This window comes from Actinoplanes sp. M2I2 (assembly GCF_023544445.1).
Lineage (GTDB): Bacteria > Actinomycetota > Actinomycetes > Mycobacteriales > Micromonosporaceae > Actinoplanes.
In genome coordinates this window covers 225,694-281,384 of sequence record NZ_JALPVJ010000010.1, presented here as the reverse complement: position 1 = coordinate 281,384, position 55,691 = coordinate 225,694, and the positions used below count along the sequence as shown (strand labels likewise).

Annotated in this window: 55 protein-coding genes and 2 tRNA genes (2 of these 57 only partly in view); 38 read left to right on the top strand and 19 right to left on the bottom strand. The window is 71.0% G+C overall.

What is annotated here, in order from left to right; translation table 11 throughout:
* On the top strand, nt 1–535 hold the 3' portion of the coding sequence (locus HJC40_RS22470) for an SDR family NAD(P)-dependent oxidoreductase (RefSeq protein WP_374272441.1). The gene continues 269 nt to the left of window position 1, outside the view; the window shows 535 of its 804 coding nt (coding positions 270–804); its start codon lies beyond the left edge, outside the window; it ends in the stop codon at nt 533–535.
* Between the two features lie 381 nt (nt 536–916).
* Here the strand turns inward: HJC40_RS22470 and HJC40_RS45395 are convergent, their stop codons facing one another.
* From HJC40_RS45395 to trxA, 4 genes are all read right to left on the bottom strand, one after another.
* Complete coding sequence (locus HJC40_RS45395; RefSeq protein ID WP_284043537.1) at nt 917–1,423, bottom strand: DUF4190 domain-containing protein; 507 nt, start codon at nt 1,421–1,423, stop codon at nt 917–919.
* A gap of 118 nt (nt 1,424–1,541) precedes the next feature.
* Nucleotides 1,542–1,949 carry a CoA-binding protein gene (locus tag HJC40_RS22455; protein WP_250003304.1) on the bottom strand — a complete coding sequence of 136 codons (408 nt, stop codon included), beginning with the start codon at nt 1,947–1,949 and terminating at the stop codon, nt 1,542–1,544.
* Between the two features lie 13 nt (nt 1,950–1,962).
* Entirely contained in the window at nt 1,963–3,990 is a 2,028-nt protein-coding gene (locus HJC40_RS22450) for an intein-containing Rv2578c family radical SAM protein (RefSeq protein ID WP_374272438.1), read from the bottom strand.
* Nucleotides 3,991–4,121: 131 nt separating this feature from the next.
* Nucleotides 4,122–4,484 (bottom strand): thioredoxin, encoded by a 363-nt coding sequence (gene trxA, locus HJC40_RS22445; protein ID WP_250003302.1) that lies wholly within the window; start codon nt 4,482–4,484, stop codon nt 4,122–4,124.
* Nucleotides 4,485–4,977: 493 nt separating this feature from the next.
* Here trxA and HJC40_RS22440 point away from each other — a divergent pair, with 493 nt between their 5' ends.
* From HJC40_RS22440 to HJC40_RS22410, 7 genes are all read left to right on the top strand, one after another.
* On the top strand, nt 4,978–5,610 hold the full coding sequence (locus HJC40_RS22440; protein WP_250003301.1) for an RNA methyltransferase: 633 nt from the start codon (nt 4,978–4,980) through the stop codon (nt 5,608–5,610).
* Between the two features lie 70 nt (nt 5,611–5,680).
* Nucleotides 5,681–6,355 carry a DUF6758 family protein gene (locus HJC40_RS22435; RefSeq protein ID WP_308200930.1) on the top strand — a complete coding sequence of 225 codons (675 nt, stop codon included), beginning with the start codon at nt 5,681–5,683 and terminating at the stop codon, nt 6,353–6,355.
* A 132-nt stretch (nt 6,356–6,487) separates the two neighbouring features.
* Nucleotides 6,488–6,646, top strand: coding sequence for a hypothetical protein (locus tag HJC40_RS22430; RefSeq protein ID WP_166661190.1), 159 nt, complete (start codon nt 6,488–6,490; stop codon nt 6,644–6,646).
* A 9-nt stretch (nt 6,647–6,655) separates the two neighbouring features.
* Nucleotides 6,656–7,543, top strand: a complete 888-nt coding sequence (locus HJC40_RS22425) for a PH domain-containing protein (RefSeq protein WP_250003299.1) — start codon at nt 6,656–6,658, stop codon at nt 7,541–7,543.
* A gap of 81 nt (nt 7,544–7,624) precedes the next feature.
* Nucleotides 7,625–8,479 (top strand): PHP domain-containing protein, encoded by an 855-nt coding sequence (locus HJC40_RS22420; RefSeq protein ID WP_250003296.1) that lies wholly within the window; start codon nt 7,625–7,627, stop codon nt 8,477–8,479.
* A 51-nt stretch (nt 8,480–8,530) separates the two neighbouring features.
* Nucleotides 8,531–9,148, top strand: a complete 618-nt coding sequence (locus HJC40_RS22415; RefSeq protein WP_250003294.1) for a MarC family protein — start codon at nt 8,531–8,533, stop codon at nt 9,146–9,148.
* Between the two features lie 88 nt (nt 9,149–9,236).
* Nucleotides 9,237–10,067, top strand: coding sequence for a PD-(D/E)XK nuclease family protein (locus HJC40_RS22410; RefSeq protein ID WP_250003450.1), 831 nt, complete (start codon nt 9,237–9,239; stop codon nt 10,065–10,067).
* A 180-nt stretch (nt 10,068–10,247) separates the two neighbouring features.
* On the opposite strand, the gene HJC40_RS22405 is transcribed toward HJC40_RS22410, so the two are convergent.
* Nucleotides 10,248–11,108, bottom strand: coding sequence for an oxygenase MpaB family protein (locus HJC40_RS22405; protein ID WP_250003292.1), 861 nt, complete (start codon nt 11,106–11,108; stop codon nt 10,248–10,250).
* Between the two features lie 298 nt (nt 11,109–11,406).
* On the opposite strand from HJC40_RS22405, the gene HJC40_RS22400 reads away from it, so the two are divergent.
* Nucleotides 11,407–11,883, top strand: a complete 477-nt coding sequence (locus tag HJC40_RS22400) for a DUF2231 domain-containing protein (protein ID WP_250003291.1) — start codon at nt 11,407–11,409, stop codon at nt 11,881–11,883.
* Nucleotides 11,884–12,428: 545 nt separating this feature from the next.
* On the opposite strand, the gene HJC40_RS22395 is transcribed toward HJC40_RS22400, so the two are convergent.
* The gene (locus HJC40_RS22395) at nt 12,429–12,761 is read right to left on the bottom strand and encodes a translation initiation factor 2 (protein WP_250003289.1); all 333 of its coding nucleotides are present in this window, start codon (nt 12,759–12,761) and stop codon (nt 12,429–12,431) included.
* Between the two features lie 58 nt (nt 12,762–12,819).
* On the opposite strand from HJC40_RS22395, the gene HJC40_RS22390 reads away from it, so the two are divergent.
* The gene (locus HJC40_RS22390) at nt 12,820–12,996 is read left to right on the top strand and encodes a hypothetical protein (protein WP_250003287.1); all 177 of its coding nucleotides are present in this window, start codon (nt 12,820–12,822) and stop codon (nt 12,994–12,996) included.
* A gap of 377 nt (nt 12,997–13,373) precedes the next feature.
* On the opposite strand, the gene HJC40_RS22385 is transcribed toward HJC40_RS22390, so the two are convergent.
* The 3 genes from HJC40_RS22385 to HJC40_RS22375 form a co-directional block, all read right to left on the bottom strand.
* Complete coding sequence (locus tag HJC40_RS22385) at nt 13,374–13,901, bottom strand: hypothetical protein (protein WP_250003285.1); 528 nt, start codon at nt 13,899–13,901, stop codon at nt 13,374–13,376.
* A gap of 333 nt (nt 13,902–14,234) precedes the next feature.
* The gene (locus tag HJC40_RS22380; RefSeq protein WP_250003283.1) at nt 14,235–14,627 is read right to left on the bottom strand and encodes an FmdB family zinc ribbon protein; all 393 of its coding nucleotides are present in this window, start codon (nt 14,625–14,627) and stop codon (nt 14,235–14,237) included.
* A 110-nt stretch (nt 14,628–14,737) separates the two neighbouring features.
* A complete protein-coding gene (locus HJC40_RS22375) occupies nt 14,738–15,436 on the bottom strand; it encodes a 5-formyltetrahydrofolate cyclo-ligase (protein ID WP_250003449.1) in 699 nt (232 codons plus the stop codon).
* Nucleotides 15,437–15,517: 81 nt separating this feature from the next.
* On the opposite strand from HJC40_RS22375, the gene HJC40_RS22370 reads away from it, so the two are divergent.
* The 6 genes from HJC40_RS22370 to HJC40_RS22345 all read left to right on the top strand — a co-directional run bounded on the left by HJC40_RS22370 (nt 15,518) and on the right by HJC40_RS22345 (nt 21,430).
* Nucleotides 15,518–17,491: a diguanylate cyclase gene (locus tag HJC40_RS22370; protein WP_250003281.1), complete on the top strand. Its 1,974-nt coding sequence runs from the start codon at nt 15,518–15,520 to the stop codon at nt 17,489–17,491.
* A 48-nt stretch (nt 17,492–17,539) separates the two neighbouring features.
* Nucleotides 17,540–18,454, top strand: a complete 915-nt coding sequence (locus tag HJC40_RS22365; protein WP_250003279.1) for a UTP--glucose-1-phosphate uridylyltransferase — start codon at nt 17,540–17,542, stop codon at nt 18,452–18,454.
* Nucleotides 18,451–19,761, top strand: coding sequence for a gephyrin-like molybdotransferase Glp (glp, locus tag HJC40_RS22360; protein WP_250003277.1), 1,311 nt, complete (start codon nt 18,451–18,453; stop codon nt 19,759–19,761). The genes HJC40_RS22365 and glp overlap by 4 nt, the downstream gene beginning before the upstream one ends.
* Nucleotides 19,758–20,393, top strand: coding sequence for a GNAT family N-acetyltransferase (locus tag HJC40_RS22355; protein ID WP_250003275.1), 636 nt, complete (start codon nt 19,758–19,760; stop codon nt 20,391–20,393). The genes glp and HJC40_RS22355 overlap by 4 nt, the downstream gene beginning before the upstream one ends.
* Before the next feature lie 155 nt (nt 20,394–20,548).
* Complete coding sequence (locus HJC40_RS22350; RefSeq protein WP_250003273.1) at nt 20,549–21,277, top strand: hypothetical protein; 729 nt, start codon at nt 20,549–20,551, stop codon at nt 21,275–21,277.
* A gap of 79 nt (nt 21,278–21,356) precedes the next feature.
* Nucleotides 21,357–21,430: transfer RNA gene (locus HJC40_RS22345), tRNA-Ala, on the top strand.
* 114 nt (nt 21,431–21,544) lie between these two features.
* Here the strand turns inward: HJC40_RS22345 and HJC40_RS22340 are convergent.
* From HJC40_RS22340 to HJC40_RS22330, 3 genes are read right to left on the bottom strand one after another with little or no spacing between them, the layout of a single operon-like run.
* Nucleotides 21,545–21,928, bottom strand: a complete 384-nt coding sequence (locus HJC40_RS22340; protein ID WP_250003271.1) for a cold shock domain-containing protein — start codon at nt 21,926–21,928, stop codon at nt 21,545–21,547.
* Nucleotides 21,929–21,981: 53 nt separating this feature from the next.
* The gene (locus HJC40_RS22335; RefSeq protein WP_250003269.1) at nt 21,982–22,764 is read right to left on the bottom strand and encodes an SDR family NAD(P)-dependent oxidoreductase; all 783 of its coding nucleotides are present in this window, start codon (nt 22,762–22,764) and stop codon (nt 21,982–21,984) included.
* Nucleotides 22,761–23,672 (bottom strand): aldo/keto reductase, encoded by a 912-nt coding sequence (locus tag HJC40_RS22330; protein ID WP_250003268.1) that lies wholly within the window; start codon nt 23,670–23,672, stop codon nt 22,761–22,763. Before HJC40_RS22330 ends, HJC40_RS22335 begins: the two co-directional genes overlap by 4 nt.
* 128 nt (nt 23,673–23,800) lie before the next feature.
* On the opposite strand from HJC40_RS22330, the gene HJC40_RS22325 reads away from it, so the two are divergent.
* Together HJC40_RS22325 and HJC40_RS22320 are read left to right on the top strand one after the other, a co-directional pair.
* Nucleotides 23,801–24,670, top strand: a complete 870-nt coding sequence (locus tag HJC40_RS22325) for a hypothetical protein (protein WP_250003266.1) — start codon at nt 23,801–23,803, stop codon at nt 24,668–24,670.
* 69 nt (nt 24,671–24,739) lie between these two features.
* Nucleotides 24,740–25,984 (top strand): GAF domain-containing sensor histidine kinase, encoded by a 1,245-nt coding sequence (locus tag HJC40_RS22320; protein ID WP_250003264.1) that lies wholly within the window; start codon nt 24,740–24,742, stop codon nt 25,982–25,984.
* A gap of 72 nt (nt 25,985–26,056) precedes the next feature.
* Here HJC40_RS22320 and HJC40_RS22315 read toward each other — a convergent pair whose 3' ends face one another.
* From HJC40_RS22315 to HJC40_RS22305, 3 genes are all read right to left on the bottom strand, one after another.
* Nucleotides 26,057–28,465 carry a bifunctional polysaccharide deacetylase/glycosyltransferase family 2 protein gene (locus tag HJC40_RS22315; RefSeq protein ID WP_250003448.1) on the bottom strand — a complete coding sequence of 803 codons (2,409 nt, stop codon included), beginning with the start codon at nt 28,463–28,465 and terminating at the stop codon, nt 26,057–26,059.
* A 50-nt stretch (nt 28,466–28,515) separates the two neighbouring features.
* Nucleotides 28,516–29,544, bottom strand: a complete 1,029-nt coding sequence (locus tag HJC40_RS22310) for a hypothetical protein (protein WP_250003262.1) — start codon at nt 29,542–29,544, stop codon at nt 28,516–28,518.
* A gap of 605 nt (nt 29,545–30,149) precedes the next feature.
* Nucleotides 30,150–31,727 carry a phospholipid carrier-dependent glycosyltransferase gene (locus tag HJC40_RS22305; protein WP_250003260.1) on the bottom strand — a complete coding sequence of 526 codons (1,578 nt, stop codon included), beginning with the start codon at nt 31,725–31,727 and terminating at the stop codon, nt 30,150–30,152.
* Between the two features lie 75 nt (nt 31,728–31,802).
* Between HJC40_RS22305 and rsmI the strand changes: the two genes are divergently transcribed.
* Nucleotides 31,803–32,651 (top strand): 16S rRNA (cytidine(1402)-2'-O)-methyltransferase, encoded by an 849-nt coding sequence (rsmI, locus tag HJC40_RS22300; RefSeq protein WP_250003259.1) that lies wholly within the window; start codon nt 31,803–31,805, stop codon nt 32,649–32,651.
* Here the strand turns inward: rsmI and HJC40_RS22295 are convergent.
* Nucleotides 32,645–33,988: a hypothetical protein gene (locus HJC40_RS22295; protein WP_250003257.1), complete on the bottom strand. Its 1,344-nt coding sequence runs from the start codon at nt 33,986–33,988 to the stop codon at nt 32,645–32,647. The genes rsmI and HJC40_RS22295 overlap by 7 nt on opposite strands.
* Nucleotides 33,989–34,120: 132 nt before the next feature.
* On the opposite strand from HJC40_RS22295, the gene metG reads away from it, so the two are divergent.
* Both metG and HJC40_RS22285 read left to right on the top strand, forming a co-directional pair.
* Complete coding sequence (gene metG / locus HJC40_RS22290) at nt 34,121–35,917, top strand: methionine--tRNA ligase (protein WP_250003256.1); 1,797 nt, start codon at nt 34,121–34,123, stop codon at nt 35,915–35,917.
* A 203-nt stretch (nt 35,918–36,120) separates the two neighbouring features.
* Nucleotides 36,121–37,407, top strand: coding sequence for a PKD domain-containing protein (locus HJC40_RS22285; RefSeq protein ID WP_250003255.1), 1,287 nt, complete (start codon nt 36,121–36,123; stop codon nt 37,405–37,407).
* Nucleotides 37,408–37,486: 79 nt separating this feature from the next.
* Here HJC40_RS22285 and HJC40_RS22280 read toward each other — a convergent pair whose 3' ends face one another.
* Nucleotides 37,487–38,521, bottom strand: a complete 1,035-nt coding sequence (locus HJC40_RS22280) for a hypothetical protein (protein ID WP_250003254.1) — start codon at nt 38,519–38,521, stop codon at nt 37,487–37,489.
* A gap of 69 nt (nt 38,522–38,590) precedes the next feature.
* On the opposite strand from HJC40_RS22280, the gene HJC40_RS22275 reads away from it, so the two are divergent.
* Complete coding sequence (locus HJC40_RS22275) at nt 38,591–39,490, top strand: TatD family hydrolase (RefSeq protein WP_250003253.1); 900 nt, start codon at nt 38,591–38,593, stop codon at nt 39,488–39,490.
* On the opposite strand, the gene HJC40_RS22270 is transcribed toward HJC40_RS22275, so the two are convergent.
* Nucleotides 39,487–39,909 carry a hypothetical protein gene (locus tag HJC40_RS22270; protein WP_250003252.1) on the bottom strand — a complete coding sequence of 141 codons (423 nt, stop codon included), beginning with the start codon at nt 39,907–39,909 and terminating at the stop codon, nt 39,487–39,489. The two genes, HJC40_RS22275 and HJC40_RS22270, sit on opposite strands and share 4 nt — an antisense overlap.
* 34 nt (nt 39,910–39,943) lie before the next feature.
* On the opposite strand from HJC40_RS22270, the gene rsmA reads away from it, so the two are divergent.
* The 6 genes from rsmA to HJC40_RS22240 all read left to right on the top strand — a co-directional run bounded on the left by rsmA (nt 39,944) and on the right by HJC40_RS22240 (nt 44,989).
* On the top strand, nt 39,944–40,831 hold the full coding sequence (gene rsmA, locus HJC40_RS22265) for a 16S rRNA (adenine(1518)-N(6)/adenine(1519)-N(6))-dimethyltransferase RsmA (protein WP_250003251.1): 888 nt from the start codon (nt 39,944–39,946) through the stop codon (nt 40,829–40,831).
* A complete protein-coding gene (locus HJC40_RS22260) occupies nt 40,828–41,238 on the top strand; it encodes a Uma2 family endonuclease (RefSeq protein ID WP_250003250.1) in 411 nt (136 codons plus the stop codon). Before rsmA ends, HJC40_RS22260 begins: the two co-directional genes overlap by 4 nt.
* A complete protein-coding gene (locus HJC40_RS22255) occupies nt 41,235–42,182 on the top strand; it encodes a 4-(cytidine 5'-diphospho)-2-C-methyl-D-erythritol kinase (RefSeq protein WP_250003249.1) in 948 nt (315 codons plus the stop codon). The genes HJC40_RS22260 and HJC40_RS22255 overlap by 4 nt, the downstream gene beginning before the upstream one ends.
* Before the next feature lie 7 nt (nt 42,183–42,189).
* Nucleotides 42,190–43,995, top strand: coding sequence for an ABC-F family ATP-binding cassette domain-containing protein (locus HJC40_RS22250; RefSeq protein ID WP_250003248.1), 1,806 nt, complete (start codon nt 42,190–42,192; stop codon nt 43,993–43,995).
* A gap of 80 nt (nt 43,996–44,075) precedes the next feature.
* Nucleotides 44,076–44,537 carry a DUF4383 domain-containing protein gene (locus tag HJC40_RS22245; RefSeq protein ID WP_250003447.1) on the top strand — a complete coding sequence of 154 codons (462 nt, stop codon included), beginning with the start codon at nt 44,076–44,078 and terminating at the stop codon, nt 44,535–44,537.
* Nucleotides 44,537–44,989: a DUF4383 domain-containing protein gene (locus HJC40_RS22240; RefSeq protein WP_250003247.1), complete on the top strand. Its 453-nt coding sequence runs from the start codon at nt 44,537–44,539 to the stop codon at nt 44,987–44,989. Before HJC40_RS22245 ends, HJC40_RS22240 begins: the two co-directional genes overlap by 1 nt.
* A 141-nt stretch (nt 44,990–45,130) precedes the next feature.
* Here the strand turns inward: HJC40_RS22240 and HJC40_RS22235 are convergent, their stop codons facing one another.
* Nucleotides 45,131–45,733: a TetR/AcrR family transcriptional regulator gene (locus tag HJC40_RS22235; RefSeq protein ID WP_250003246.1), complete on the bottom strand. Its 603-nt coding sequence runs from the start codon at nt 45,731–45,733 to the stop codon at nt 45,131–45,133.
* A 209-nt stretch (nt 45,734–45,942) separates the two neighbouring features.
* Between HJC40_RS22235 and HJC40_RS22230 the strand changes: the two genes are divergently transcribed.
* The 10 genes from HJC40_RS22230 to HJC40_RS22185 all read left to right on the top strand — a co-directional run.
* The gene (locus tag HJC40_RS22230; protein ID WP_250003245.1) at nt 45,943–46,776 is read left to right on the top strand and encodes a helix-turn-helix domain-containing protein; all 834 of its coding nucleotides are present in this window, start codon (nt 45,943–45,945) and stop codon (nt 46,774–46,776) included.
* A gap of 48 nt (nt 46,777–46,824) precedes the next feature.
* Nucleotides 46,825–46,895, top strand: a tRNA-Gln gene (locus HJC40_RS22225).
* Nucleotides 46,896–46,987: 92 nt separating this feature from the next.
* A complete protein-coding gene (glmU, locus tag HJC40_RS22220; RefSeq protein ID WP_250003244.1) occupies nt 46,988–48,448 on the top strand; it encodes a bifunctional UDP-N-acetylglucosamine diphosphorylase/glucosamine-1-phosphate N-acetyltransferase GlmU in 1,461 nt (486 codons plus the stop codon).
* Between the two features lie 295 nt (nt 48,449–48,743).
* Nucleotides 48,744–49,724, top strand: a complete 981-nt coding sequence (locus HJC40_RS22215; protein ID WP_250003243.1) for a ribose-phosphate diphosphokinase — start codon at nt 48,744–48,746, stop codon at nt 49,722–49,724.
* Nucleotides 49,725–50,178: 454 nt separating this feature from the next.
* Nucleotides 50,179–50,805, top strand: a complete 627-nt coding sequence (locus HJC40_RS22210) for a 50S ribosomal protein L25/general stress protein Ctc (RefSeq protein WP_250003242.1) — start codon at nt 50,179–50,181, stop codon at nt 50,803–50,805.
* A 143-nt stretch (nt 50,806–50,948) separates the two neighbouring features.
* Nucleotides 50,949–51,536: an aminoacyl-tRNA hydrolase gene (pth, locus tag HJC40_RS22205; RefSeq protein ID WP_250003240.1), complete on the top strand. Its 588-nt coding sequence runs from the start codon at nt 50,949–50,951 to the stop codon at nt 51,534–51,536.
* A gap of 140 nt (nt 51,537–51,676) precedes the next feature.
* Nucleotides 51,677–53,563 (top strand): exopolysaccharide biosynthesis polyprenyl glycosylphosphotransferase, encoded by a 1,887-nt coding sequence (locus tag HJC40_RS22200; protein ID WP_250003239.1) that lies wholly within the window; start codon nt 51,677–51,679, stop codon nt 53,561–53,563.
* Between the two features lie 61 nt (nt 53,564–53,624).
* Nucleotides 53,625–54,512: a 3'(2'),5'-bisphosphate nucleotidase CysQ gene (locus HJC40_RS22195; protein ID WP_250003238.1), complete on the top strand. Its 888-nt coding sequence runs from the start codon at nt 53,625–53,627 to the stop codon at nt 54,510–54,512.
* 59 nt (nt 54,513–54,571) lie between these two features.
* Entirely contained in the window at nt 54,572–55,483 is a 912-nt protein-coding gene (gene cysD, locus HJC40_RS22190) for a sulfate adenylyltransferase subunit CysD (protein WP_250003237.1), read from the top strand.
* Nucleotides 55,483–55,691 carry the 5' end (the start) of a sulfate adenylyltransferase subunit 1 gene (locus HJC40_RS22185; RefSeq protein ID WP_250003236.1) on the top strand. 1,090 nt of this gene lie beyond the right edge of the window, so only the first 209 of its 1,299 coding nucleotides appear in the window; it begins with the start codon at nt 55,483–55,485; the stop codon falls past the right edge of the window. Before cysD ends, HJC40_RS22185 begins: the two co-directional genes overlap by 1 nt.

The window sequence follows — 55,691 nt, the reverse complement described above, 5'->3', positions numbered from 1 at the left end:
CCAGCTGGGCGACGTCGAGGTGCTGGTCAACAACGCCGGCCTGACCAGCCGGGCCAGCCCCGAGATCCTGCGACCGGTCTCCCAGCTCACGTATGACGAGTGGAAGTCCGAGATCGACCGCAACCTGAGCACGGCGTTCCTGTGCAGCCGGGCCTTCCAGGGCGGCATGGCCGAGCGCGGCTGGGGCCGCATCGTGAACCTCTCGGCCACGGCCGGCCCGGTCAACGCCCTGCCGACCGAGGCGGCGTACGCGGCTGCGAAGGCCGGCGTCGTCGGTCTGACCCGCGCGCTCGCGATGGAGCTCGTCGCCGACGGCGTCAACGTCAACTGCGTCGCGCCCGGCACGATCTACACGGCCGCGTCCACGGTGTCCGAGATCAAGCAAGGCCTGGGTACGCCCATCGGCCGCCCCGGCGCCCCCGACGAGGTCGCCGCGGCCATCGCTTTCCTCTGCTCGCCGGCCGCTTCCTACATCACCGGCCAGATGCTGGTGGTCGACGGCGGCAACAGCGTCCGCGAGGCCGAGTTCCGCTGACCCCACCCGGCCGCCCCGCGCCGGGTTGGCCCCGCGCCGGGTTGGCCCCGCGCCGGGTTGGCCCCGCGCCGGGTGGCCCCCGCGCCGGGCTGGCCCCCGCCTTCGCACGAGCCAGATCTCACGACGCGTTGTGCCGCTTCGATGTGAGCCCAGTTCACAGCGATGGTCCGATCTTGAGCAACGAGGTGTCCGTGCCGGATCGGGGGCGTGGGGCCGCTCCGATGGGCGCCTAGATCGGATCTTGGGCCGCGAGGGGTTCGGTCACCCTGACGTGTGCCGAGCCAGATCATGGGTGACGAGGCGTCGGGTCGGCTTCCGCGACTGGAGCGGGGTTCTTCGCGCGGCCGGCCGGGTGGTCCGGCCGACCGGCGCGGGTGCTGGTTACGGGCTCGTGCTGGAGGCGCCGACGGCGACGATCCCGATGACGATGTAGAACGCGCAGATCAGCACGTAGATGCTGGTGAAGATGTAACTCAGCCAGAGGCCGGCCGTGGCCAGGCCCTCGCCCTGCTCGCGGGTCTGGCGGATCTGCTTCTTGGCGACGTGGCCCATCACGATGCCGGCGGGCGGGAACACGAACGCGAACACCAGCGCCAGGATGGCCATCGTGTTGGTCGTCGCGACCGGCTGGCCGTAGCCGGGCTGACCGTACGGCTGCTTGTACGCGTCCTGCCCGAAAGCAGCCGGCTGTCCGTAAGGCTGCCCGCTGGACGGCTGAGCACCGTAGGGCTGCCCGTACGGCTGGCCGTAGGGCTGACCGCTGGACGGCTGCGAGCCGTACGGCTGCCCGCTCGACGGCTGCTCGGCCGCATAGGGGTCGTGCGGCTGCTGCCCGTACGGCTGCTGCGGCTGATATGGATCCGGTGTGCCACCGGGTGGGTATGTCATCAAGTCCTCCTCGTTCCCCGGCACCGTACTAGCCGGGGTGTGGAAGAGAACACGATAGGTGCACGTGTCCGCAGGTTGCGACGGCAATCGGACCGAGGCGGCCCGATGCCGGGCTCGCTCAGGGCAGCTTCGTCAGGCTTCCCACGGCCCGCTCGACGGCCAGGCAACGGTCCTCGACGTAGTCGAGCCCGGCCTCCTCGGCGATGCGCCGCGCCTCGGCCGAGAAGATGCCGCTCTGCAGCCAGACCGCCGGCGCCTTGATGGCCACCGCCTGACGCACCACCTCGACCGCGTCGCTGGCCGGCCGGAACACGTTGACCAGGTCGACCGGCTCGTCGAGGTCGGCCAGGGTAGGCACCGTCCGGACCCCGAACACCTCGTCGACGAACGGGTTGACCGGAATGATCCGCCAGCCGTGCCGGAGCATCTGAAGCGGAACCGTGTGCGCCGGCTTGAACGGGTCGCGCGACGCGCCGACCACGGCGATGACGTTCGCCTCGGCCAGGATCTGCTGTGCATCCCTCATGCCATCGACTCTCTCACAACAACGTCAACTGGCGATCCTCCCGCACGTCCGGAGCGGTCTCGGGAACGGGCGTGACTGCCCGGGCCTCGGCGGGCCCGGCCCGATGCAGACCGTGCCGGCGGGCGGCGATGCGCACGCGGGCGCTGATCTCGCGCTGATAGGTCTGCGGCGCATACGACCCGTTTCCGTAGAGCTCGCGGTAGCGCGGGGCCAGATCGGGACGGGTCCGGGTCAGCCACGACGCATACCACTCCCGGGCGCCGGGACGCAGATGCAGCGGAAGCGGCGTCACGCTGGTGGCGCCGGACGCGGCGATCGCGGCGACGGTCTCGTCGATCGACTCGTCGGTGTCGGTGAGGCCGGGCAGGATCGGCGCCATCAACACGCTGACGTCGAAGCCCGCGTCGGTGAGCCGGCGTACCGCGTCGAGCCGGCGGCGGGGGCTGGGAGTGCCCGACTCGACCGCCCGCCAGACCTGCTCGTCGATGAAGCCGACGGAGAACGACAGGCCGACCCGGGTCACCTCGGCCGCCTGGGTGAGCAACGGCAGGTCGCGCAGGATCAGCGTGCCCTTGGTGAGGATCGAGAACGGGTTGGCGTGGTCGCGCAGCGCCGCCAGGATCTCGGGCATCAGGCGGTAGCGGCCCTCGGCGCGCTGGTAGACGTCGACGTTGGTGCCCATGGCGATCGGCGCGCCGGACCAGCGTGGCGCGGCCAGCTCACGGCGGATCAGCTCGCCCGCGTTGACCTTGACGACGATCTTGGAGTCGAAGTCGTGGCCGGTGTCGAGGTCGAGATAGCTGTGGGTGTGCCGGGCGAAGCAGTTGTGACTGACCACGCCGTCGGCGATGAAGTCACCCGTGCCCGTGGAGATGTCGAACAGCGGCAGGGTGAGCCCGAGGTCTTCGATGTCGACCACGGCCAGCCCGCGGCCGGCGCGCACGCCGACCCCGGAGGCGTCGAGCGGTGCGCCGTCGACGCCGGTGAGGTGCCGGAAGCGCAGGGCCGCCCACAGGTCGCGGTCGATCTCGACGGTGCCGGTGCCCCCGCCGCGCACCCGCACCGGGGTGCGGCTGGGCAGGCCGAGGTGGGTGAGCGCCTCGGTCACCCGGGCCAGGAACAGCCGGTCGGCGCTGTCGAAACTGATCGCCAGCCGGTCGGCCCGTCCGACCGCCCCGAAAGCGCCGGCGAGAAAGCCTCTGTACCACCCCGACGTGGGTAGCTCGGGCCAGCGCAGGGCCTCGTGCAACGGCACGTCCTCGAGGTAGCCGTCGGCCCGCACCCACGCGTCGCCGGCCCGGGCCGGCGCGCCGCCGGTGTCGCCCCGCCCGGCGTCGCCCCGGATGAGGCCGCAGAGGAAGCCGCCCAGGTAGTCGGGTGACTCCTTCGGCGGCTCGGCGAAGTGGCCGACCCCGAACATCAGGTCGCCGACGGCGAGCGCCGGCTGGTGGGCCTCGGCCGGGCTGACGTGCCGCCAGCCGCGATCGGTCAGGAACCGGTGGTCGCCGCTGGACACGAGGCGGGTGCCGTCGGCCAGGGTGACGCGGAAGGCGGCCTTGGTGGTCGACCAGTGGTCGAGCACCGTGGTGGGGACGTAGCGGCGGGTGGAGCCGGCACCCATCGTGCCCAGGACGGCGTCACCCGGGCGCAGGTCGGCGAGCCGGCGCGTGGTGCCGTCGGCCATCAGGATGGGAGTGTCGCCCGACAGGCAGTAGGCGCAGGCGTGGGAGCAGCCGCGGTAGGGGTTGATGGTCCACTCGAAGGGCACCCGCGACGCGCCAGGAACACGGTTGATCAGGCTTTTCGCCTGGATCTCGTAGAACGTCATGCCGGCGAAGCCGGGGGTGTCGAAGGTGCGCACGGCGGCTCCGGGCAGCGCCAGCGGCAGGGGTGGTGCCGTCGGCGCTGCCCTGTCCTGGAGCGAAGCCCTGTCTCCGGACGAGCCGTCCCCGATCAAGCCGTCCCTGATCGAGCCGGCCCCGGTGGGGTCGCGCTCGATCGAGCCGTTCTCGGCCGCGGCCGACAGGTTGGACCATCGCATGGCAAGGATTCGAACACATGTTCGATCGGCTTGTCCAGTCACCTTCGGGTGTGTCGGCGGGTGACGCGCCGGCCCACGAAAAGGCCCGCGAACCGAACCGGTTCGCGGGCCTGACGAGGGAGAACGAGAGGTCAGTGGCTGTGGGCGGCCAGCTGCTGGCGAACCTCGTCCATGTCGAGCTTCTCGACCTGCTCGATCAGGTTCTCCAGGGCGGACTCGGGAAGAGCGCCCGGCTGGGAGAAGACGATGACGCCATCGCGGATGGCCATGATCGTCGGGATCGAGCGGATGTCGAACTTCGCGGCGAGCGCCTGCTCGGCCTCGGTGTCGACCTTGCCAAAGGTGATCTCGGTGTGCTTCTCGGAAGACCGCTCGTAGGTGGGAGCGAAGCGGACGCACGGCCCGCACCAGCTCGCCCAGAAGTCGACCAGGACGATGCCGTCCTTGTTGGTGACCTCGTCGAAGTTCTCAGCGGTCAGCGCAGTCGTCGCCATGTTGTCTCCGTCCACGGGAAAATTGGCTTTCGTGCGGTGAAACCCATCCTTCCCATCTGCCATTCCCGATCGGAGCCCGGACGACACGTGGTCTGGAGCACCAATCGAACGCGGTGTGGGGCGGGGGCAACTCATCGTAACGATTAGTGAGGAGGGCGCTCCCGGTAACGAGCCAAGTTGTAACGCCCGCTTTGCGCCCGGTAATCCGGACATGACGTGAGTCGTCAGTCGATCGTGCCGCTGACCTTGGCGGCCGTTCTCGCCGTAAGTAATAGGAAACATTCTTAAATGTGATTCGGATCACAGCCGAGGAATCTTCACGTGGATACGCACGGTAAGGCAGACTCTGCTTCATCAGAGCGTGGGCGGCGGGCGTCGGAGAGGGCCCCGCCGCTCATTGCCGTCTCACACCGCTTTCGCCGCCGGTGTCCCGCCGGGCCGGGCCACGCACCGGAGTCGGGTGCGATCGCCCGATTGGGTAGCGTAACCGCCCATGATTGCCGCCGAGGACGAGTCCGCCGACGTCGGCGTGGGGCCCTGGGCCGGTGACCCGCCGGACGACCCGCGTTACGACCCTGAGCTGCTCGCCCATGGTGATCGCCGCAATGTCGTGGACCGTTACCGCTACTGGCGCCGTGAGGCTGTCGTCGCCGACCTGGACACCCGCCGGCACGACTTCCACGTCGCCATCGAGAACTGGCAGCACGACTTCAACATCGGCACGGTGGTGCGCAACGCGAACGCCTTTCTGGCCGCGGAGGTGCACATCGTGGGCCATCGGCGATGGAACCGGCGCGGCGCCATGGTCACCGACCGTTACCAGCATGTGCGGCACCACGCGACCATCGAGGAATTCGTGGCGTGGGCCGTGGAGCGGGACCTGCCGGTGATCGGGATCGACAACCTGCCGGGTTCGCGGCCGATGGAGACCGTCACCCTGCCGAGGCGCTGCGTCCTGCTCTTCGGTCAGGAGGGCCCCGGACTCTCCGGGCCGGCCCGGGACGCGTGTGCCGAGCTTTTCTCGATCGCCCAGTACGGGTCGACCCGCTCGATCAACGCCGGGGTCGCCAGCGGCATCGCGATGCACGCCTGGATACGCGCGCACGCGGGTCCCCCGCCCGGGTGAATCGGACTCGGCTGCTCGGGTTCTGCAGATCCGCTTGACGCGGCCTCCTGCGCGTCGCACGGTAAGAGGCGTGGGTGTCACAGTGAGTTGCCCCAGATGTAGTGCACAGGTGCGCGAGCCGGACCTGATGCACACCGACTGGCGCTGTGACAACTGCGGCGAGGTCCCACCTTTCCATGTGGCCGAGCACATCAGCACCGACATCATCGAGAGCATGCTGCAGCGCCGGGCGCCCTCGGGTGAGCCGACGCCGTTCTGGTGCCCGTGGCCGCTGCCGACCGGGTGGATGGTCACCGGTGTCGGCTGGGCGGGCGACGACCGTACGGGTGTCCGCGCCTCCGTGGTCGCCTGCAGCGGCCCTGATCCGCTCGGCGGCGGCCCGGCCGACGTCGTGCTGATCGCCGAACAACCCGGGGTCGGGCTGGGCACCAGATTCGGTGGGATTCCCAGCATCGACCCTGGTCACCTGCTTGCCGAAGCGCTCGTCGCCGGGAACGGCCACGCTGGACCGCACGCCAAGATCAAAGCGGCCGGTCACCCCACTCCACTGTGGTGCGTCAAGTCCCCGGAAGATCGAAGCGCGTACGTGAGTGAGGCGAAAGGAATGTGGCTCTATGCGGTAGCGTGGCCCGCAAGCGCGGGCTACTTCCTCGCCGAGCACGTCGTCCTGCACGATCTCTGCGAGGGGATTCCGTCCGAGCTTGTGTACGGAGCGCCGTCGCCGTACCTGCAGGGCAAGGCCTAGCCAAGTTGGCCCCTGACCTGCGGATACGGAATCGGCTTTTCGGCCACATTGTTCACACCGAGCGACGAAGCTGATACCGTCAGTACTGCCGCGGCGCTGACCGTCACCCGCACCCACAGGAGAAGGCCCGCCATGATCAAGAAGGTTCTGACCTGGCTTGGTATCGCGTTCTTGATCTTTTTCATCGCCTTCAACCCGAACTCGGCCGCCTCGGTATTCGAGTCTCTCGGGGGCACGATCGCTGATATTGCCCGGGGCTTCGGCACGTTCTTCACGAACCTCGTCGCTTAGCATCACCCCATGGGTGGTCCAGCTGAGCCGCACGAGCCTCGAGGCGAGGGCGCCGGGCGCCCTCGGGACGACGACGAGAACTTCGGGTTCGACGACCCGGCGTTCGACGGCGATCCCGACTACGCACGGCGACGTCGCGCCTATGCGGACGGACCCGGTTACTCGCCGGACGCCGGTTATTCACCGGATGCCGGCTACTCGGGCGACGCCGGCTACGCGCGCAGCGCCGGGTATCGCGACGACTCGTCCTACGACGACAGCGGCGAGGAATACGAGCCGCCTGTCTTCACCGAGGAGGAGCTCGAGGGCCTCGGCCCCGAGGGCGGGGGAGGCCCACGCCGGGTCCTCCCTCTCGAGGACGAACCGACCACACTGGTCGCCCGCTATCTCTTCCCGACCGAGCGCTACCGCGGCGAGTGGAAGAGGCACTGGATCCACCTGTCGACGCCGCTGGGCATCGGGGCCGGCGCCACGCTGGCCCTGGGCTATCTGGCCGGGTTCCTCACCCGGCAGGACATCAACGGCCTGGTCACCGTCGCCGTCCTGATCTGGCTCGGCGTGATCAGCTGGGTCGCCTGGAAGGTCTTCGACTGGTATTTCGACCGCTTCATTCTGACGAACAAGCGGGTCATGGTCGTCAACGGCATCATCACCCGCCGGGTGGCCATGATGCCGCTGCTCCGGGTCACCGACATGAAGTACGAACAGTCCGCGCTCGGCCGCCTGCTGAGCTACGGCACGTTCGTGCTCGAGTCGGCCGGGCAGGATCAGGCGCTCCGCGAGGTCAAGCACCTGCCCAACCCCAACGAGCTGTATCTGCGCGTGGTCGAGGAGATGTACGAGCCGCAGGCCGTCGAGGCGCGCCTGGGCAAGGACACCGACGGCGACGACGCCTGATCCGCTCCGCGGGCGGCGTGTGACGAAGGGATCGTGCCGGGGGTGCGGCCGCTGGTGGCGCCGGGCCGGTAGCGTTTTGCGGTGACCCGAATAGACCTGCACTGCCACTCGACGGCCAGCGACGGCACGCTCACCCCGGCCGAACTGGTTCGTGCCGGTGCGGCCGCCGGGCTCGACGTCATGGCGATCACCGACCATGACACCACCGGCGGCTGGTCGGCGGCGGCCGAGGCGCGCCCCGACGGACTGCGGCTGGTGCGGGGGGCCGAGCTGTCCTGCCGATGGCTGGGCGCGGAGCAATGGCCGATCGCCCTCCACATGCTGGCCTATCTTTTCGACCCCACCGAGCCGCGCCTGGCCGGTGACCTGGCCCGCCTGCGCACCGACCGGGAACAGCGCGCCGAGAAGATCGTGGCCCGGCTCAGCGCCGACGGCGTGCCGATCACCTGGGCCGAGGTGTACGGCTACGCCGCGGGCGGCTCGGTCGGGCGGCCGCACATCGCCCAGGCGCTGATCCGGGCCGGGCTGGTGCGCACCACGAACGAGGCGTTCGCCTCGCGGTGGCTGGGCGCGCGGTACTTCGTACCGAAAGCGGATCTGGACGTCTTCGAAGCGGTGCGGGCCGTGCGCGCGGCCGGCGGCGTGACCGTTTTCGCCCATCCCCGGGCGACCGCGCGCGGGCGGGTCGTCCCGGACGAGTTGATCGTCCAGCTGGCCGACGCCGGGCTGTTCGGGCTCGAGGCCGACCACGAGGACCACTCACCGGCCGAGCGCGACCATGTTCGCGAGCTCGCCGACGACCTCGGCCTGGTGGTCACCGGCTCGTCCGACTTCCACGGCACGCACAAGACCGTCCAGCTCGGCGCGTTCACGACCACCCCCGAGGCGTACGAGAAGATCGTCTCGGCCGCCACCGGAGTGCCTGTCCTGGGGTGACGCTGGCCGCATCGAACTGCGTCGAGGCCGCGCGACCCCTACCGTGATCGCGTGAACTGGAAGCTGCTGGGCGAGGTCTTCGTGACCCTCCTGGTCATCGTCGATCCGCCCGGCATGGTCCCGGTGTTCCTGGCGTTGACCGGGTCGATGGACGGCCGCGCCCGAATGAAGGCGGGCACCCAGGCGGTGCTGCTCGCGCTCGGGGTGATCGTCGGTTTCGCGGTGGCCGGGCAGACGCTGCTCGACTATCTCCACGTGGAGCTGCCTGCGCTGCAGGGCGCGGGTGGTCTGCTGCTCGTGCTGGTCGCCCTGCAGCTGCTCACCGGCCAGGCGGACGAGCCGTCGGCACAGGGCGGCACGAGCAACGTCGCCCTGGTGCCGATCGGGACTCCGCTGCTGGCCGGTCCCGGCGCGATCGTGGCCACCATGCTGTTCGTACGCCGGGCCGACGGTTTCGACGAGTACCTGGTCATCGGCATCGGCATCCTGCTGGTCATGCTGACCGTGTGGCTGGTGCTGCGCTTCTCCGGCGGGATCGTCAAGCTGCTGCGACCGGCCGGCATCGAGGTGCTCACGCGCATCGCCGGTCTGCTGCTGGCGGCCATCGCGGTGCAGTTGATCGCCGACGCCATCGACGCCTTCGTCCAGCTCTACCTCGCCGAGGGCTGAGCGACTTCTTGTCGTACCCGGCTGGCAGGATTGTCCTGTGCCTTCCACCAGACGCTCCAGCGTGCCCGAGCAACTCGGCTTCGCCGGCATGCCCGAGCGGCTCTTCGTGTGCACCCCCAGCAAGCTCGGTGCTTTCGCCGACTGTGCCCGCCGCTATCGATACTCCTACGTCGACCGGCCCACCCCGCCCAAGGGCCCGCCGTGGGCGCACAACTCGCTCGGCGCCAGCGTCCACACCGCCCTCAAGAACTGGTACGGCGTTCCGGCCGACAGCCGCGAGCCGGGCGTGCTGCCCCGGTTGCTCAAGGCCACGTGGGTCCGCGAGGGCTACCGCGACGTCGACCAGGAGCGCGTGACCTACCGGGCGGCGCTGCGCTGGCTCGAGACCTACGTCAACGGTCTCGACCCGGTCGACGAGCCCCTCGGCGTCGAGCGGGTGGTCGCCACCAAGACGGCGGTGCTGGCCTTCAACGGCCGGGCCGACCGCATCGACTCCCGGCGCGGCGCCGACGGCCCCGAGGCGGTGATCGTCGACTACAAGACCGGCCGTTCCGGCCTGGATGCCGACGACGCCCGTGGTTCCCAGGCCCTGGCCCTGTACGCCTACGCGGCGCAGCGGGTCTTCCGGCGCCCGAGCTACCGGGTCGAGCTCCACCACCTGCCCACGGGCACGGTGGTCGCCCACGAGCACACCGAGGATTCCCTGGCCCGTCAGGTCCGCCGGGCCGAGGACACGGCGCGCGACATCATGGCCGCCGAAAAGGCCGTGGCCGCCGGCGCCGACCCCGACGCCGAGTTCCCGGCCAACCCGGGTGCGCTCTGCTCGTGGTGCGACTTCCGCAAGGCGTGCCCGGTCGGCCGGGAGGCTCCCGCCAAAGACCCGTGGACGGCGGTCGACCATCTGACGCCGACGTCCTGACCCCTCGGCCGCCCGTTGCCACTTCCCGGATGCCGGCGGCCCCGACGCCCTCCGGGTGGCGACTGGGCGGCGCCTCGACCGACCCTCTCCGGGTGGCTCAGCGGAGTGGCTGGCGTTGCCGGCGAGGGGCCGGTCGAGGGGCGTCCACGTCCAGGTCGGCGCTCGCGGGGTGTGGGATCGTCAGGAGTCGGTGATGTTGGCGCGGGCCAGTGCGGCCTGGCGCATCGGGGCGGTCCGGTATTTGCGCGGGAGCGTGTTGATGACCGTCGTCAGCAGCAGCCGCATGCTCCGTACCGACAGGTCGGCCGTGACATCGGTGGTGGGCCAGCCCAGCCCTCCGTAGAGGCGCCTGGCCCACGGCGGAAGCAGGGCGACCGCGGTGCCGGCGACACCGAAGTAGGCCCACCGGGCCGGTCCCAGCGTGAGGCCCAGCCGCAGGGTGCGGCTGCCGAAGAAGTCGGGCACCGGCGGAACGGTGAGGAACAGCGCGGTCTCGGCGCTGTCCTTGGTCAGGGCCAGTTCGGGGCGCATGGTCTCGTAGTAGGCGTCCACCTCGGCGGCCGTCGCGGGCACCGTGGCCGGGTCCAGGCCGACCAGTTCGGCCGATCTCAGCTGCTCGGTGTAGTACTGATCGACCTCGTCCGGGGTCAGCTTCAAGCCGGCCCGGGTCGCCGTGGTGAGGAACGACTCGACCTCGGTCACGTGCACCCAGCGGAGCAGATGGGGCTCGTCGATGCGGAACGTCTCACCCGTACGGGGGTCGGTCGCGGTCATCCGGGAGTGCATCCGGCGCAGGCGGCTGGACGCTCGCTCGACCTCTTCCGTGGTGCCGTAGATGACCGTGCCGACGTACTCCGAGGTGCGGTTGAGGCGGCCCCAGGGGTCGGAGCGGTATCCCGAGTTCTGGGCCACACCGGCGACGGCCCGCGGGTGCAAGGCCTGCAAATAGAGGGAACGGAGCCCGCCGAGCAGCAGGATCGGTTCGCGGTGCAGCTTCCAGGTGACCGATCCCGGCCCGAACAACCCGACGTCGACGCTCATGTACTCAAGATTGCCACGCTCGGCGGCCAGACTTGAACTCGTTCAGTTTCAGATTCCGCCTAGTCAGACCGGTTTAGCGCATCGTGACCGCGATGAACTGGGCGCCCGATCGGAGTCGGTGGTGCGGGCCGCGGCGAATCGTCTCCGACGACCACGCGGGAGTAGCCCGGAATTCCGTTGGTCAAGATCGGCTGAAGTGGTGAACCGGCTCGGGCCCGAGGGCGTAGACGCATACGGTGATGCTTGCGTCGTCAGATACTTCTATCCTGGCGGCCCGACCGGTTCCTGAGGAGGCTTCGTGTTCGACCAGATCAACGGCTTGCCCGTGCACGCACTCGTGCTGCACGCGGCGGTCGTTTTCGTCCCGCTGCTCGTGCTGGCGGCGGTGGTCTACGCGCTGGTGCCCCGCTGGCGGCCCCGGATGGGGTGGGCGCTGGGGATCCTGGCGATCGCCGCGCCGGCGTCGACCTTCGTGGCGATGGCCTCGGGCAACGAGCTCTACAACCGTCTGGTGAGCCAGGGGCTGAGCGGCCCCGGCAAGGAGATCCTCGACGACCACATGGGCTTCGGCTCGCGGACGTTCTGGTTCACGCTGGCCCTCGGCGTGGCAAGCCTCGTGATGCTGGCGCTCACGTGGAAGCGCGGCAGCACCCGCCTGCCGATGGCCGGCGAGGTCGGCGGCGCCGTCGCGCTGATCGCCCTGGCCGCCGTCTCGGGCTACTACGTCTTCCAGACGGGCGACTCCGGCGCGACCGCCGTGTGGGGAACTTACTGAAGCCTGCTCGGTTCCGCCCCGGGGTGCACCACCCCGGGGCGTCGTCGTCCCCGGACCTGCTTGGCGTCGTCCCCGGACCTGCTGGGCGCCGCGCGGGCGAGGGCGAGGCGAGATCAGTCGCGCACTGAGCGCGTGAAGCGAGCGACGCCTCCCCGGACCGGTGCGCCCGCTTGCCGGACCTGAGCGCCGGAGCATGGCAGTACTTCCGGCGCCGGATCCGGTGTGGTGGTCCTTCCAGGCGGCTTCGGTAAGTGGGGCTCTCTGGTCGGAGCGTGGTGAGTGCTTCCAGCGCCGGTTCAGGGTGTGGTGGTCGTTCTAGGCGGCTCCGGTCAGTCGCGCATTGAGTCGGAGCCTGGTGGGTGCTCCCGGCGCCGGTTGAGGGTGTGGTGGTCGTTCCGGGCCAGCTTCGGTCAGTCGGGCACCGAGCCCGGAGCGTGGTGAGTGCTTCCGGCGCTGGACGACGGTGTAGTGGTCGTCCGGGGCGGCTTCGGTCAGTCGCGCGCTGGGTGCGGGGGTGGACGGAGCGCGGGGCTTCGAGCGCTGGGTCAGAAGAGCAGGCGCGTGCACAGGAGGCAGATCAGGATCAGGGCGATCGCTCCGGCCACCAGGCCCACGCCGTAGGTGACGGTGCGGGCGGAGCCCTCGGAGTCGTCCAGCAACTCCATGTCCTGGGGCGGCATGGTGCGCGGCGGGGGTGGGCTGGCGATCGTCGGCGGGCGCCAGTGCGGCGAGGGCCGTGCGGTGCGCGGCGGCCCGGGGTAGACCGGGCCGGGCGGCGGGGCAGGCTTTTCCGGCTGTCCGGCGGGCGCGGCGGCGTCGGGATCCGGCCGCTGCCAGTACGCGTCGTCCGGGGCGCCCGTGGGGGTGGTCACGTTCATCGACGGTACAGCCGAAGGGGGAAGACGTCGGCAGCGGCGCGGGCCTACCCTCATAGGCGTGGACATCCTGGATGAGCCCGAGCGCGACAACGACGCCGAGCGTGAGGTCGACTTCGACGTGGAAGAGACGCCCGTCCTGCCCGACCAGACCCGCGACGACACCGAGCTGGGCTGGGGAGAACGGTCGACCGACAACGACGAACGCCTCCTGGAGGACCGCCCTCCGCACTGGTGACGCCGATCGGCCGCCGTGGTGACTTCGGCGGCTGTGGTGCAAGCTGAGCGGGCCGCCGTGGTGTGACTCCGGCGGCCGCGGCGGCGTCCTGGGTAGCTGTGGTGGCGAGCTGGTCGGCTGAGGCTGCTGGTCGGACAGCCGGCCGCCGACGACCGGCTCACCGCATCGGCCGACGCCGCCCTGGCCGTGGTGTTCGGCCGGCTGCCCCGAACGGTCCTGCGGATGCCGTGACCGGCCCTGCGGATGCCGTGACCGGCCCTGCGGGGATGCAGAGACCGGTCCGCGGGATGCCGTGCTCAGCTGGGCGCTCCTCTGGCGAATAGTGATCCTCCGCGGCGGCCATCGGTCGGCGCGGCTGTCGGCGTGGGCGCGGAACGTCAGCCGGGACGGATCAGGACGGTGAAGCTCTGGCCTGTAGTCACGACGGCTTGCCGGGCCTGGGCCGGGGAGAGCGCCAGCAGGAGGCCGCCGACGGTGGGGTCGTTGCGGGCGGTGACCTGGAGGACGAGGGCCGACTCGGCGAGCGGCGTCGTGCTGCCGTCGGAGCCGTCCAGCCGGAGTAGGTCCACTCGGTTGCCCGGCTCGACCAGGGCCAGCGCCGCCGGGTCGGACAACCGGACCGGCACACCGAGGCTGCCGGTGGGAACGGTGTGCGCCTCGGCCGGTGAGGACGGCGCCGCCGAGCTCGCGGCCGGGACCGCGTAGGTCGGAGGGGCGCAGCTCGGTGGGGGTGACCACGACACCAGAGCGGCGGTGCCCAGCAGGATCGCGGCCGCTGCGAGGCGTAGCAGCAGACCGCGGGCCGGTGGGCGCCAGCGCACGGGGTCGAGACGGCCGTCGCCGCTCGGTGACTCCGTCGCCGGTGGCAGGGCCGAGCCCAACCGGGATGTGCTGGATCGGCCCATGGTGCGTGCCTCCCGCTCGCTCTGGCGTCGCGGTCTGGCGGCGCCGGGCGAACGTTAGGCCGGGCGGGAGATCGTTCGCCGCAGGCCTGTGGACAGACCGGCGATGTGGAAAACCGAACCCCACCCGCCGGACCTGCTAAGGCGGCCACGGCAGGGTGACACCAAGTGCCGAGAGGCGGCTATCGCCAGAGGTGGCGGCGACCGCAGGACGACGTCAGCGTCCCTAAGGCGGCCATGGCCATTGAAGGACGTCGCCAGGATCGCTGCCCCGGGCGACCGGACACGCCGAACCGCGCCAGGCCGGAGAGGTCTGGCGCGGTGAAGGAGCGCGGTTTAGGACGAGGCGGCGGCCTTCGAGCTGCTTCCGGAACTCGAGGACGACGACGACGAGGACGACGACGACGAGGACGACGACGACGAAGAACTCGACGAGGGCGTCGTCGTGGACGCCGGGGTCGACGAGGACGAGGAAGAGTCGCTCGACGACGTGGTGGCGTCGGCCTTCTTGGTGGCGTCGCCGCTGCCGGGCTTCTCGGCGGCCACGTCGCCGGAGCGCGAGTCGTTCCGGTAGAAGCCCGAGCCCTTGAAGACGATGCCGACGGAGTTGAAGACCTTACGGAGCTTGCCGGCGCAGTCCGGGCACTCGGTCAGCGCCGGGTCGGAGAACGACTGCACGGCTTCGAGCTTCTGTCCGCACTCGGTGCAGGCGTACTGGTAGGTAGGCACGGCTCCTCCGGATCTGTCGGCTACTGGCACTCGCCAGCTCCGAGTGCCAAATATGCGCCATCGGAGGTCCTTTCGTCCACTCGGCCGCGCGGCTGAGTTCCGACGACCGGTCAGTCGGCGAAAACGGTCAGGCCGCCGCCGGGGGTGATCGCCGCGTGAACCGGGCGGTCGTGCGGCTCCGACGGCACCGAGTCGACCAGTTCTCCGTCGTGCAGCAGAGCCACCACCAGCGGTCCGCCCGTGGCCGGCAACCGCGAGAGCGCGCGGTCGTAGGAGCCGCCCCCGCGGCCCATCCGCAGACCGCGGCGGTCCACCGCGAGCGCCGGCACGAACACCAGCTCGGCGGTGGTGATGGCCGACGGCCCGAGCCGTGGTCCGCCGGGTTCCAGCAACCCGCGCGGGCCGGCGACCAAGGAGAGCCCGGCGCCGGAAGGCACCCCGGCGCCGGAAGGCACCCCCGAATCGGGTGGCAGTCCAGCGGCCGGTGAAGCGGGAGCCGCCCAGTCCAGGTCGCCATCGGGAAGCAGGACAGGCAGCAGAACGGTCAGCGCGTCGGACGTCAGCGCCTGAGCTTCGGCCGCGAGGGCGGCAACCAGCGAGGAACCGCCGGGCTCGGACCCGATCGGGACATACGCCGCGATGACCGAGGGGCTCCTCCGGCGTACGAGGGAAACGGTTTGGTCCCGGATTTGTGCGGCAGCGGCGGCTAGCTCGTTGGACGAGAGAGAGCGACGGGAAGTGAGGAGACGATTGCGGAGCGCGATCTTGGCAGCTCGAGATCGTTCCGCATCACGGGCTGAATCGGACATGCAACACCCCCTTTTGGAAAGCGGCAAACGGTGCACACTATGTCAGCATCGCTCCGAAGAGGGCCACAGCCGGGAGGATGCGTGACGCTACGTGGCCGGCTCACCACTGCATTCCTGGTGGTTGTGCTCGGTCCGGTCCTGCTCGGTTCCCTCTTCGTCGCCATCACGGTCGCCACGGTGAGCCGGGATCGGACCGCCGAGCGCCTCGACCATGCCGCGACGACGGTGCGGACCGGCGTGGCCGCGACCTGCCTCCAGCTCCAGGCCGCAGCCGACGCGGTGGCCGTGGTGCCCGCCGACGACCGGGCGGACGTGGCCGGCCAGCTCGTCGCCCGCGGCCTGGCCACCGACATCCGGATAGCCGAGACCGCCCCGGGGCCCGTCGGCGACACGACCACGGCCGACGACCGGCGGGACTGCGCGTCGCCGCCCGACGACGTTGTCAACGCTCCCACCAGCTCACTCGCCGCGCGGGCGGTCACCGGCGACCTCACCATCACCGCGGTCCGGTCGGTCGACGACGCCTTCCTGTCCCGGCTCCGGGCGGCCGGCGGCACCGATGTGACCTTCACCTCGACGGAACAGCCCGCGGGAGAACGCCGCCTTCTGCTCCCGCAAACCGGTCAGCCGCTCGCCCTCACGCTGACCGTGCCCCCGAGCACACCGTCCTTCCTGTACGTCGTGCTGCCGGCCGTGGTTCTCGTCGCCGCCCTGGTCGCCGTCCTGGTCGCGCGCTGGCTGGCCCGGTCCACCACCCGCCCGCTGGGTGACCTCGCGTGGGCCGCCGACCGGGTCGCCGACGGCGAGCTCGACACCCGCGTCCCGATCCCGCACCCCGACGAGCTGGGCCGGCTGGCCGCCACCTTCAACCGGATGACCCGCGAGCTGCAGGCCTACGTGCAGGCGCTGACCGCCAGCCGGGACCAGCTGCGCGGGCACCTGGCGATCCTCGGCGAGACCCTCTCCAGCACCCATGACCTGCAGCGCATCCTCCAGGTGATCCTGCGGACGGCCCTGGCCGCGACCGGCGCCCGGGCCGGCCTCGTGCTGCTGATCGACCGGCCCGCCGGCCAGTTGGTGGCCCAGTGCGGGATAGGGCTGGCCGGGCGCTGGGACGTCCCCGAGAGCGACCTGCCCCAGCAGCGCCTGCCGATCGGCGAGGGGGTGCTCGGCGCCGTGGCCGCGACCGGGGAGCCCCGTCGCGGCCGGGGTGGCATCGCCTCGGCCGAGCCGCCCTGCCGTACCTATGTGGCCGTGCCGATCTGCGCTCCGGGCGTGCCCGAGGAGCCCGGTGATCCGACGTTTCCCGAGACCCTGGGCGTGCTCGCCCTCTACGACCGGGTCGGCGGGGACACCTTCGACGACTCCGACCTGAGCACCCTGCGGACGTTCGCCGGTCAGGCCGGCGTCGCGGTGTCCAACGTGCGGTTGCACGAGGAGGCCCAGCGGCTCTCGCTGACCGATCCCCTGACCGGGCTGTGGAACTACCGCTATCTGCGCGAGTCGTTGCGCCGCGAGGTGGAGCGGGCCAGCCGCTTCGGGCGGATGCTCGCGGTGCTGGTGCTCGACCTCGACCACTTCAAGGACGTGAACGACACGTACGGGCACGCGGCCGGGGACGCGGTGCTCGGCGAGTTCGCCCGGCGCATCCGGATCGGGCTGCGCGAGGTCGACGTGGCGTTCCGCCAGGGTGGTGAGGAGTTCGTGGTGCTGTTGCCCGAGACCGACGCGTACGGCGGGGCGATCGTGGCCGAGCGTCTCGGCGCGGCGGTGCGTGACCGTCCGGTGACGGTCGAGGACGCCCAGATCCCGATCAGCGTGTCCATCGGAGTGGCGGTCTATCCGGAGCACGGCGAGAATTCACTGCAGGTGCTGGCGGCCGCCGACCGTGCCCTCTACGCCGCCAAGAAGGCCGGCCGGGACACGTACCGGTTGGCCGAACCGACCGATGTGACGAAGTCAGGGGTTTCACCAGGCGATCATGAAGGGGATTTCCATCCGGCGACGGCTGTGCCGAGCGCGCCACGACCGCCGCAACATAGGCGTGGCCGATAGTCTCGCGGCAGAGCACGGGCACGAATCAGCGAAGGTGCGGTGACCTTGATGACCTCGAACGCGCACGCGTCCGGGCGCCGGGCGGTGAAGGCCGTCATTCCGGCGGCCGGCCTGGCGACCCGGTTCCTGCCGGCGACCAAGGCCGTGCCCAAGGAGCTGCTGCCGATCGTAGACCGGCCCGTGCTGCAGTACGTCGTCGAGGAAGCCGCCGCCGCCGGCCTCACCGACGTGCTGCTGGTCACCGGGCGGGGCAAGACCTCGATGGTCGACCACTTCGACCGGCGCCCGGACGTCGAGGCCCGCCTCGAGAAGAAGGGCGACCTCGAGCGCCTCGCCGCCGTCCGGCGTACGAGCGAGCTCGCCGACATCTACACGGTCCGTCAGGGCGAGGCTTTGGGTCTCGGCCACGCGGTCGGCACCGCCGCCTCGCACGTCGGTGATCAGGCGTTCGCGGTGCTGCTGGGCGACGAGTTCCTCGAGGAGGACAAGCCGCTGCTGCCCGCGATGCTCGATCTCCAGGCCCGTACGGGTGGCATCGTGCTGGCCCTGGGCGAGGTCAAGCCCGAGGAGACATCGCGCTACGGGATCGCCTCGGTGACCCCGTCGGGCGAGGGTGACGACATCGTCGAGGTGAACGGCCTGGTCGAGAAGCCGGCCCCCGAGGAGGCGCCCAGCAACCTTGCCGTCCTCGGCCGCTACATCCTGCCGGGCAGCATCTTCGAGGCCATCGCCGACACCAGGCCGGGCAGCGGAGACGAGATCCAGTTGACCGACGCGATGGCGAAGCTGCTCGCCGACGGCGTCCCGGTGCACGCCATCGTCTACCGCGGCCACCGCTACGACACCGGCATGCCGCTGGGCTACCTGCAGACGGTCGTCATGCTGGCGGCCAAGCGCGACGACCTGGGCGAGGAGTTCCGGAGCTGGCTGGCCGAGTTCGTCGCCGGCGGTGCGAGGGGATGACGGCCACGGCCGATGCCGAGGCGGCCGCCAACGAGCTGAAGCCTCTCGCCGAGTACCTGGGCAGCGTGCTGCGCAGGTTGCGGGCGCTGCCTCCGCTCGACCTCGACCTGACCCAGGCGCACGGCAACGTGCTGGCCAACGACGTGCTCGCGCCGCACCCCTATCCGGCCTTCGACCAGGCCGCGATCGACGGATACGCGGCCCGCTGGGAAGACCTCTCCGGAGCCGGGCGGGTCGGCTCCCACCCGTCCTTCGGGCGGTTCGAGGGCGGGCCGCGACCGGTCCGGCTCAACGTCGTGGGTGACCTCGGCGCGGCCAGCTGGCGCCCGGTGCGGCTCACCCCGGGCACCTGCTTCTCGGTGGCCGCGGGCGCCCCGCTGCCGATCGGCGCCGACGTGGTCGTGCCCGTGCACTGGACCGACCAGGGCATGGCGGCGGTCGAGATCCTGCACGCGCCCAAGCGGGGTTCGGGCGTACGCCGGGCCGGTGACGAGGTCGCGGCCGGCCAGGTGCTGGCCCCGGCCGGGGCGTACGTGACACCGCCGATGGTGGCCACCTTCGCCGCCTCGGGCATCGGGCACGTCGTGGTGCGGCCCAGCCCGCGGGTGGTCGTCGTGGCCACCGGCGACGAGCTGGTCGACGTGGGCCGGCCCAGCCAGCCGGGGCAGGTGGTCGACGCCAACTCGCACGCGCTGACGGCCGCCGCGGTCGAGGCGGGCGCCCTGGCGTACCGGATCGGCATCTGTGACGACGACCCCGAGGGCCTGCGCGGGCTGCTCGAGGACCAGACCCTGCGGGCCGATCTGATCATCACCACCGGCGGTACGGGCACCGGCCCGGGCGACATGCTGCGGCGGGTGCTCTCCCGGCGTGACCCGGGGCGCGGCGTCGTCGAGTTCACCGATGTCGCGCTCTGCCCCGGCGCCACGCTCGGTTTCGGTACGGTCGGCGGTGAAGAGGTGCCGGTCGTGTGCCTGCCCGGCGAGCCCGGGGCCGCGCTGATCGGCTTCGAGGTGCTGGCCCGCCCGGTCATCCAGTTGCTGGCCGGGTCCGAGCCGGTCTTCCGGCCCAGCGTCAAGGCGCACCTGCTCGAGACGGTGTCCTCACCCGGTGGGCTGCGCGAGTTCCGGCCCGCCCACGTGGCCGAACGGCGTGGCGGCGGGCACACCGTGCAGCCGCTGGCCGGTGGGCCTTACACTCTTTCGGGCCTGGCCGAGGCCAACGGTCTGCTGGTGCTCGGCGAACGGGTCACCACGGCGGCCGCCGGCTCGACCGTCGACGTGCTGCTTCTCGACCGGAGGCGATGATGCTGGGGTCCACACCCGGGTGGCCCGCCGTGCTGGCGGACGGTCCGGTGGTGTTGCGGCCCTACAAACGCGGCGACGGCCGGTCCTGGTCCGAGGTGCGCATCGCCAACCGGGAGTGGCTCGCCCCCTGGGAGTCGGCCCCGCCCGGCCCGTGGTCCGAGATGAACTCCACCCGGGCCTACAGCTACGTCTACCAGGACATGCGCCGGTCGGCGCGGCGCGGCGAGAGCATGCCGTTCGCGGTCTGCCTGCGCGGGTCCGACGGCCGCGAGCGGCTCGTCGGCCACCTCAACCTGGGCAACATCGTCCGGCGGGCCTTCAGTTCGGCGTACGCCGGATACTGGGTCGACCATCGGGTCGCCGGTCAGGGCGTGATCCCCACCGCCCTGGCGCTCGCCGTCGACCACGCGTTCGGCCCCGGCGGCCTGCACCGCATCGAGGTCAACATCCGACCGGAGAACACGCCGTCCCGTCGCGTGGTCGAGAAGCTGGGTTTCCGCGAGGAGGCCTACCACCAGCGCTACATGCATATCGACGGCAACTGGCGCGATCATCTTGGATACGCCCTGACCAGCGAGGAGATCGCCGCCGAAGGCGGGCTGCTGGCCCGGTGGCGACGCGTACGGGCCTGACCCGGGTGTGCCGATTGATCCTTACTGCCCGACACGCCCGGCGCGTCGAGCATGTTTCCGCAGCTCGCGCCCGTAGCCTCGGGGAGATTGGGTCTTGCGGTCCGCCACCGTAGACGTGTAAAGCGGGCCGCCCGTAGCTGACGGGAGGGGTGAGGGTGCCGACCTCGGTGCTCCTCGCCGTCCTCGCCGCGGCCGGACTGCTCGCTCTCGCACCGGCGCTCGTTCGCCGGTACGACGCCACCGAGCGGCTCGCCGCGGAGCGGGCGTCGTCCACGGCGAGGGTGCTTCAGCGCCACCGCCGTCGGCGCACTGTGCCCGGACGCCGACCGATCAACCCCGGACGGCTGGTCACGGTTACGGTTCCGGCCACCCCGGAAAAACCTCAGCGCCGTCTGCGCCTGGTCACCCCCGGCCGCCGCCCGGCCCGCCGCGCCCCGCAACGGCGGCACACCCCCGCGGTCGTCCGCCGCCGCCGGGTCTTCGCGGCGCTGCTGCTGCTCAACATCATCGAGCTGGTCGGCGTGCTGGCCGTGGGCCCCGGCTTCTGGATCGGCTTCGCGGTCACCGGCATGCTGCTCGCCATCGACCTGGTGCACCTGCGCAACCGGGCCCTGGCCGACCGCAAGCGCCGCCGGATCGAGGCCCGCGAGGCCGCCTGGCTGGCCGCCCAGCAGGCCATGGTGCGGCGCGAACAGGCCCGGCGGGCGCACGACCGCCGCGAGAAGCAGAAGCAACTGGCCGCCCAGCGCGAGGCGGCCCGCCGGACGGCCATGGGCCTGGACCGCGAGGAGCCACCGGCCGCGGCGCCCTCGGTCTACTACCGCCGGACCGGCGGCCTGCGCGGCCGGGCGTACGAGGCGGGCGGCCGGCACCACACCGCGTAGGTGGGGTCGGTTCGCGGGTGTAGCGCCTGACCTGTTAGCCTTGCTGCGGTTCCCCGGACAGCTGTCCGAGGGCTGGTAAGGGGCTGTGGCGCAGTCTGGTAGCGCACCTCGTTCGCATCGAGGGGGTCTGGGGTTCAAATCCCCACAGCTCCACGAGTTCTGGTGCCTCGTGTCCGCGGAAAGCGCGGACCCGGGGCACTCGTCATATCTGCTCCGGGGCCGAGCCCCGGAAACCCCACGGTGTCGTGGTCAGCCCCGGTGTGGCAGTTACGGCCCCGCGGGCAGCACACAGGCGATCCCGGTGGTGTCTCGGCCTGGCGATGAACGCCCGGCCTGCTGGTGAGCGGTCGGCTCCGGGGGATCGAACGTCAACGTCAGAGTGCTGCGGTAGGCCGCGCCGGTGCCGGAGTGGGTGGACCGGTCGACGGGTTCCCGGTCGGCGGGCCAGAAGCGCACCGCGCGGTAGGCATAACCGTCCTGATCAGCCGGCTCCCATTCCAGCAATACCGGGTCACCGGGGGAGAAGGCGAACTCCCCGGCGGTCGCCGCCGTGCTGAAATGAGCCCAGCAACCGCCGGGGCACCTTGCCGATTCGATGACGCCCCAACCTTCGTCGCCGTTCCACGAACGGATCGTGCCGGGATCAGCCATGGGTGGATCCTGGCATGCCGACAGAGCCCCGGGCGGCAGTCGTCCGGGGACGCTCACCAGGCGGTCCAGCCTCCGTCGACGACGACGTTGGTGCCGGTGACGTAGCTCGAGCGCGGCGAGGCCAGGTAGAGCACCGTGGTCGCGATCTCGGCCGGGTCGCCGACGCGGCCCAGGGGCGTCTGCTGGGCCAGCCGGCCGAGCAGGGCGGGGTCGCCGCCCTCGCCGGGGAACGGGCCGGGGGTCACGCAGTTGACCCGGATGCCGGCCGGGCCCAGCTCCACCGCCGCGTACCGGGTGAGCTGCACCAGGCCGGCCTTGACGGCGCCGTAGTACGGCGGGTTGCCCGCCTCCGGCGTGTCGTACAGCTGCGGTTTGGGGCTGACCAGGCCGTACATCGAGGCGACGTTGATCATCGAGGGGGACCCGTCGGCGGCTGCGGCTGTCAGCAGGTCGCGGGTCGCGTCGAGCAGGCGCTGGAAGGCACCCAGCGCGAGGTCGGCGGCCTCCAGGTAGTCGGCCGTCCGGGACGTGCGCAGCGAGCCGCCCCGGCCCACGTGCGCGTTGTGCACCACCACGTCGACCCGGCCCTGCTCGTCGCGCAGCCGGGCGCCCAGGGCGGCGACGTCGTCGTCGGCGGTGACGTCGCAGCGGGCGGGCCGGGTGTGGTCGCCCAGCTTCGCGGCCAGCGCGTCGAGCCGGGCCTGGTCGCGGCCGACCAGGTAGGTGGTCGCCCCGGCGCCGGCCAGCGCCCCGGCCATCACCTGGCCGAGGCGGCCGGTCGCGCCGGTCACCACGGCGACCCGCCCGCGCAGGCCGAAGAGCTCGTCGGGGGTCATGCGTTCCACCGGCTCGGGTCGAGCAGCTCCACCGGCATCTCGGGCAGCTCGGCCAGCGCCTGCTCCCGTTCCGCCTCGGTGAGCGGCTTGCGGCTGATCAGGTCGGCGTTGCCGCGCAGCTGCTCCTCGGTCTCGGCCCCGACCACCAGCGAGGTGACCCAGGGCAGCGAGAGCAGGTAGGCCAGGCAGAGGTCCCGGCGGTCCTGGCGGCCGAACTCGGCGGCGAGCCGGTCGAGGGTCGCCACCACCGCGTCGCGCTCGGCGTCGGGCAGATGCGGCCACGTCACGCTGCTGCCCGCGGCGAGCAGGCCCTGCAGGTACGCGCTGCGCACGGTCACCACCAGGTCGGGGTGGTCCTCCGAGAAGTCCGGGAAGGCGGACAGCCAGCGCCGGTCGAGGATGTTGCACGGCAGCTGGACGTAGCCGAGATCGGGCAGCCGCAGCACCTGGCGGAGCTCGTCGGGTGACTGCACCGAGACGCCCACCCGGTCGGCCTCGCCGGTTTCCAGGCAGCGGCGCAGGTCGGACCAGCCGGCTGCGGCGTCGGCCGCGCGGTGCAGCAGGACCGTCAGCGGACCGGTGATGCCCAGGGCCTCGCGGCTGGCGGCGAGGCTCTCCCGCACCGGGGCGCCCGGGCCGATCTTGGTGATGACGGCCAGGTCGAGTCCGGGCAGCGCGGCGCCGACCCGTCGCTCGCTGTCGCCGTACGCCCGGGCAGTGTCGAGATGGGTGACCCCGAGCTCCTGGGCGGTGGTCAGCATGCGCGCCGTGGCACCGTCGTCCGGCACGCCGGTGCGGTTGGCTATCCCGTACGCCCCGCCGAGCTGAGCCGTGCCGAGCACCAGCGCCGACTGGCGATAGGCGCCCCGCGCCCGGACCGGGACAACCGGCCCCGCCTGGTCTTTCATCAGTCGTCCTCCGACGGCGTCGACGCCGTTAGTTGATGGTCGATCCGAACGGTACAATCGCTCGCCGTACGTTCCTTTGCGACGCCGACCGACCGTATCGCCCACCGCTGCGCTGTCTGGATGAGGGTATGCACCACGCCAACTACTACTACGGTCACGCCCATCTGCTTGCCCGTTACGCCCAGCTGGACGATTGGATGCACCCGCCGCGCATGCAGGGCTACCTGCAGCACGGGTGGAACATCGGCGACGGCCTGGCCCCCGGGGTGCCGTTCGTCGACGGCAGCCGGCTGCTGGTCTGGTCCGAGCAGGTGCGGCGCCGGGCGTGGTCGCAGGGCCGCCGCGACGTCATCGCGATCGGCTCGCCCTTCGCCTATCTCCTCGAGATGGACGAGACCCCGGTCGACGAGTCGCAGCGGGACGGCACGATCTTCTACCCCTTCCACGGTTGGGAGGGGCAGGAGGTGATGGGTGACCACCAGCGCCTCATCGACGAGATCAAGGCTCACGAGACCGGCCCGCTCACCGTCTGCCTGTACTGGAACGAGCACAAGGTCAAGGCGATCCGCCGGCTGTACGAGAAGGCCGGCTTCCGGGTGATCTGCCACGGCTACCGCGGCTTCTGGTGGCGTGACCACGACCGTGACTTCCTGGTGCGTCAGCTCGCCGAGCTGCGGCGGCACAAGCGCGTCGTGTCCAACCGCCTGTGCAGCGCGATCTGGTACGGCCTGCTGGCCGGGGCCCAGGGCGCGGTCTACGGCGACCCGATGGTGCTGGAGAACGCCGACCCGACGTTCGGCGGCGAGCCCCGGCTGCGGCGTCAGTGGCCCGAGGTGTACGGCTACGACCCCGACCCGGTGGCCGCGCGCAAGGTCGCCGAGACCGAGCTGGGCGCCGACATCCTCTGCACCCCGGAGGAGCTGCGCACCCACCTGGGCTGGCCGGTGGCGACCCAGCCGCTCAAGCAGTGGCGTCCGGCGGGCTCGCTGACCGCCTAGGCGGCTGTCCGAAAAGTCAGGACTGCTACTTTCGTGTGGTACCTCTGAAGCAGGCCTTCGGAGGTGCCCATGAAAGCTCCCCTGCCGGACAACGAAACCGACCGGCTCGCCGCCCTCTACTCCCTCGACATCCTCGACAGCGAACCCGAGCAGGACTTCGACGACATCGTCGCGCTGGCGTCGAACGTGTGCGGCACGCCCATGTCGCTGGTCACCCTGCTCGACACCGACCGGCAGTGGTTCAAGGCGCGGGTCGGCACGGAACAGACCGGAACCGGCCGGGACGTCTCATTCTGCTCGCACGCGATCCTCGGGAGCGACCTGATGGTCGTGCCGGACGCGACCAAGGACCAGCGGTTCGCCGACAACCCACTGGTCACCGGGCCCTTGGGCATCCGGTTCTACGCGGGCGCCCCGCTGGTCACGACCGACGGCTTCGCGCTGGGCACGCTGTGTGTGGTCGACGACCAGCCCCGCCGGCTCGACATCGAGCAGCTGCAGGCGCTGCGGGCGCTGGCCCGTCAGGTGACCTCGCAGATGGAGCTGCGCCGGCACGCGGTCGCGCTGGCCAACACCACGGCCCGGCTCCAGGAGCTCGAGCGGCGCAAGGACGACCTGGCCGGCCTCCTCGGCGGTGATCTCCGGGCCCCGCTGCGGCTGATCTCGGCGTACGTCGAACAGCTGGGCCGGACCGGCTCGCACGACGCCGCGATGGCCGATCTCGTGGGCCGGGCCACCGCCGGGCACATCCGCGGCGTCCTCGACCTGCTGCACCATCTGACCGGGATGGCCGAGGCCGGCTTCGGCGGCGAGAGCCTGCACATGCGTCAGATCGACCTCACCGGCATCACCCGGCGGGCGGTCGAGGCGGTCCGGCCGATCGCCGCGACCAAGCAGATCTGGATCCTCAACCAGGCCGGCGGTCCCGCGCTGCCGATCATCGCCGACCCGGTGCGGCTCGAGCAGGTGCTGACCCACCTGTTGTTCGCGGCGGTGAAGTACACGCCGCCCGGGGGCCGGGTCCGGGTCGGCACCGACCTCGAATCGGGCCCGGCCGTCCATCTCGACGACATGGACATGCCCGACGGCTTGCGTCCCGAGCTCTTCCCGCATCTGTACTACGGCGCGATCGCCAACCCGGCGAACGTGGTCGGGCCCGACCGCGGGCTCGCCGTGGCCAAGAAGATCCTGGACGCGCATCACGCGACCGTGGCGCTGTCGGACCGGCCCGGCGACGGCACCTCGCTGCACGTGGTGTTCCCGTCGGCCACCCCCGACCCGGCCACCCTGCTCGACGAGCTGATCACGACCTAGGTTCTGTTCAGGACGGGCACATCGGCCCGGGCCCCGCTCGGCTGCAGTTCGAGCGGGGCCCGGGCCGACGCATTACCCGGTGTAGACCGGGCCGGAGCCGCCACCCGGGGGCGAGCCGGCTGACGGAAGGTCCTCGGGGCCGAAGTCGGCGTGTTCCCGCACGGTCTGGGTCGGCACCGCGGGACGGGCGACCGCGCGGCCGGCCGCCGGGTGCGACTCGGGACGGCCCTGGCCCAGCGTCGACGGCCAGGTGTCCACGACCGGCGCGACCAGCTGCTGGGGTGGTGGCGGCACCGCGCCGGCCCGCGCGCCCAGGCCGGCCCGGTGCAGCTTGTGCCAGCGCAACCGGCCACCGGTCAGGGCGGTGGTCGCCGACTGCATCAGCACCAGATACATCAGCTGGCGGTACGCGAACTGCTGCAACGGCAACCGCCACAGCGGCTTGAGCGATTCCCGGTCGAAGCGGAACGCCACCGCCGCGGTGAACAGCTGCAGGGCGAGCATGCCGAGCCAGGCGACCACGGTCTCCTCGAGCTCCCAGAAGACCAGGCCGTAGACGAGCATGATGTCGACGACCGGGGCGAGCATCGGCAGGGCCACGCCGAACAGAGCCAGGAACGGCAGGCCGACCCGGCCGAAGCGCCCGGACGGACCCTTGTCGAACAGCGCCCGGCGGTGCTTCCACATCGCCTGCATGGTGCCGTAGCTCCAGCGGTAGCGCTGACGGTAGAGCTGCTCGAGGGTGGCCGGAGCCTCGGTCCAGGCCTTCGCGTCCTCGGCGTACACGACCTTCCAGCCCGCCCGCAGCATCGCCATCGTGACGTCGGTGTCCTCGGCCAGCGTCTCGTCGCTGATCCCGCCCACCTGGGCCAGTGCCTCGCGGCGGAACGCGCCGATCGCCCCGGGCACCGTCGGCATGATGCCGAGCACCTCGTAGAGGCGGCGGTCCAGGTTGAAGCCGATCACGTATTCGATGTGCTGCCAGGCGGCGACCATCTTCTCCCGGTTGCCGACCTTGACGTTGCCGGCGATCGCGCCGACCGCCGGATCGGCGAACGGCTGGACCAGCTTGGTGATCGAGTCGGGTTCGAAGATCGTGTCGCCGTCCACGGTCACGATCAGGTCGTGCCGGGCCAGAGCGATGCCGGTGTTCAGCGCGTTCGACTTGCCGCCGTTGGGCACGCGCACCACCCGGACGTTGGGCAGCCGCATCTGCTCCACGAGCAGGGCCGTGCCGTCGGTGGAGCCGTCGTCGACGACCACGACCTCGATGTGCGGATAGTCGCCGCCGGCCAGCGAGCGCACCGCGGCTTCGATGCCCTCCTTCTCGTTGTAGGCGGGCACGATCACCGACACCGGCTCGGTCACCGGGCGTCCCCAGCTCCAGCCGGGCTTGCGGCGCTGCCGGGTGTGCCGGGTGGCGAGGAGCAGCAACAGCGCCGTACGCCCGATGGTCAGCGCCCCGACGACCAGGAACAGGACGGCGATGACCCAGACCAGCCCGTCGGCCAGGCGGACGGTCCAGACCACCGCGCTGCCGCGCCAGACGTCGCTGGTGGCCGCGTCCGGGTTCTCCGGCAGGTTGGGTACGGGTCTGGCGTTCACCGCGGCGGCGTTGCTCTGCTCGATCGTGCGGTTCAGGCCCTCGGTGACCGTCGTGAACGTGTAGCCGCGCGCCTGCATGGCCGGGATGAACCGCCGGAGGGCGTCGATGGTCTGCCGGCGGTCACCGCCGGCGTCGTGGAACAGGATGACGGCCGAGGTGTCGCCGGGCGGGGTGGCGTTGCGCACGATCCGTTCGGCTCCGGGGCGCTGCCAGTCCTGGCTGTCCGTGTCGTTGACGACCACCAGGTAGCCCTGCCGGCCCGCGTCCTTGATGATCTTCCAGTTCTCGTCGTCGATCGCGTCGTTCTTCGACGAGTACGGGAAACGGGCCAGGTTGGTGTGCACGCCGGTGGCGCGGGCGATCGCGACCTGGGTCTGGGACAGCTCGAGGTTGCGCCGCCAGGGCGCGATGCGCTGCAGGTTGGCGTGGGTGAACGTGTGCAGGCCGAGCTCGTTGCCGTCGTCGGTGATCCGCTTGGTCAGCTCGGGGTGCCGCGAGACCTCGGACCCCACCACGAAGAACGTGCCGTGCGCGTCGTACTCCTTGAGCACGTCGAGGATGCGTGGCGTCCACACCGGATCGGGGCCGTCGTCGAAGGTCAGCGCGATGGTCTTGGGAGGCATCCGGCTGGTGCTCTCCTGGCCGCCGGTCGTGTTGATGACCGGGCCGCCGTTGAGGATCTCGTCGGGGACGGTGGCGTTGTCGCCGACCTCGGATTCGACGTGGTCGCCCTTGAACTCCGCGTTGACGTACGCCTGCACCACCAGGACAGCGACGAAGACGACCAGGAGCAGCGTGCCGAGCAGCACCCGGGGCCGGGGGAGCAGACGCCGGCGCACCGGTCCGCGGCCCCGGGGAGGCTTGCGGACCGGCATCGGCGGCGGCGTGTTGGGCGCCGGGGCCTGGTGGGCGGGGACGTGGGAGGTCACGGAAGCACCTTGGAGGTCAGGTCCTGGGCACGGGAGACGACCAGGTCGGTCGCCTGGAGGGTGGTCGCGACGGGGGCCGGTCGCGCGGGGGCGGGGTCGTCGTCGCCGGAGTTCGTGGTCCGGTCGGCGCCGCCCGAGGAGGCATTCCGGCCGTCCGCGTCCGAGCCGCCGTTCGTGGAGCTGCCGGTGCTGGAGCTGCCGGTGCTGGAGCTGCCGGCCGACCCTCCGCTGCCGGCCGACCCGCTGGTGCCGTTGCCGCCGGACGTCGTACCGGCGCCGCCCGAGCCGCCCGAGCCGCCCGAGCCGCCCGAGCCGCCCGAGCCGCCCCCGGACGAGCCGGAGCCCGAGCCGGTCGGGCTCGGGCTCGTCGGGTCGTCGACGCCGGTTCCTCCACCGGTTCCGCCGGTGCCGCCACCGCCCGTGCCGGGCGGTGCCGGCGGGACCGGGACGGGCACGGTCGGCGGCTCGGTGGTCGGGCTCGTCGGCGGGGTCCCGACCGGCGGAACGATGACCGGCGGATCCGTCGGCTTGGTGGTCACGGTGGCCGACTCGGGCTTCTTGGGCGGCGTGGCCGACTTGGTCTTGGTCGGCGACGCCGACGGGCTCGGCGTCCTGGTCGCCGTCGGCGTCCGGGTCGACTCCAGCCGCGGCGCCGGCGGGCGCGCGGTGGTGCGCCGCGGCAGAGCCTCCGCCACGTAGAGCGCCCGCGCGGCCTGCGTCGGGCTGGGCGACGGTGACGCCGACGGTGGGGGGCTGGGCTTGGCGGCCGGCTTCTCCTCGGGCTCGAGCCCGGGCAGCGGCAGCACGGCGCTGGAACGGACCGGTCCACCGGCGAGGCTGACGCTGATCAGTCCGCCGTAGAGCATGACCAGCACGCCGAAGGCGTACGCGATCCGCCGGAGGAACCGGCTGCGGCGCCCGGTGCTGTCCACGAACACCGGGGCGGGCATCTCGACAGAGATCACCTCGGTCTCGGACACGTCGGTCGCTACGAAATGCGGGTTTTCTGGCTCCTGCGTTGTCACGCAGCGAGCTTAAAAAGATAAATGGCGATCTTGGGCATGCTCACTCCGGCGAGTGACGGATGATCGTTACCCGGATTTCAGCCGAAATGATGAGGCTTCGCGTTTGACCAGATGGTGGGTCGTATGTGCCACGACCGACGTCATTCCTCTGAGCTGCGGGGGAATGGTGGAAGGCGAAAGGTTACGCCAATTTTCTAAATGTTTTCCTGTCGTATTGGTGACAGTGAAAGAGGCGAAATGGCGAAGCTTCTTCACGGCCCTAATTGCGACTCTTAAGGATAATACACGGTTATGTCCGAATTGTTCATGTGAGCATGGTCGAAATTTGAAAGTTCTCCCAGCTGCCCGTTGTATCCGCCCTCAGAGGTGGCTAAGCTTCACCTTGCGCGCCCCTATCGCCCGCTTCCCCCGTGGCAGGCGATCGGGGCGCGCCCTTATCTTTTCAGCCCTCGCTCCGCACTCCGTTGCGGCGGGGGCTGCGCTGTTGATGGGCTCGGCGCGGGTGGTGCGGCTCAGCGCGGGCTCGGCCCGCTCCCCGGCGCGGCCTGAGGCGCGTTCGAGAAGTGAAGCCGAGCCGCACCTCGACCCCGCTCCTCGAACCCGTCTCAGATCCAGCGCCCGCCCAGCCACATGCGGTTCGACCAGCTTTCGTACGGGATGACCTGGCCCACGAAAATAGGGTAAAAATACGCGAAACAGGCGGCCACCAGCACGATGTAGGCAGCGGCCACCACCGTGCCTATCAACTGGCGGTCCGACCGTGACGAGCCCTGCCGGATGCCGCCGGGGGGAGTCATGAGGGCGCCCAGCACGTAGACGACGGCCAGGATCAGGAACGGCAGGGCCGGCAGGGCGTAGAACGAGAACATCGTGCGGCCGTCCTTGACCGCGTAGTAGAACCACGGCAGCAGCCCGGCGACCGCGGGCACCAGGATCGCCCACGCGCGCCAGTCGCGGCGGGACAGGCCGAACCACACCAGTCCGGCCAGCGCGGGCAGGAACGACCACCACAGGATCGGCGTGCCGAGCAACAGGATCTCGCGGGCGCAGCTGGGCGCGCCGCAGCTGCCGTTGGTGTTCCAGTAGAACGCGACCGGCCGGCCCAGCAGCAGCCACTGCCACGGCCAGGACTGATAGATGTGCCGCTCGGTCAGGCCGCTGTGGAAGCGGTAGGCCTCGTGGTGGTAGTGCCACAGGTTGAGCAGCGGCCCGATGACCGGCGGCTCGCTGAGCCCGTTGGCCTCGCGGTCGTGCCGGAACCAGCCGGTGTCGGTGACGAACCAGCCGGTCCACGTGGCCAGGTAGATGCCGAACGTGATCGCGAAGCTGAGGAACAGCCAGCCGATATCGCCCACGGCGCCGGCCAGGAACGGGCCACGCACCCCGGCCGAGCGGCGCGCCTGCGCCCGCCAGACGATGACCAGGGCGGCCAGGAACGGCGCGAAGAACAGCGCGCTCCACTTGACCCCGCAGGCCAGGCCGAACGTCGCGCCGGCGACCAGCAGCCACCACGGCACGATGCGCGGCACCGCGGCGGTCTTGTCGGGATCGAAGCCGTTCTCGAGCGCTCGCAGCCACTGCCGCCGGTAGTGGTCGCGGTCGAGCACCAGCGCGGCGAACGTGGCGAGGATGAAGGTGCCCAGGAAGATGTCGAGCAACGAGGTGCGCGAGAGCACCAGCTGGAAGCCGTCGAGCGTCATCAGCAGGCCCGCGATCCCGGCCAGCAGCACCGAGTGGAACAGCCGGTAGGTGACCCGGATCAGGATCAGGATCATCGCGGTGCCGGCGATCGCGGCCGAGAAGCGCCAGCCCAGCTCGGTGTTGCCGAACAGCAGCTCACCCAGCGCGATCAGCCATTTGCCCAGCGGCGGGTGCACCACGTAGGCCGCGCTGTTGGACTTCTCGTCCCACTCGACGCCGTGCTGCAGCATGTCCCACGCGTCGGTCGGGTAGTACACCTCGTCGAAGATGTACCCCTTCGGGTTGCTGATCCCGTTGAGCCGCAGGATCGCCGCGATCGTCACGATGACGGCGGTGACCAGCCACGAGTGCGGGTTGAGCCAGTTGTCCAGCGTGCTGAGCCGCCGCCGGACGATGTCGGGGACGCCACGGACGCCCCCGGGCTCGGCCGCCGGGGGCGGATCCGGGGTGAGCTGAGTCTCCGTCGCGGGCGCCGTAGTCACTCCGCGATCGTAGGGCGTGCGGCCCGGAGGTGACGCCTGCCGTCACCGCCCCCGGTCGTGTGATGGACTTTCGCCGTGGACGCGACAGAGAAAGGCCGGGTCGTTCTGCTCGGCGCCCCGCTGGGCAACATCGGCGACGCCTCGGTCCGGCTGCGCGAGGTGCTGTCCACCGCCGACGTGATCGCCGCCGAGGACACCCGCCGCCTGGCCCGGCTCACCCGGGACCTGGGCGTGACGGTCACCGGCCGGGTCGTCTCCTATTTCGAGGGCAACGACGAACGGCGTACCCCCGAGCTGGTCGAGGCGCTGGCCGGTGGCGCGGTGGTCGCGGTGGTGACCGACGGCGGCATGCCGAGCGTCTCCGATCCGGGATATCGCCTGGTGCGGGCGGCCCTGGACGCCGGCTATCCGGTCACCGCCGCGCCCGGCCCGAGCGCCGTGACGACCGCGCTCGCGCTCTCCGGGCTGCCCAGCGACCGCTTCGTCTTCGAGGGCTTCCTCCCCCGTACGGGATCGAACCGCCGCACCCGCCTGCGGGAACTGGCCACCGAGCCGCGCACCCTGGTCTTCTTCGAGGCGCCGCACCGCATCGCCGGCATGCTGGCCGACCTGGCCGCCACCTTCGGCGACGAGCGGGCCGCCGCGGTCTGCCGGGAGCTGACCAAGACGTACGAGGAGATCCGGCGCGGCACCGCGGCCGAGCTCGCGGACTGGGCCGTCCGCGAGGAACCCCGCGGCGAGATCACCGTGGTCGTGGCCGGCGCCCCGCAGCGGGCGGCCGAGCGTCCCCCGGACGACGACCTGCGGGCCGCGGTGGCCGAGCGCGAGGCGGCCGGACTGTCACGGCGCGACGCGATCCAGGCGGTCGCCGACGAGTACGGGATCCGTAAGCGCGAGGTGTACGCGCTGGTGCACGGTCAGTAGGCCGCGGCCAGGAACCCGGCCAGCAGCGCCAGCGGGCCGGCCAGGCTCAGCAGCACCGCCACCCGCCGGGCCCGGGCCGTCTCGAGCCGCCGCGCCTTGGTGACCCCCGAGATGGCGTAGCCGCAGAGCAGCACGAGCGCGAAACCGAGCATCCAGCGCAGCTGCAGCAGCGGGCCGGTCCCGGCGACGTACGCCCGCAGGCTGTCCGGGTTGACCATCCGGGCCGGGGTGACCGCGCCGGGCTGCCGCGCCGATCCCTCGACGCCCAGCAGCCGCACCTGCGTCATCGTGTAGGTGCCGCCGGCGTCGGTGAACTGGCCCGCGCAGCGCTGCGTGACGCCGTCGCCGATGCAGCGCGTCGTGGTGGCGTACCCCTGATCGCCGTGACCGACCGCGAGCCAGAACGGTTCGGCGCTCACCCAGGCGAAGAACGCCGCGACCAGGCCGAGCGCCACCAGCGACAGCTGGGCCGACACGGGCCGGCCGCTGGGCCGGCGCGCGGCCCGGCCCTTCCCGCGGTGGCGGGGCCGGTTGAGCGTGGGCGCCGGGGCGGCGGGCTCCTCGCCCGGCGGCACCTCGATCGTGTCGTCGGCCGGGTCGCGCCAGAACGAGGAGTTCTCGAGCCGTTCGAGGCGGGCGTCGGTGACCGGCGAGCCGGTCGCGGGGGGCAGCGGCTCGGTGGGCAGCGGCTCGGTGGGCAGCGGCTCGGTGGAACGGGGGACGGAGGAGCCGCCCTGGCGGGGCCGCGCGGGCATCGGACGGTCCAGCGGCACGGTCGGGCGGTGGTGCAGGCTCGGTTCGGGCAGCACCATCACGTCGTCCGGCGGCGGCGTCACCGTGGCCTTGGGGATCGCCGTGGTCTTGGGAATCTCCGTGGTCTTGGGGATCGCTGTGGTCTTCGGGAAGGGCGCGTCGAGGGGCTTGGCGACGTACCCGGCGGGCGGCCGCAACGGGTTGTAGCGGTGCGGGTCGGGCTGGTCATGGTCGCGTTCGACCGCGGCCGGCTCGGCGAGGACGGGGGCCGCCGGCCGGGCCGGGGCCGTCCCCGTGGTCGCGGCAGCGGGCGTGGCGAGTTGTCCGGCCACGTCCTCGGCGCCGGCCGCGTGGGCCTCGGCCGCCTCGCCGGTGCGGGGCACCGCCGCGGGTGGCAGCAGCACGCCGGTGCCGCCCGCGGGCTGGTCAGCCGGGCGCGCGGACGTGCGGCCGGGCTGAGCGGGTCGCGGGCCGGACGAGCGGTCGGTCTCGCCGCGCCACCAGGACGCGTCGGGATCGGCGAGCGACCACGGGTCACTTTCGCCGCGAGGCGTTTCCCCAGGTTGTGGCGTGTCTCCGAGCACGGCTCCATTGGACTACGCGGCCAGGCCCCGATCGTGTTTTGAACGGGGCGTGTCGTGATAAATAGGGATCTCGCGGAGGGCAGAACGAATCCGTTCGCTCGCCGGCCCGGCCGCTCACTACTCTTGGTACCCATGAGTCACGTTCTCGCCGCGGTCGCCTGGCCCTACGCCAACGGCCCGCGCCACATCGGTCATGTCTCCGGCTTCGGAGTGCCCTCCGACGTTTTCAGCCGGTACATGCGCATGGCCGGTCACGACGTGCTCATGGTCTCGGGCACCGACGAGCACGGCACCCCGGTCCAGGTGCAGGCGGACGCCGACGGGGTGACCGCGCGCGAGCTCGCCGACCGCTACAACCGGGTGATCGTGGAGGACCTGCACGGTCTGGGCCTGAGCTACGACCTGTTCACCCGCACCACCACGCGCAACCACTACGCCGTGGTGCAGGAGCTGTTCACCGCGCTGGAGCGCAACGGCTACATCGTCAAGCGCGTCACGCTGGGCGCGCGCTCGCCGTCGACCGGGCGCACGCTGCCCGACCGCTACATCGAGGGCACCTGCCCGATCTGCGGCTACGAGAGCGCCCGCGGCGACCAGTGCGACAACTGCGGCAACCAGCTCGACCCCGAGCAGCTCATCAACCCACGCTCCAAAATCAACGGAGAGACCCCGGAGTTCGTCGAGACCGAGCACTTCTTCCTCGACCTGCCCGCCTTCGCCGAGGCCATCGGCAACTGGCTCGACCAGCGCGAGAACTGGCGCCCCAACGTGCTCAAGTTCTCCCGCAACCTGCTCGACGACCTGCAGCCCCGGGCGATCACCCGCGACCTCGAGTGGGGGGTGCCGATCCCGATCGACGGCTGGCGCGAGCGCAACGACAAGCGCATCTACGTCTGGTTCGACGCGGTGATCGGCTACCTGTCGGCGTCGATCGAGTGGGCCCGCCGCTCCGGCGACCCCGAGGCCTGGCGCCGGTGGTGGTCGGCCGACGCGCAGGGCAAGGACGCGCTCGGCTACTACTTCATGGGCAAGGACAACATCGTCTTCCACTCGGTGATCTGGCCGGCGGTGCTGCTGGGCTACTCCGGCGAGGGCGACAAGGGCGGCGAGCCGGGCGAGCTGGGCCGGCTCAACCTGCCCACCGAGGTGGTCTCGAGCGAGTACCTGACGATGGAGGGCAAGAAGTTCTCCTCGTCGCGCCGGGTCGTCATCTATGTGCGCGACTTCCTGGAGCGCTACGACGCCGACGCGCTGCGGTACTTCATCGCGGCCGCGGGCCCCGAGTCCAACGACACCGACTTCACCTGGGCCGAGTTCGTCCGGCGCAACAACGACGAGCTGGTCGCCGGCTGGGGCAACCTGGTCAACCGGTCGATCTCGATGGCCGCCAAGAACTTCGGCGCCATCCCGTCGCCCGGCGAGCTCACCGCCGAGGACGAGGCTCTGCTCGCGGTCGCGCGGGCCGGCTTCACCACGGTCGGCGAGCTGATCGGCAAGCACCGGCAGAAGGCCGCGATCGGCGAGGCGATGCGGGTGGTCGCCGAGGCCAACAAATACCTGTCCGACCAGGCTCCGTGGAAGCTCAAGTCCGATGAGGACAAGCCTCGTCAGGGCACGGTCCTCGCGGTCGCGCTCCAGGTCGTCAGCGACGCCAACACCTTGCTGACGCCGTTCCTGCCGCACTCCGCGCAGAAGGTCTTCGAGCTGCTCGGCGGTACGGGCGTGCACGCGCCGATGCCGCGTATCGAGCAGGTCGACGACCTCGACGGCGGCCCGTCCTATCCCGTGCTCACCGGTGACTACACGACCGGCGCGCGCTGGAAGTCGGTGCCGCTGGTGGCCGGCACGCCGCTGGCCGCCCCGAAACCGGTCTTCCGCAAGCTCGATTCCTCGGTCATCGAGGAGGAGCTGGCCCGCCTAGCAGGGTGACCTGGTCCTTCCTGAGGTCTGTCCGCGCCGAAGGTGCGGACAGACCTCATTCATTTATGGGATTGATTCCCGTAACGATGATCAGGTAGCGTCGGCGCTCCACGGGGGAACACCAGCGTTTCATCGATACGGCTCCGTCCTGTTGTGAGCCGTATCCGTCACGTCCCCTTCGTGCGGCTTGATCCCCTCGAAGGAGCATTTTCTTGAACTCTCGCCTCTCGCGTCCGCTGCTCGCGGCCGTTGTCAGCGGTGCGTTCCTGGTCGGTGGCGGCGTGTTCGCCGCACCCGCGCTCGCGGACCCGCTGCCCGCCTCGACCGAGCTGCCGACGAAGCCGACGCCGGAAGAGCCGACCTCGCCGACCACGTCGCCCACCTCGACGGAGGGCGTGCCCACGCCTCCTCCGCCGCCGACGGACGACGAAGAGACCGAGGAGCCGACCACGGCCCCGACGACGACGGCTCCGACGACGCCCACGAGCGAGCCGACGGACGAGACGACGCCGCCGCCCGCCACGACTCCGCCGGCCTCGCCGACGACGACGCCGCCGACCAGCACGCCGCCGGCCGACACGGTCGCGCCCTCGGGCTCGCTGAGCCTGAACCGCTCGACGATCTACCCCGGCCAGTCGGTCACGCTGACCCTGTCCGGCATCAAGGACAACGTGAGCACGCCCGCGCAGATCAAGCGGGTCATCAACTGGGGTGACGGCTACAGCGCGGCCGTGAGCTCGAGCGCGACCAGCGTCGCGCACACCTACAAGTCGTCCGGCAAGAAGCCGATCACGCTGACGCTGACCGACACCGCGGGCAACAAGAAGGTCGTCAAGTCGGCCGGCCCGACCGTCACGTCCGCGACGGTGAAGTACAAGCTGAGCAAGACGTCGGTCCTGCACGGCCAGCGGTTCGTCTGGGAGATCACCGGCGTTCCGGCCGGGGCCACCAAGATCGCTGTCGGCTGGGGTGAGGGCCGCTCGTCGATCCTGCAGCCCAAGAAGCAGAAGGTCACGCGGTACTACTACTTCAACCCGAACAACCAGGTGGTCACCCCGGGCGTGAAGACCCTGAAGGCGACTGTCTTCAACAAGTACGGTGGCGCCACCCCGCAGGTCGTGGGCAAGGTCACGCTGAAGAAGGACGGCTCGCGTCCGGTCGTCAAGATCATCCAGCCGTCGCGGTCGAACAAGGCCTCGTCCTGGAAGGCGATCAAGGGCACGGCGACCGACAAGGGATCCGGCATCAAGGAGACCCTCGCGTTCGCCATCCTCGGCAAGAGCAACGGCACGGTGCTCTGCTACAGCAGCAGCAAGAAGAAGTGGATCACCGCCCCGACGAACGCCGCCGCCTGCCTCATCCCGGTGAAGGTGTCGAAGGGCAAGTTCTCGGTGCCGCTGAAGAGCACGCCGAAGGGCTACCTCATCGTCGAGGTCATCGCCCAGGACTGGGCCGGTCTGACCAACCCCCGGGCCATGGTCGAGAAGAACCTCAGCTGAGCTGACGGCAACGCGAAAGCCGGCGTCACCCCTCGCGGGTGGCGCCGGCTTTGTCGTGTCAGCTTTGTCGTGTCAGCGGCTACAACACGTACGGGATGTCGGCGATGTGGTGGTCGAGCAGCTCGCCCACCGGCGCCCACGACTCGTAGACGCCCCGCTCGTAGCACCGCGCCCCGGTGCGCTGCAGCGAGTCGCTGTCGGGCTGCACGAGCCGCAACCGGGCCCACGCCTCGTCCCGCTGCAACACCCAGCACGGGGTCCCGCGCCACAGGGCCTGCTCGGCGCGCCGGCTCAGGGTGGACACCGGATAGCGGGCGGCCCGGGTCAGCGCCCGCGCCCGGAACTCCTCCGGCGGGTCGGCCACCGCCTCGTACTCCTGGCCCTTGATCTGCCCGACCAGCCGGGCCGAACCGGTCGTCGTGCAGGGCAGGTACTCACGGTCGGGGCTGACGCCGGGCAGGTTCTCCAGCAGGCCGCGCCAGCGAGGCCCGGCCAGCCGCAGCCAGCCGTTCTGCTCCGGCTGGTAGGTGTAGAGGATGACCTCCTCGCCGCCCGGCCCATGGGCGACGATCTGCGAGTTCGCCGGGATCGGCAGGTCGGCGAACCCGGCCGTGACGTACTCCGGGATGAGCTCCTCGGTGCTCGGCGTGAAGCCGGTGCCCAGGATCATGGCGCCCACCCGGTTGTGCGCCGGCAGCTGGGCGAGCCCGGGCTGCCCCGGCCCGCCCGGGATCTCGTAGTCCGACGGGTCGACGGCCCGCCAGCGCAGGGCGTACGCCACCTCGGAGTCGGTCACGCCGTCGGTGCCGAGCAGAGCCAGGTCGTGCGGGTCGGTCAGGTGGGCCAGATCGCAGACGCGGTAACAGAAGCCGTACGCGAGCCAGCCGCCCAGATGACCGGAGACCTGCGCCGGCGAGAGCACCTTGGTCATCCGCGTGCCGCGCCGGACGGCCGCCGTCGCCCGGATCCGGCGCAGGACCGGGTCGTCGCGGTGCTGGGCCGACTGGCTCATCCGTTGCACCCGCGCCCAGTCGAGGTCGCGACGAAGCGGTGCGGAGAGCGCGGGCTCGAGCGGATCGCTGTCGATCACGCTGTCCTCGCCGGTCACGGTCACCCGCCGGAAGGTAGACAACAGCGATGGATGTCGGGTGAACAAACGGTGTCCACGAGGTCGAAGTGCAGAATGTCTCACATGCCATCGTCACCAGCCCAGTCCCGGCGCGAGAAGAACCGCCGCCGGGCCGGCGAGTTCCCCGCCCCGCCCGAGGAGCTCGCCGTCCCCGTCTTCGACAGCCACACCCACCTGGACTTGACCGTGCAGGAGGCCGGCGGGCCCGGTGACGGGGCCGCCGACCCGGTCGAGGCGCTGATCACGGCCGCGGCGAAGGCCGGAGTGGACCGGATCGTGCAGGTCGGCGTGGACGAGCAGTCCTCGCGCTGGGGCGCCGAACTGGCCGCCCGGCACCCGTCGGTGCTGGCCGCGGTCGCGCTGCACCCGAACGAGGCCCCGCTGCTGTCCGATCTGGACGAGTCGCTGCGGGTCATCGAGGCGCTCGCCGAGCAGCCCCGGGTGCGGGGCATCGGCGAGACGGGTCTGGACACCTTCCGTACGGGCGAGGAGGGGCGCGCGGCCCAGGAGACCAGCTTCCGGGCGCACATCGCGATCGCCAAGCGGTACGGCAAGGCGCTGATCATCCACGACCGGGACGCGCACGAGGACGTCCTGCGGGTGCTCGACGACGAGGGCGCGCCCGACACGGTCGTCCTGCACTGCTTCTCCGGCGACGCCGTGTTCGCCGCCGAGTGCGTGCGCCGCGGCTTCTCGCTGAGCTTCGCGGGCACGGTGACCTTCGCCAGCGCCGGCAGCCTGCGCGAGGCGGCCGCGCTCACGCCGGCCGGGCAGATCATGGTGGAGACCGACGCGCCGTACCTGACACCCGTGCCGCACCGCGGCAGGCCGAACGCTTCCTACCTGATCCCGTTGACCGTGCGCTCGCTCGCGGCGACCCGGGGCGGCGACGTGGACGAGCTGTGCGCCGCGATCTCGGCCAACGGGGAACGGGTCTTCGGGCCTTGGCGCTAATCCTCCACCCAGGCCGCGACGCCCAGGGCCCGGCCGAGACGCTCGACCTGCCCGGCGAACTCGGCCGGCGCGGCGGCGAGCGGCTTGCGGGCGGCGAACCGTACCGCCCAGCGGCCCCGCGCCGCCACGTTGAGGACCCGGAAGACCACCTGGCTGCCCCGCTGGTCGGGCTCCACCTCGTAGACCCCGCGATACCACCACTCGCCCTGCTGCGACACGATGCGGTCGGCGGCGTCGACGGCCACCGAGATCCGGCTGCCCTCGTGCACCACGACGAACTCGTCGCCGATGTCCGTCTCCTCGACCGTGCCGGTGACGGCGATCGGGGAGCGGCCCCCGGGGCGTACGTCGAGCAGCAGCTCGGCCACCCGGCCGGGTGGCGCCTCGACCACCGCGCGCAACTCCAGCAACTGCGTCATGCGCTCGTTTGTACCCCGTCTAGGCTTGGAACCCATGGCTGACGCACTTCTCGGCCCGGCGGAGATCCGGGACCTGGCCGCCCGGCTCGGCGTGGCCCCCACGAAGAAGCTCGGCCAGAACTTCCTGCACGACCCCAACACGATCCGGCGCATCGTCACGGCGGCCGGCCTGACCCCGGGCGACGTGGCCCTCGAGGTCGGCCCCGGCCTGGGATCGCTCACCCTCGGCCTGGTCGGCGCGGTGCGTCACGTGCACGCCGTCGAGATCGACCCGCGGCTGGCCGACGCGCTGCCCGGGACCGTCCCGGCCGCCCACCTGAGCGTGCACAACGCCGACGCCCTGCACGTGCGCGGGGCCGACTTCGACCCGGCGCCCACGATGCTGGTGGCCAACCTGCCCTACAACGTGGCCGTCCCCGTGGTGCTGCACCTGCTGGCCGAGCTGCCCACCCTGCGCGGCGGCCTGGTGATGGTGCAGAAGGAGGTCGCCGACCGGCTGGTCGCCGGTCCCGGTTCCAAGGTGTACGGGATCCCGTCGGTCAAGCTGGCCTGGTACGCCCAGGCGCGCTCGGCCGGCAAGGTCCCGCCCGCGGTGTTCTGGCCGGTGCCCAATGTGGACTCCGGGCTGGTCGCCTTCACCCGCCGCACCCCGCCGGCCGGCGCCGACCGGCGCGCCGTGTTCGCCGTGGTCGACGCCGCGTTCGCGCAGCGGCGCAAGACGCTGCGGGCGGCGCTGGCCGGGTGGGCCGGTGGGGCCGGCCGGGCCGAGCAGGTGCTCGTCGCGGCCGGGGTGAGCCCCCAGGCCAGGGGGGAGTCGCTCACCGTGGAGCAGTTCGCGGCGATCGCGGCGGCGGCCACAACGTCGCCCCCCGGCGGTAAGCTCAGCCCGTCCGACGCGCAGCCCGAGGAGGTGGACTCATGACCGCGCAACAGGCTGGTCATGTCCTGTGGTCGCCCGACCCGATCAGGCAGCGGCACGCTGATCACCTTCTCGAGGACATTCTTGGCCTCCCCGAGGACGCTCCCCGCGTCGAACTCCGCGACGGAGTCATGATCGAGGTCCCTTCTCCCACGCTTGAGCACCAGAACATCGGCAATCTCCTGTGGCTGTGGTTCCGGCAGAACGCACCGGAGGAATTCGAGGCCGGCACGGCGATCGGAGTCGCGGTGCGCATCCCGCATTTCTGGCGTACCGAACAGGATCCCGTGCACGTCTACGCCTATGACCTGGTGAACGGCAGGTATGAACCGGCCGGCGATGCGGACACCGAATTGGTGCTGAGCGCGCCCTTCGAGACCAAGCTCCCGATCCTGGACATCACTCCGTGACCGAAGCCTGGGGACCGGACGACGACGAGCCGCGCCGCCACCACGGGCCCGTCCGGGTGCGAGTGCCGGCCAAGATCAACCTCCACCTCGGGGTGGGGCCGCTGCGGACCGACGGGTTCCACGAGCTCAACACCGTCTACCACGCCATCAGCCTGTTCGACGAGCTGACCGCCCGGGCCGGTGACACGCTCACCCTGACCATGGAGGGCGAGGGCGCCGGCACGCTCGCGCTCGACGAGACCAACCTGATCCTGCGCGCGGCCAAGGCCCTGGCGGCGCGGGCCCGCGTCCCGGCCTACGCCCGCCTGCATCTGCGCAAGACGATCCCGCTCGCCGGTGGGCTGGCCGGCGGCAGCGCCGACGCGGCGGCCGCGCTGATCGCCTGCGACCTGCTGTGGGGCACCGGGATGGCCCGCGAGGACCTGGCCGAGATCGGCGCCACGCTCGGCTCCGACATCCCGTTCCTGCTGCACGGCGGCACCGCCCTGGGCACCGGTCACGGCGAGGCGATCAGCCCGATCCTGGCCCGCCCCACCACCTGGCACTGGGTGGTCGCGGTGGCCGACGGCGGGCTGTCGACCCCCGAGGTCTACCGCAAGCTCGACGAGCTGCGCGACGGCTCATGGCCGCCCAAGGCCCTCGGTGACGCCGACGAGCTGATGTCCGCGCTGCGCCAGCGCGACCCCGAGGTGCTCGGCGCCGCGCTCGGCAACGACCTCCAACCGGCCGCGCTCGCCCTGCGTCCCGAGCTGGCCGACGTGCTCAAGGCGGGCAGCGAGGCCGGCGCCGTCGCCGGGCTGGTCTCCGGCTCCGGGCCGACCTGCGTGTTCCTGGCCACCGACGGGGCCCACGCCGGGCGGGTCGCGGCCGGGCTCAACGCGGCCGGGGTGTGCCGCGAAGCGGTCACCGCCCGCGGGCCGATGCCGGGCGCGCGGGTAACCTAGAAGCATCGTGGCGAACATCATCAACCTGGACCGGGTGAGCAAGGGTTACGGCGCCGCCGGCCAACTGCTCACCGACGTCTCTCTCGGGCTCGACGACGACGCCCGCATCGGCATCGTCGGCCTCAACGGCGCCGGCAAATCGACGCTGCTGCGGCTGCTCGCCAAAAGTGAGGAACCCGACTCGGGCCGGGTCACCCACCGGCGCGACGTGCGCGTCGCCACCCTGCCCCAGACGTTCGACCTGGCCGCCGAGGCGACCGTGCGTGACGTCGTGCTCGGCACCGCGTGGCTGGCCGAGGGCATGGGGGCCGAACACGAATGGGCCGGTGACGCCGGGGTCCGCGCCATCCTCGACGGTCTCGGCATGGGCTACCTCGGCCTCGAGACGCCGGTCGGGCCGATGTCCGGGGGCGAACGCCGCCGCGTCGCGCTGGCCGCCCTGCTGGTCCGCGAGAGCGACCTGCTGATCCTCGACGAGCCGACCAACCATCTCGACGTCGCCGGCGTCGACTGGCTCGCCCGTCACCTGGTGACCCGCCGCGGCTCGCTCATCGTCGTCACCCACGACCGCTGGTTCCTCGACGCGGTCTGCACGGCGACCTGGGAGGTCGTCGACGAGCAGGTGCACGCGTACGAGGGTGGCTACGCGGCCTGGATCCTGACCCGGGCCGAGCGGCAGCGCGTCGCCGCGGTCACCGAGTCCCGCCGGCAGAACCTGCTCCGCAAGGAGATCGCCTGGCTGCGCCGCGGCCCGCCCGCCCGCACCTCCAAGCCCCAGTTCCGGATCGACGCGGCCAACGCGCTGATCGCCGACGTCCCCCCAGTCCGCGACCAGGTCAGCCTCCAGCGGCTGGCCACCTCCCGGCTCGGCAAGCAGGTCTACGACCTGGAGAACGTCACCCTGCACGCCGGGCCCAAGACGATCCTGGACGGGCTGACCTGGCAGGTCGGGCCGGGCGACCGGTTCGCCATCCTCGGCGCCAACGGCGCCGGCAAGACCACCCTGCTGCGCCTGCTCGCCGGCCTCACCCGGCCCGAGGGCGGCCGCCTCAACACCGGCTCCACCGTGCGCGCGGCGTTCCTCTCCCAGGAGCTCAAGGAGCTGCCGGGCGACCTGCGGCTGCTCGAAGCGGTCGAAGAGGTCGCGAAAAGGGTCAAAATGGGCGACCGGGAGCTCTCCGCGGGCCAGCTCGCCGAGGTGTTCGGCTTCACCGACAAGCGCATCTGGACCCCGGTCAGCGACCTCTCCGGCGGTGAGCGGCGCCGGCTGCAACTGCTGCGCCTGCTCGCCGCCGAACCCAACGTGCTGCTGCTCGACGAACCCACCAACGACCTCGACACCGACACGCTGGCCGCGCTCGAAGACCTGCTCGACTCCTGGCCCGGCACGATGATCGTGGCCAGCCACGACCGCTACCTGGTCGAACGGGTCACCGACACGGCGTACGGGATGTTCGGCGACGGCCGCCTCGTGCACCTGCCCGGCGGCATCGAGGAATACCTGGCCCGCACCGCGGCGCGCGCCGGGTCGGGGGAACCGCAGACCTACGGCGTACGGGAAGAAGCGCCCGCGGCCGCAAGCGGCCTCTCCGCCGGTGAGCTGCGGCAGGCCCGCAAAGACCTGGCCCGCCTCGAACGCCAGCTGGCCAAGCTCGAGGAGCGCTCCGCCAAGATCAATGAGAAACTGGCCGAGCACGGCAGCGACTACGACAAAATCATGGAACTGGACGCGCAGCTCAAAGCCGTCCAACAGGAACGCGCCGACGTCGAGGAAGCCTGGCTCGAGCTGGCCGAGCAGGTGCCCGGAAACTGATCCGGGGGGTGTGCCTGCGCCGCTCGAGGGGGATACGCGAGAATCGGCGGGAACAACACCAGACCTTGGAGACGGACACCATGGCGCACACCCCGGTCAACCACCCGCTGCGGCCTCTCTATCGCGGGGTCACCTTCCTCACCGGCGCCTACCTGGTCGTGTTCGGCGTCATCGGGCTCATCCAGACCTCCGGCGAGAGCTTCACCGGCGCCACCGACGTCCGCGTCCTCGGCCAGGGCGCCAACCTGCTCTGGTCGATCCTCGCCCTCGTCGTCGGCGCGATCGTGCTGGCCACCGCCGCCCTCGGCCGCAACCTCGACGTCGAGGCCAACAAGTACCTCGGCTGGGGACTGCTGGTGATCGGCAGCTACGAGCTCGCCGTCAACCGCACCGACGCCAACTTCTTCGGCTTCACGATCGCCACCGTCGTGGTCACCTACCTCGTCGGCCTGCTGCTGATCACCGCCGGCCTCTACCTCAAGGTCGCGCCGCAGTCCCAGTCCGGCGCCCCGCGGCAGGTGCGCGAGGGCCGTACGGCCTGATGGCGCACTACCCCCTCAACCACCCCCTGCGCCCGGTCTACCGCTTCTTCGCGTTTCTCGCCGGGGCCTACCTGACACTCTTCGGCGCCATCAGCCTCGGAGTGACAGCCGGCGACCCGTTCTTCCACCGCGGCCACGACTGGGTCCTCGGCCTGCGCACCAACCCGGCCACCGCCTGGGTCACCCTGCTCCTCGGCGTGGTGCTGCTGGCCGCCGTCCTCCTCGGCCGCAACCTCTACCACCAGGTCACGCTGGTGCTCGGCTGGGCGCTGGCCGGCTACGCCATGGTCCTGATGGCCGCCCTGCAGACCGACGCCAACGTCTTCAACGCCTCGATGATCAACGTGATCGTGCTGACCGCGCTGGGCCTGATCGTGCTGACCGCGGGCCTCTATGGCAAGATCGGCCAACCGGACAACGCCCAGGCCGCCGCGCGGGGGCCAGCCTCCTGAGCGACGCTTGCCGCCGCGTTCGGTGTCTCCTCGTCGGGCCGGCTGTTCCGATCGGCCGGTCCCGGCTCACCATGGCTGGTCCGGCCCGCGTTGGCTCGCTCGGCGCACGCGGTCCGGCGTTTCCCGGCCGGGGCGTGCGGATCAGGGCATCTCGCGGGTGAGCAGGGTGGGCTTCGCCTCCAGGTGGGACAGGCCGTTCCAGGCCAGGTTGACCAACTGGGCGGCCACCAGCTCCTTCTTCGGCTCGCGGGCCTCCCGCCACCACTGGCCGACCAGCGCCACCATCCCGACCAGCGCCTGCGAATAGAGCTCGGCGAACTTCGGATCGAGCCCCCGGGTCGTGAACGCGGCAGCCAGAATATGCTCCACCTGGTGCGCCACGTCGTTCATCACACTCGAGAACGTGCCCGCCGGCGCCAGCACCGGCGACTCCCGCGCCAGCACACGGAACCCGTGCGGCTCGTCCTCGATGTAATCCAGCAACGCCAGCGCCGCCTGCTCGAGCAACTCCCGCGGATCGCCCGCGGTCAGCGCCGCCGTGATCCGGTCGAGCAGGGCCCGCACCTCGCGGTCGACGACAACCGCGTAGAGGCCCTCCTTACCGCCGAAGTGCTCGTAGACGACCGGCTTGGAGACCTTGGCCCGGGAAGCGACCTCCTCCACACTGGTCGCGTCGAAGCCGCGCTCGGCGAAAAGCTGACGTCCCGTCGCGATCAACTGCTCCCGGCGCTGCGCGGCCGACATGCGCACCCGAGGCGCCGCGGGCGGCCGCGTGCGCCGTTGTCTGCCGTCGGCATCGCCAGGATCCTTCACCCGGCCATCCTGCCAGCTACGCCCGGACGCCATCGCCCTGTGATTCGGGCGTGACCGGTCACGTCTGTCCGGCCGGCCCGACCTTGAATGGCACGTCTACGGACTTACCTAAGGTCATGCCTTCGTCCTAATGTAGGAACATGGATATGGAGGCTATGCGGGAGGAAGCCCGGCGACTTCGTGTCGATCCGGGTTTGTCGATCTCGCAGTTGAGGAAGCACCTGGGCGTCGGAAGTGGCACGTTGACCGAATGGCTGCGCGGTATAACCCCACCTGAGTGGACCAGGCGTCCGACCGCGAAGGACGACCTGCGCCAGCAAGCTGTCGAGCTGCGCAAACGAGGGTGGTCGGTGAATGACCTGGCCGTGAAACTCGGTGTCGCCAAATCGACCGCCTACAGCTGGGTGAAGCACCTTCCGCTTGACCCCGATGCTGAGCGGGCTCGTGAAAAGAAGGCACACTCCGACCTCATGCTCGCCGCTCGCTGGGATGAGTTTCGCGCTGACCGCGACCGTCGACAGGCCGACGTGTGGGCTGGCGTCGCCGACGAAGTAGGCGAGATCACAGACAGGGACGTGCTCTTGGGCGGCGCGCTGGCCTACATGTGCGAAGGTTCGAAATCTAAGCCTTGGCGTAGGCACGATCGGCTGATTTTCATCAACAACGACCCTCGGCTCCACCGCCTGTTCCTGCGGTTTCTCCGTGCCCACGGTCGCGAGGGCGACTCGCTGCGGTACCGCGTCCAGATCCACGAGAGCTCGGACGCCGAGATCGCGGGTGACTGGTGGGCCGAGCGGCTGGGCGTGCCTCGCGAGTTGTTCCAACGGCCGACGATCAAGCGGCACAACCCGCTGACCAAGCGCGCTAACACCGGAGCCGACTATCACGGCTGCTTGGTCATCTCGGTGCCGAAGTCGAGAGAGCTCTACTGGCGGGTGGAGGGCGTGATGGAAGCACTGGATGCTCAGGGATAGTAGATTCTGCGGAGCGGACGCCAGACGCTAGTGTGGCGACCGAACCAATCGGCCGTAGTGAAATGGCATCACCCTCGGTTTTGGTCCGAGTATTCCGGGTTCGAATCCTGGCGGCCGAGCTTGTTCCTGCGAAGGGGTCCGGGTCCCCGGGCCCGTCGGGCGGTCGATGCCGCCCGACTCTGAGTGACTATTGCGAGCACGGGAGTACCGCGTGAGTCAGGCCCCTCGTCGTACCGTCGTTGTTCTTGCTGCCGGGGAGGGCAAGCGGATGAAGTCCGCTACTCCCAAGGTGCTGCATCCGCTGCTCGGGCGCACCCTGCTCGGGCACGTGCTGACCGCCTCGTCGGCGGCCGGGGCCGAGCAGACGGTTGTCGTGGTGGGGCACCGGGCCGAGCAGGTCGAGGCGCACCTGGCCGAGGTCGCCCCCGACGTCACGACGGTGCTGCAGGCGCAGCAGAACGGCACGGGCCACGCGATGCGCATCGCGCTCGAGGCTCTGCCCGAGGCCGGCGGGACCGTGGTGGTGCTGAACGGTGACGTGCCGCTGCTGCGGGCCGAGACGGTGGGCAACCTGATCGCGGCGCACGAGTCGGGCGCGCGCGGGGCGACCGTGCTGGCGGCCGAGGTGGGGGACCCGTCGGGGCTGGGCCGGATCGTGCGGAACGCCGCGGGGGACCTCGAGCGGATCGTGGAGGAGCGGGACGCGTCGGCCGAGGTGCGGGCGATCCGTGAGATCAACGCCGGTATCTACGCCTTCGACGTGGCGCTGCTGCGGGAGGCGCTGTCGAAGCTGTCGACCGACAACGATCAGGGCGAGGAGTACCTGACCGACGTGTTCGGGATCCTGGCCTCCGTGGGTCACCCGGTCGGGGTCTTCGTGGCGCCGGACGCCGACGAGACGCTGGGGTGCAACGACCGGGCCGAGCTGGCGCGGCTGCGCGCGTTGCTGCGCGATCGGGTGAACGAGGCGTGGATGCGGGCGGGTGTGTCGATCCTCGACCCGACGACCACGTGGATCGACGTGACGGTGCGGCTCGAGCCCGATGCCGAGATCGACCAGAATTCGCAGCTGCTGGGGGCGACGACGGTGGCCGCCGGCGCGATCGTCGGGCCGGATTCGACGTTGATCGACAGCACGGTCGGTGCGGGCGCGGTGGTTCTGCGGACGCATGCGATCGGGGCCGAGATCGGGGCCGAGGCGACCGTGGGGCCGTTCTCGTTCCTGCGGCCGGGTACGCGGCTGGGGCGCAAGGCCAAGGTGGGCGGTTTCGTCGAGACCAAGAACGCCGAGCTGGGCGAGGGCGCCAAGGTGCCGCACCTGTCGTACGTGGGGGATGCGACCATCGGCGCGAAGGCGAACATCGGGGCGGGCACGATCTTCGCGAACTACGACGGGGTCACCAAGAGCCACACCACGGTGGGTGAGGCCGCGTTCGTGGGGTCGGACACTGTGCTGATCGCGCCGGTCGAGATCGAGCCGGGGGCCTATGTGGCGGCCGGCAGCGCGATTCAGAAGTCGGTGCCGGCGGGCAGCCTGGGGGTGACGCGGGCGCCGCAGCGCAACGTGGAGGGCTGGGTGGCCCGGCGCCGGGCCGGCACGGCGTCGGCGGCGGCGGCCGAGCGGGCGCTGGCCGAGAAGGACGCCGACGGCGAGGTCAGCACGGCGGAGTGACGGACGGATCCCGTCCCGGTGCGGTTAGCTGGAGCAAAGCGGTGTCCGGCTGGACTTCGGGTTGGCAAGGCCACTGGCGGGTATCCGACATCCGTCCCGGGCGCGTCTCAGGGCCGGGCAAGACCGGGTGCGACCGGGCGTACGGCGGTGGGTTGACCGTGTCTGAGCTGGAGAGATCCGGTGAGGGTGAGGCATCCCACCCGGCGGCTGTGGAACGTGGCGGCGAAGTGGCCGCGGGGGATACTTCACGAGAATCACATCCCCACCCCCTCGATCCAACGGGAGTAGCGAGCCGATGGGCAGCATCGTCGCGGAGAACCGTAAGTCTCTGATGCTTTTCTCCGGGCGCGGTTTCCCGGAGCTGGCCGAGGAGATCGGCCAGGTGCTCGGCGTGGCGCCGACTCCCGCCGACTCGTACGAGTTTGCCAACGGTGAGATCTTCGTCCGTTTCAAGGACTCCGTGCGCGGTTCGGACGCCTTCGTCGTGCAGTCGATGACCGAGGGTGTCAACCGCTGGGTCATGGAGACCCTGATCATGATCGACGCGTTGAAGCGTGGGTCGGCGAAGCGGATCACGGTCGTGCTGCCGTTCTACCCGTATTCGCGGCAGGACAAGAAGCACCGGGGCCGCGAGCCGATCTCGGCCCGGCTGATGGCCGACCTGCTGAAGACGGCGGGGGCCAACCGGATCCTGACGGTCGATCTGCACACCGCGCAGATCCAGGGTTTCTTCGACGGCCCGGTCGACCACCTGTTCGCGATGGACATCCTGGCCGAGCATGTGCAGAAGAAGTACGCCGGCCGGCCGATGACCGTGGTGGCGCCCGACTCGGGCCGGGTGCGGGTGGCCGAGCGGTGGACGGACCGGCTGGGCGGCTGCCCGCTGGCGTTCATCCACAAGACTCGTGATCCGTTGAAGCCCAACCAGGTGGTGGCCAACCGGGTGGTCGGTGAGGTTGAGGGCCGGGTCTGCCTGATCGTCGACGACATGATCGACACCGGCGGCACGATCACGAAGGCGGCCGACATCCTGTGGGACGAGGGCGCGGCCGATGTGATCGTCGCCTCGACGCACGCGCTGCTGTCCGACCCGGCGACCGAGCGGTTGAAGAACAGCCGGATCAGTGAGCTGGTCGTGACCAACACGCTGCCGTTGCCTCCGGAGAAGCGTCTCGACAAGATCACCGTGCTGTCGATCGCGCCGCTGCTGGCCCGGGCGATCCGGGAGGTCTTCGACGACGGCTCGGTGACGACGCTGTTCGGCGGTCTGAGCTGAGCGCCGCTCAACCGAGCCGGCCTGATCGGGTGCGCTGCGCCGCCCGATCAGGGCCGGCGATTCCGCGATAGGCGGTTGGAAATTCGTGGTGCCCAAAAGTGGCGTTTGTCGGGCAATGCCGCTGTGCAACTTGCACCGAGAGGGTGAAGTTCGCGCACAGTGCCGCACCACGCCGGACCCGCTGATCCGTGCGCTCTCGCGGAAGGTAGGATAGTGCGGTTGCCACGGCGAGGGTGCCCCGCGGTCTGCTGAGGTTCGCAGCCATTCGGGGGCACCGTGATCGACGCGGTGCTCCGGGCCTGTGCCCCGCGCGCCCCCTTGCCCGGCAGCGCCGACGACGGCCTTCAGCACCGACGGCGGCCGCCAGCCCGAAAACTGCCGACTGCACCACTGCAAAGGCAAGCAGCACGCCGACTACGTCGCAGCCCGATCCAAGAGTTTCAGGAGTTTCCCCGTGTCCGAGGTAAAGATCAGCGCCGAGCCCCGCACCGAGTTCGGCAAGGGTGGTGCCCGCCGCACGCGCCGGGCCGGTTTGGTGCCCGCCGTGCTTTACGGCCACGGCGAGAAGCCGGTGCACATCGCGCTGCCTTCTCGTGAGTTCGCGGCCGCCATCCGGCACGGTGGCCTCAACACCGTGTTCACGATCGACATCGTCGGCGCCTCCGGCGCCACGCTGGCCCTGCCCAAGGCCATCCAGCGCGACCCGATCAAGGACACCTACGAGCACGTCGACCTGATCATCGTCAAGCGTGGCGAGAAGGTCCAGGTCGATGTCCCGGTGACGCTGGTCGGCGAGGCCGCCCGCAACACCCTGATCGTCAACGAGTCCAACACCCTGGCCGTGGTGGCCGAGGCGATGCACCTGCCGTCCGGTTTCGAGGTGTCGATCGAGGGCCTCGAGGCGGGCGCCCAGGTGACCGCGGCCGACGTGCAGCTGCCGTCCGGCACCGAGCTGGCCGTCGAGCCCGACTTCGTGCTCGCGATCGTGTCGCAGGCGCAGACCGCCGAGCAGCTCGAGGGTGACACCGAGGGCGGCGAGGCCACCGAGGGTGAGACCGGCGAGGCCACGCCCGCCGAGTAGTGCCCGCCGAGTCGGCGTACGAGCAGTGAACCCGGGGAAAGTGCCGTCAGGTACTTTCCCCGGTGTGCGTTGGGCCTCGAGTCCGGTCTCTTGGCTGGGCGGGGCGATCGGGGCGGGCGGGGCGGTCGGATGGTGGAGGCGTAGTGAGCGACGAGTCGCCGTGGCTGGTGGTCGGTCTCGGTAATCCCGGCAAGGAGTTCGCCGGTAACCGGCACAACGTGGGTTTTCTGGTGGCCGATCTGCTGGCGTCCCGGGTGGGCGCGAAGTTCGGCCGGTCGAAGCGGGCGCACGCCGAGGTCGGTGAGGGCCGGCTGGGCTTCGGCGGCCCGAAGCTGGTGCTGGTGAAGCCGCTGACCTACATGAACCTGTCGGGCGCTCCGGTGGTCTCCATGGCCCAGTTTTTCAAAGTCCCTGTGGCGAACGTGATTGCCGTGCACGATGAGCTTGATGTGCCTTTCGGGCAGGTACGAGCCAAGCGTGGCGGTGGTGAGGGTGGCCACAACGGACTGCGGTCCATGTCGAAGTCGTTGGCGAGCAAGGAGTACGCGCGGGTGCGATTCGGGATCGGCCGCCCGCCGGGCCGGCAGGATCCGGCCGACTACGTGCTCTCCGATTTCGGCTCGGCCGAGCGCAAGGAGCTGGACTTCCTGGTCGACCGGGCGGCCGATGTGGTCGAGGCCATCGTGCTCGAGGGCGTGGAGTGGGCGCAGAACAAATACCACGGCGGTTGATGCGGCGGGGTCGAAACGTTTAGATCGTTTGGGCGGTTTTGTCCGCCTGTCGATCCCGTGACGCTCGCGCCGGTCCGACCGTTGGTCAGACGTATGCACCGATTCGGTGCGCTTTGACCGGCGGATGGGGGAGGTTCGGGGTGCAGCAGGACCTGTCCGCGCAGGAGGCGGTGCTGACCCAGCCCACCGTGCTCCTGCCGGCGATCCGTCCGGTGCGTCCGCCGGCGCAGCCGCCGGAGGGCTACGGGTGGGTCAACCACCCGCCGGCCAACACGGGGCCACGCCGGGCGAAGATCCCCGCCCCGGTCGTGCCGCTGAGCCCGCCGCCGTCGGGCGCGGCCACGCATCCGCACGGAGCGACCATGTACCGGGCTTCGGTAGGGGCGGCCCGCCCGGCTCCGAGCCGGCCGGCCTCGCCCAACCGGATCGATCCCGGAGTCGCCCGACCCGACGTCAAGCCCGACAACGCGCCCCCGCTGACCACGCGCGGGGAGCCGGACCGGGCCCGCAACAGCGCGGTCGACCGGCACTGGTCGGAGCGTCCCAACCGGTCCGCGGCCACCCGTCCGGCGGCCCGCCCGTTCCTGCGGTTCCGCGGGCGGCACGCCGCCATGTCGAGGCGGCAGCGCTGGGAGCGCCGTTACGTGCGCTCGCTGGTGTTGTGCGACCTGCTGGCCGGCATGGCGGCCGGCGCGGCGACCTTCGGGCTGCGGTTCGGCGACGAGGTGACCACCTACAACCGCGCCTACGTCGTCCTGTCCGCGCTGCTGCCGGTGCTGTTGCTGGCCGTGCTGGCGGTTTCGCGGGCCTACGAGCGGCGCTACCTGTTCGTCGGCACGGACGAGTACCAGCGGGTGTTCCGCGGTGGGGTCGGCCTGATCGCCGGGGTGGCCCTGGTGTCGTACGCGCTCGATCTGGATCTGGCCCGCAGTTATGTGCTGGCCGCGCTGCCGACGGCGATCGGCTCGGCTGTCGTGCTGCGGTTCGCCCTGCGCCGGCGGCTGCACCGCTCGCGCGCCCGCGGCGAGAGCCTGCGCCGGGTCATCCTGGTCGGGCACGAGTTGTCGGTCATCGGCATGTCCCGCCAGCTGCGGCGGGAGCGCTATCACGGGCTCGAGGTGGTGGGCGTCTGCCTGCCGCCGGGGCACGACGGCGTCGGCGTCGGCGGGTCGCCGGGGCTGACCGTCTACGGCACGTTCGACGACGTCGCGGGGGCGGTCGAGCAGGCCGACGCGGACACGGTCGTGGTGCTGAGCTGCCCCGAGCTAGACGGCGCGGCGCTGCGACGGCTGGCCTGGCGGCTGGAACGCGACGAGGTCGACCTGGTGGTCGCGAGCGCCCTGGTCGACGTCGCCGGCGCCCGGACGACGATCCGGCCGTTCGACGGGCTGCCGATGCTCCACGTCGAGCACCCTCGGCTGCACGGCGGATCGCGCCTGGTCAAAGAGGTGTTCGACCGGCTCGGGGCGCTTGCCCTATTGATGATCTTCGGTCCCCTGCTGCTGACTGTCGCACTCTGTGTGCGGTGCACATCACGCGGGCCGGTACTCTTTCGACAGGTGCGGGTGGGTCGTGACGGCCGGTTGTTCCGCATCTTCAAGTTCCGCAGCATGTATGTGGATGCCGAGGCCCGGCTGGCCGAGCTGCGGCATCTCAACGAGCACGACGGCGTGCTCTTCAAGATGCGTGACGATCCGCGGGTGACCCCGGTCGGGCGTCATCTGCGCCGTTTCTCGCTGGATGAGCTGCCGCAGTTGCTGAACGTGGCGCTGGGACAGATGTCGCTGGTCGGCCCGCGGCCGCCGCTGCCGTCCGAGGTGGCGGCGTACGCCGACGACGTGCGGCGCCGGCTCGCCGTCAAGCCGGGCATGACGGGCCTGTGGCAGGTCTCCGGACGTTCGGACCTGCCGTGGGAGGAAGCGGTCCGGCTGGACCTGCGCTATGTGGAGAACTGGACACTCAGCTTGGATCTGGTGATCCTGTTGCGCACGATGACCGCAGTGGTGCGGTCGTCCGGAGCGTATTGACGGAGCCTCCAGACCGCCGAGGGCGGCGGGTGGAGCGGGTCGGATGGGGAGTGGCGAGAGTATGGGCGAGCGGACAGAGACGTCGGCGCGCGTCACCCAGCAGCGGGAGAGCGGCGACGGCGGCATGCCGCCGGTGAACGACGCGGCCTTCGCCCGCTGGCTGGCCGACCGGGCCGGGCAGACGCTGCTGCAGGTCCGCGAGGACATGGGCTTCGCCGACGGCAAGGCGCTCAAGGCGGCCGGCGACAAGGCCGCGCACCACCTCATGCGGGCCGAGCTGGCCCGCTGGCGCCCGGCCGACGCGGTCCTCTCCGAGGAGGACGACCACGCCCGCGACGCCTGGCGCGAGGGCGAGCATCACACCGTGCGGCCCGAGCGGCTCGGCGCCTCCCGGGTCTGGATCATCGACCCGCTCGACGGCACCCGCGAGTTCTCCGAGCAGGGCCGCACCGACTGGGCCGTGCACGTGGCCCTGTGGACGGCCGACTGCTCGAGTCCGGCCTGCCTGTCCGCGGGCGCGGTGGCCATGCCGGCCCAGCACCGCACGATCGCCACCGACCACGCGCCGGCGTACCCGCCGATGCCGCTCGACGCGACCGCGCGACCCATCCGCATCGCCGCCAGCCGCACCCGGCCGCCCGCCTTCGTCACCGCGCTGGCCTCGGACATCGGGGCCGAGCTGGTGCCGATGGGCTCGGCCGGGGTGAAGATCGCCGCGGTGATCAGCGGTGAGGCCGACGCCTACGTGCACGCCGGTGGCCAGTACGAGTGGGACTCGGCCGCACCGGTCGCTGTGGCATTGGCCACCGGGCTGCACGCTAGCCGAATCGACGGATCTGCGTTGAAATACAACGAGGCCGACCCTAAGTTGCCGGACCTGGTGGTGTGCCGTAAGGATCTCGCTCCTCGGTTGCTTGCAGCGTTGCAGCGTCACCTTCCGTCAGAATGACGGTTCCCCCATAGCAACACAGCCGCAATCCCCCCGATAAAGAGGTCTGGAGTCCATCGATGAGCCAGGCGAAGCCGTACCGGGTCTCGCATCTGGACGCCCTCGAAGCCGAGAGCATCTTCGTGATGCGTGAGGTCATGGCCGAGTTCGAGCGTCCCGTCCTGCTGTTCTCCGGCGGCAAGGACTCGATCGTCATGCTCCGGCTGGCCGAGAAGGCCTTCGCTCCGGCGCGCATCCCGTTCCCGGTGATGCACGTCGACACCGGGCACAACTTCCCCGAGGTCCTGGAGTACCGCGACACCCGGGTCGCCACGCTGGGGCTCAACCTGGTGGTCGCCAGCGTGCAGGAGGCGATCGACAGCGGTCACGTGCGGGAGCTGCCCGACGGCACCCGCAACCGCATCCAGACGCCGGTGCTGCTGGCCGCGGTCGAGAAGTACCGCTTCGACGCCCTCTTCGGCGGCGCCCGTCGCGACGAGGAGAAGGCCCGCGCCAAGGAGCGCATGTTCAGCTTCCGCGACGAGTTCGGCCAGTGGGACCCCAAGAACCAGCGGCCCGAGCTGTGGTCGCTCTACAACGGCCGGCACCACCCGGGCGAGTCGATCCGGGTGTTCCCGCTGTCCAACTGGACCGAGCTGGACGTCTGGCACTACATCGCCAAGGAGCAGATCCCGCTGCCCAGCATCTACTACGCGCACGACCGTGAGGTCGTCGAGCGCGGCGGGATGTTCTACGCGGTCAACGAGTTCATCCGGCTCAAGGACGGCGAGACCTCCGAGGTGCGCCGGGTGCGTTACCGCACGGTGGGCGACGCCTCGCAGACCGCCGCCGTGCTCTCCGAGGCCGACACGGTCGACAAGGTGATCGACGAGGTCGCCGCCACCCGGATCACCGAGCGGGGCGCGACCCGCGGCGACGACAAGGTCAGCGAGGCCGCGATGGAAGACCGCAAGCGAGAGGGTTACTTCTGATGAGCCAGGCCGTCCTGGAGAACGAGACGGCGCCCGCCGCTCGGATGGACCTGCTGCGGTTCGCCACCGCCGGCAGCGTCGACGACGGCAAGTCGACCCTCATCGGCCGGCTGCTGTACGACACCAAAACGATCTTCGCCGACCAGCTCGAGGCCGTCGAGGCGGCCAGCGCGTCCCGCGGCGACGAGTACACCAACCTGGCGCTGCT

Coding starts and splice junctions, on each gene's coding strand:
- HJC40_RS22410 (WP_250003450.1), top strand. CDS start 9,237: ATGCCCGAGCGGCTCTTCGTGTGCACCCCCAGCAAGCTCGGTGCTTTC.
- HJC40_RS45395 (WP_284043537.1), bottom strand. CDS start 1,423: ATGACATACCCACCCGGTGGCACACCGGATCCATATCAGCCGCAGCAG.
- HJC40_RS22335 (WP_250003269.1), bottom strand. CDS start 22,764: ATGACCCCCGACGAGCTCTTCGGCCTGCGCGGGCGGGTCGCCGTGGTG.
- HJC40_RS22440 (WP_250003301.1), top strand. CDS start 4,978: ATGATTGCCGCCGAGGACGAGTCCGCCGACGTCGGCGTGGGGCCCTGG.
- trxA (WP_250003302.1), bottom strand. CDS start 4,484: ATGGCGACGACTGCGCTGACCGCTGAGAACTTCGACGAGGTCACCAAC.
- HJC40_RS22455 (WP_250003304.1), bottom strand. CDS start 1,949: ATGAGGGATGCACAGCAGATCCTGGCCGAGGCGAACGTCATCGCCGTG.
- HJC40_RS22430 (WP_166661190.1), top strand. CDS start 6,488: ATGATCAAGAAGGTTCTGACCTGGCTTGGTATCGCGTTCTTGATCTTT.
- HJC40_RS22375 (WP_250003449.1), bottom strand. CDS start 15,436: ATGTCCGATTCAGCCCGTGATGCGGAACGATCTCGAGCTGCCAAGATC.
- HJC40_RS22215 (WP_250003243.1), top strand. CDS start 48,744: ATGGGCAGCATCGTCGCGGAGAACCGTAAGTCTCTGATGCTTTTCTCC.
- HJC40_RS22450 (WP_374272438.1), bottom strand. CDS start 3,990: ATGCGATGGTCCAACCTGTCGGCCGCGGCCGAGAACGGCTCGATCGAG.
- HJC40_RS22270 (WP_250003252.1), bottom strand. CDS start 39,909: ATGACGCAGTTGCTGGAGTTGCGCGCGGTGGTCGAGGCGCCACCCGGC.
- HJC40_RS22365 (WP_250003279.1), top strand. CDS start 17,540: ATGACCTCGAACGCGCACGCGTCCGGGCGCCGGGCGGTGAAGGCCGTC.
- HJC40_RS22395 (WP_250003289.1), bottom strand. CDS start 12,761: ATGAACGTGACCACCCCCACGGGCGCCCCGGACGACGCGTACTGGCAG.
- HJC40_RS22275 (WP_250003253.1), top strand. CDS start 38,591: ATGTCTCACATGCCATCGTCACCAGCCCAGTCCCGGCGCGAGAAGAAC.
- HJC40_RS22340 (WP_250003271.1), bottom strand. CDS start 21,928: ATGGCTGATCCCGGCACGATCCGTTCGTGGAACGGCGACGAAGGTTGG.
- HJC40_RS22385 (WP_250003285.1), bottom strand. CDS start 13,901: ATGGGCCGATCCAGCACATCCCGGTTGGGCTCGGCCCTGCCACCGGCG.
- HJC40_RS22230 (WP_250003245.1), top strand. CDS start 45,943: ATGGATATGGAGGCTATGCGGGAGGAAGCCCGGCGACTTCGTGTCGAT.
- HJC40_RS22245 (WP_250003447.1), top strand. CDS start 44,076: ATGGCGCACACCCCGGTCAACCACCCGCTGCGGCCTCTCTATCGCGGG.
- HJC40_RS22260 (WP_250003250.1), top strand. CDS start 40,828: ATGACCGCGCAACAGGCTGGTCATGTCCTGTGGTCGCCCGACCCGATC.
- HJC40_RS22330 (WP_250003268.1), bottom strand. CDS start 23,672: ATGAAAGACCAGGCGGGGCCGGTTGTCCCGGTCCGGGCGCGGGGCGCC.
- HJC40_RS22425 (WP_250003299.1), top strand. CDS start 6,656: ATGGGTGGTCCAGCTGAGCCGCACGAGCCTCGAGGCGAGGGCGCCGGG.
- rsmA (WP_250003251.1), top strand. CDS start 39,944: ATGGCTGACGCACTTCTCGGCCCGGCGGAGATCCGGGACCTGGCCGCC.
- glp (WP_250003277.1), top strand. CDS start 18,451: ATGACGGCCACGGCCGATGCCGAGGCGGCCGCCAACGAGCTGAAGCCT.
- HJC40_RS22405 (WP_250003292.1), bottom strand. CDS start 11,108: ATGAGCGTCGACGTCGGGTTGTTCGGGCCGGGATCGGTCACCTGGAAG.
- metG (WP_250003256.1), top strand. CDS start 34,121: ATGAGTCACGTTCTCGCCGCGGTCGCCTGGCCCTACGCCAACGGCCCG.
- HJC40_RS22195 (WP_250003238.1), top strand. CDS start 53,625: ATGGGCGAGCGGACAGAGACGTCGGCGCGCGTCACCCAGCAGCGGGAG.
- HJC40_RS22320 (WP_250003264.1), top strand. CDS start 24,740: ATGAAAGCTCCCCTGCCGGACAACGAAACCGACCGGCTCGCCGCCCTC.
- HJC40_RS22240 (WP_250003247.1), top strand. CDS start 44,537: ATGGCGCACTACCCCCTCAACCACCCCCTGCGCCCGGTCTACCGCTTC.
- cysD (WP_250003237.1), top strand. CDS start 54,572: ATGAGCCAGGCGAAGCCGTACCGGGTCTCGCATCTGGACGCCCTCGAA.
- HJC40_RS22325 (WP_250003266.1), top strand. CDS start 23,801: ATGCACCACGCCAACTACTACTACGGTCACGCCCATCTGCTTGCCCGT.
- HJC40_RS22235 (WP_250003246.1), bottom strand. CDS start 45,733: ATGTCGGCCGCGCAGCGCCGGGAGCAGTTGATCGCGACGGGACGTCAG.
- HJC40_RS22355 (WP_250003275.1), top strand. CDS start 19,758: ATGATGCTGGGGTCCACACCCGGGTGGCCCGCCGTGCTGGCGGACGGT.
- HJC40_RS22315 (WP_250003448.1), bottom strand. CDS start 28,465: ATGCCGGTCCGCAAGCCTCCCCGGGGCCGCGGACCGGTGCGCCGGCGT.